We start from the raw sequence: 55,342 nt of genomic DNA on the forward strand, positions 1-55,342 counted from the left end.
GTGCCGCAGATCCCGCTGCACCAGGAGCCGCAGATCTTCGCCGTGCGCGACACCGTGGCCGACTTCACGCTGCGCGTGCAGGAGGACCTGGAGCTGCGCTACGTGCGGATGCGCGGCAACTGATCGCAGCGCGCCGCGGCTGAAGCAGGGGCCCGCCACGGCGACGTGGCGGGCCCTTCGCGTTCAGACGCCTTCCAGCAGACTGATCTTCAGCGCGCGAAAGGCCCGGCTGGCGCGGGAACTGCGCTGCTCCTCGAGGGAGCGCTCGAGCGCCTCGCCGAGGGCGCGCAGCCTTGCCTCGCCCAGGCGCTGTGCATGCGCGAACATGGACCGTTCCTCAGATCCCGCGTGATGGTTTACCGCCGCGTGCAGCGCCCGCAGGTGTTCCTCGAAGGCCGGGGTCGCGGTGTTCAGCTTCAGCGTCGCCGCGAGCAGGTCGGAAAGCTGCCGGTGCTCGGCATGCGCGACCGGCACGTCCTCGCTGACTGCGCGCACCGCCGGGTAGAAGATGTGATCCTCGATGGATTCATGGATCTCGAGTTCGGAGGCCAGGGCGCGCAGCAGGTCGCGCCGCGCAGGATCTTCGCGTGGCAGCGCCTGGATCCGTTCGAACAGGCGGCGCAGCAGCATGTGATGCTCCGTCAGGACCTCATCCGCCTTGCGGGCGGCTTGCGCCGGCGGCCCGGCCGGGGGCGCGGGCGCCATCTGCGCCAGGTCCCCGGGCGTGACGACCTCGTCGCCGGGCTCCTGCTCCCGGCGCAGCTCGACGACGCCGTCGCGCAGCCGCACCGCGTAGCGGGGCTGCGGTGCGGTGGAAGGACCCTGCGCCGGACAGCCGGTGCGGAGGTCGAAGCGGGAGCCGTGCCAGGGACAGACGAGGCGGCCCTCCAGCACCCATCCCTGGTCCAGTGGGCCGCCCATGTGCGAACAGCGCGCGCCCAGCGCGTGCACGCGGCCGCGGTGCAGAACCAGCGCCACGCCCACCTGCTGCTGCGCCTGCGGGTCCCAGACCTCGACCCTGCGCGGGCGATCCTCCTGCAGCGCGGAGATCGGCATGACGGGTATGAATTCGCGCGGCTCGGGGCTGCGATCGGCATGGTCCACGCCGACGCGGCGGCGATAGACGAGGTGGCCGCCGAGATAGCCGCCGAAGGCCATGCAGGCCCAGCCGAGGGCGCTGGCCAGCCGCCCCTCGCCGCGCCGGCCCGCGGCGCGCAGGCGGATGGAGCCGAGCGTGAGCGCGAGCGCGGTCCCGTTCGCCGCGGCATGCACCAGGCCAACGCGGCGATCCCGCCCGTCCGTGTACTGCCAGTCGGCGAGGCCGGCCGCGGCGGCGGCGATGGCGCCGGCCGCGCCGGCCTTCAGCGCGCCATCCGCCGCGCGCGCCGCCGATCGTGCACGCAGGACGCCGAGCGCATCCAGCAGGTCCAGCCCGAGCGCGAAGGTCCAGGTGCCGATCGGGATGGTGACCAGCGCCGGATGCAGCGGGTGCCCGAGCCAACTTCCGTGCAGGGCATCCTGCACATGCCGCGCCGGGCGCCCGGCGATCTGCGCCGGACGCGCGAGCAGCGCGTTCTCGATGGCGCGAGACGGGCCGTCGAGCGACCGCGCCGCCTCGATGCGCGCGACCGCGGCTTCAACGCCAGCCCGTCCGGGCCGGGCACCGTCCATCCGCCTCGCCATGTGCCATCGCCTCCAGCGCGGACGGCATGGCGCGACGGCGCCGGCGATCCGCCTTTCGGGAACGGCCGCAGCGCGATGAGGTTGCTAGATCAACCCGCCGTTGACGTGGATCGCCTGGCCGGTGACGTAGCCGGCCTCCGCCGAGCACAGGAAGGCCGCCATCGCCGCCACGTCGTCCGGCGTGCCGAGGCGGCGCAGCGGGATCTTGGCCGTCACCGCCTCCCACTGTGCCGGGGTCAGCGCGGCATGGGCGCCCGGATCCTTGCGCGTGTAGCCGGGCACGATGGCGTTCACCGTGGTGCCGTTCGCCGCCGCTTCCACCGCGATGGCGCGCACCAGCGCCTCCATCCCCGCCTTGGCCGCGGCGCTGGCGGGGAAGGTGCTGACATCGGTGCGGAACACATGCGCGACGAAGGAGGAGATCGCGACGATGCGGCCTTCCTTCAGGTGCGGCAGCGCGGCGCGCGCGGTGCGCAGGAAGCCCCAGAGCACGGCATCGAGCGATTTCTGGAACACCGCATCCGGCGCCTGCGCGAAGGGCGTCTTGTCCGCGAAGCCCGCCGCGAAGACCAGTGCGTCCAGCCTTCCGAATCGTTGGAGCGTTTCCGCAACCAGGGCCTCCGGCAGTGCCGGATCGGCGATATCGCCCAGCATCACGGCCGCCTCGCCGCCGGTCGCGCGGACTTCCGCCGCGACGCGGTCGGCGCCTTCCGCGTTCTTCCGCGTATGCACCAGGATCGCGGTGCCCGGCCCCGCCAGGCGCCGGCAGCAGGCCGCGCCGATGCCGGAGGCCGCGCCGGTGACCAGGACGGCGCGCGTCACTGCGGAAACTCGTTCGGCGCGAAGCCGAAGGCCTCGCGGAAGCGCGCCGCATAGCGCGGCCAGGCTTCCGGGTTCACCAGCCGCGGCGGCACCTGGCCGCGAAAGATTGCGATCCATTGCTCCGCCGCGCCGGCTGCCATGTCGTGCAGCGCCTCCTCCGTGATGCCGGCATTGTGCGGGGAGACGATGACGTTCTCGAAGGCCAGCAGCGGATGGTCGGCCGGCGGCGGTTCCTTCAGGAACACGTCGAGCCCCGCACCCGCAATCCGCCCGGCCGCGAGCGCGTCCGCCAGCGCCGCCTCGTCATGGATGCCGCCGCGCGCGGTCTGGATGAACCAGGCGGTGGGTTTCATGCGCGCGAATTGCGCGGCGCCGAACATATTCATCGTCTCCGCGTTGCGCGGCGTGTGGACGGAGACGAAGTCGCTGCGCTTGAGCAGTTCGTCCAGCGCCACCTTGCGTGCGCCGCGCGCGGCAATCTGCTCCGCGGTGAGATACGGATCGCAGGCCAGCACGGTCATGCCGAACAGGCCGTTGCACAACTCGGCCAGCCGCGTGCCGATCTGCCCGAGGCCGACTATGCCCAGGATCTTGCCGCGGATGTCGCGGCCGGTCAGGGCGAAGCGATCCGGTGCCGCACCGCGCCGCAGCGCCTTGTCCGCCTGCGCGAACTTTTTCGAGAGCGCCAGCATCATGCCGAGGGCGTGTTCCGCGACGGCTTCCTTGTTCGTGCCGGATTGGTGGCAGACGATCACCCCCGCCGCGGTGCAGGCGTCCACGTCGATCACGTCGAAGCCGGCGCCGGTCGAGCACGCCGCCAGCAGCGCCGGCGCGCGCTTCAGCAGCGCGGCGTCGCAGAACCAGGGCTCGACGATCTCGACGCGCGGCAGGGCGTGGTAGCCATGCGCGGCCGCCATCGCGGCATCCAGCGCGGCGCGGTCATCGGCGAAGCGCAGGCGTTGCAGCGCGATGTGGTCGGCCGCGCGCAGCATCCGCTCGGCGACGGGGTTGGTGAAGTTCTCGAAGTAGACGAGGTTGGCGCGGGTCATGACTTCCATGCGGGGTCGGGGGCGGCGAGGCCGCCGCGGGCGGCGGACCAGCCGAAGGGATCGGCGAGATAGCGGCGCAGCTCCGCCAGGTCATCGGCGGGCAGCGTCGCGCGTTCTTCCGCCACCGGCAGCACGTCCTGCCAGGTGGCGAGCGCGAAGAGCTCGGCGCCGATATCCTGCACCTCCGTCACCAGGCGGTCGAAGATGCCGTAGTTGAACAGCACGAAGACATGCGAGACCGAGGCGCCGGCCTGCCGCAGCGAGCGTGCGTAGCGCGCCTTGCTGCGGCCGTCGGTGGTGACGTCGCTGACCAGCAGCGCCCGTGCGCCCCTGGGCAGCGCGCCTTCGACATGCGCATCCGCGCCGAATCCCTGGGCGCGCCGGCGAACGGTCACGAAGGGCAGGCGGAAGCGCTCGGCGAGCATGGCGGCGAGGGCGATGCCGCCCTGCTCGGTGGCGGCGATCGCGTCGAAGCCGGCATAGCCCACGCGTTCCAGGATGCGCGCCTCCGCGCCGTCCAGCAGCGCGGCGCGCGCCAGCGGGAAGGAGAGGGCGCGAGGGATGTCGAGATAGACCGGGCTCGCCCAGCCCGAGGAGAAGATGAAGGGCCGGTCCGGCCGCAGCAGGATGCAGCCGGTGTCGAGCAGGATCTGCGCGGTGCGCCGCCCGATGCTGTCATTCATCGCAAGGCATCCGCGCCGGTGAGGAGCACTTCGCGCAGCAGTGCCGCGCCGTGCAGGAAGTCGTCGAACTCCATCGCTTCCCTGGGATTGTGGCTGCCATGCTCGTTGCGGACGAACACCATCGCCGTCGGAACGCCAACGTTCGAAAAAATCGCGGCGTCGTGGCCGGCGCCGCTGGCCAGCACCTCATGCGACAGGCCCGCCGCCGTGCAGATGGCGCGCGCGTGTGCAAGCAGTCGCTTGTCCATCGCGGCCGGCGGCGTGCGCACGCCAGGGCCGAGCGCGATGCGCACGCCGCGCTCGCGCGCGATCTCCTCGGCTTCCGCCTGCGCCAGCGCGCCGAAGGCATCCAGCGTCGCCTCGCTCTCGCTGCGCCATTCCAGGGTGAAGCGCAGGTCGCCGGGAACGCGGGTCATCGCATGCTCGCGTGGGTCGGTGGTGAAGATGCCGAAGGTCATCACCAGGTCCTCGCCGCGTTCCAGCAGCGTGCGCCAGCTTGCGTCGAGCCGCATGGCGAAGTCGGCCGCGCCCAGCACCGCATCGCGCCGCAGCCAGCGCGGCACCGCGCCGGAATGCGCCGCCTCGCCGACGGCGCGGCCGTTCGGGTGGCGCTGGTTGCCGCGGATGCCGGAGACCAGGCCGACCGGCACGCGACGCGCGACAAGCACCGGCGCCTGCTCGATATGCAACTCCACGAAGTGCGAGAGCGTCGCCGGATCGCACAGCACGCGGCGCGCCGCGACGGCGTCGACGTCCGCGCCTTCGCGCCGCATCGCCGCGCCGAGCGTGAGCGAAGGATCGTGCAGGTTCGGCAGGTCGAGCCAGGCCGGATCGAACTGGCCGAACAGCGCGGAGGAGCCGAGATAAGGCCGGCCATACCAGGCACTCTCCTCGCCACGCAGCACGAAGAGGTGCAGGCTTCGCGCCGGGCGCGGGCCGCGCGCCGCATGCAGCAGCGCGATCAGCCCGGCGATCACGCCGGCCGCACCGTCGAAATTGCCGCCCTGCGGCACGCTGTCGAGATGCGATCCGCAGGCGGCGGCCGGCAGGGCGGGATCGGTCCCTTCCAGCGTGACACGCAGGTTCGCCGCCGCGTCCCAGGCGCAGGCGAGGCCGGCTTCGCGCGCGATCGCCTCGATGCGTCGCATCGCGCGCGTCTCGCCCGCTGCGTAGGTCTCGCGCGTGATGCCCACGCCGTCGTGATCGGCGGCGCGCAGCGTCTCGAACAGGTCGCGCGCGAGCGCGGCCAGGTCGGGCGCGATGGCGAGCGGGGCCGGGACGGCGAGGTCCATGCGCCGGACCATCGCCCGCCCCGCCGGGCCCGGCAAGTCGCGCGCTTGACTTCGCGCCCCTGCGCCCGAACATCGCCTGTGCAGGCAGGGAGACCGGCCGGATGGATCTCGGGGCGGCCGCCTTCCCGGTGGCCGAGGCGAGCGTGACGGTGATCGAGAGCGCGCCCGTGGGCCGACGCTATCATCGCCTGCTGCTCGACGCGCCCGATCTCTCGGCGCGCAGCCGGCCCGGCCAGTTCTTCCACCTGCTCTGCCGCGACGGTGGCGGCGCCGGTCCCTATCTCCGCCGGCCGATGAGCATCTGGCGCTGCGGCGAAGGCCGGCCGCTCGGCTTCCTGTTTCATGTGAAGGGCAAGGGCACGACGGCGCTGGCGCGGCTGCGCGAAGGCGATGCGCTGTCCGTCGTCGGGCCTCTCGGCCACGGCTTCCGGCTCGATCCCGCCTGGCGCCGCATCCTCATCGTCGCGCGCGGCGTCGGGCTGGCGACGCTGGCGCCGGTCACCGAAGCCGCCGCCGCGATGGGCATCGCGGTGGAGGCGGTGCTGTCGGCGCGCGCGGAGGCCGACCTGATGGCGCCGGAATTCGCCGGCGCCTCGGGTGCTGCAATCACCGCGCTGTTCGACGCGGATGGCGGCAGCGATGTCGAGCACGTAGAAAAAATGCTGCGCGCGCGCTTCGCTGCCGCGCGTCCCGATGCGGTCTTCACCTGCGGCTCGAACCGCCTGTTTCTCCTGTTGCAGCGCCTGGCGGCGGAGCACGGCATCCCGGGCCAGGTCGCGTTGGAACAGCAGATGGGCTGCGGCCTCGGCATGTGCTTCTGCTGCGTGCGCCAGGTGCGCGACGAGACCGGCAAGGTGGTGAACCTGCGCGTCTGCGCGGAAGGCCCCGTCTTCGACCTGCAGGCGGCGCTCGCATGGTAGACCTCGCCACGAGGATCGGCACGCTGACGCTGGCGAACCCCGTCATGCCGGCGTCGGGCACCTTCGGGCCGGAGCTTGCACAGGTCTTCGACCTCGACCGGCTCGGCGCGCTCGTCACCAAATCCGTCACGCCGGAATTCCGCGCCGGCAACCCGCTGCCGCGCCTCTGCGAGACGGAGGCCGGCGTGCTGAACTCGATCGGCATCCCCGGCAAGGGGCTGGATCACTTCATCGCGCAGGCCATGCCGGAATGGCGCCGCTTCCGCGCGCCGCTGGTCGTCAGCCTCTCCGCGCCGACGGTCGCGAGCTTCGCCGACTGCGCCGCGCGGCTGGCCGCGACGCCGGGCGTCGCCGCCATCGAGGCCAACATCTCCTGCCCGAACCTCGAGGAGGATGGCCGCGCCTTCGCCATGCATCCCGAGCCGGCGGCGGCGGCGACGGCGGCGATGCGCCGGGCGGCGCCGGGCATGCCGCTGTGGGTCAAGCTGTCGCCCAACACCGGCGACATCGCCGCGGTGGCGCGTGCGGTGGAGGAGGCGGGCGCGGATGCGGTGGTGGTGGCGAACACCATCCTCGGCCTTGCCATCGACGTCGAGACGGCGCGGCCGAAGCTCGGCAGCGGCATGGGCGGCTTCTCCGGCCCGGCCTTCAAGCCCGTCGCGCTGCGCCTGGTGTGGCAGTGCGCGCAGGCGGTGCGCATCCCGGTGATCGGTGTCGGCGGCATTGCCACCGGCGAGGATGCAGTCGAGTTCCTGATGGCCGGCGCGAGCGCGGTTCAGGTGGGCACCGCCAGCTTCGTCAGTCCCACTGCGATGCTGTCGGTGATCGAGGCGCTCGAAAAATTCTGCGCGCGCAAGGGCATCGCGCGCGTCGCGGAGCTGACCGGCGCCGCGCTGCCGCGCGCGTGGCGCGAGGCGGCGGAATAGCTACTCGGCCGGCAGCGGGTTGCCGTTCAGCGCCGGGTTCATCCGCCACAGCGTCCAGTTCAGCACGCCCGCGAAGGTGACCCAGGCGAGATAGGGCACCAGCAGCCAGCCGGCCGCGGCGCTGACGGGGAAGAAGGCCAGCACCATCGCGAGGATGGAAAGCCAGAACACCACCAGCTCGTAGAAGGCCAGGTCCATCCGGCGCAGGCCGAAGAACAGCCAGGACCAGGCGGCGTTCAGCAGCAGCGAGCCGAACCAGAGCCAGATCTGCGGCCCGAAGCCCACCTCGCGCCAGACCAGCCAGGCCGCGACGGCGATCGCCGTGTAGAGCACCGCCCAGGCCGGCCCGAACAGCCAGTTCGGCGGGTTCCAGGAGGGCTTGTCGAGCGCGGCATACCAGGCGCCGGGCCGGAAGATCGCCCCGGTCGAGGCGGCGGCGAAGCAGGCCAGAAGGAAGCCGCCCAGGGCCAGGAGCGATGTTGTGTTCATGCCGCGCTAGGTGGGGCAGGCGGCCGCCGCTGTCGAGCGAAACCGCAACCCCGGCGGTTCAGCGCGGCGTGACCCGGGGCGGGATGGCGGCCAGCAGGGCGCGCGCCAGCGGCGGGCGGCCGGCGATCGGCACCGGCAGGCTGCGATAGGCGGCGAGTCCCCGGCCGGACGGCCCGGACCCGGCCGGCAGCGCCAGGCGCTCCGCCCCGTTCGACAGGCGCGCCGCGCCCCCGCCGGCCTGCGCCAGGCCGGCCAGCGCCGCGGGCGGCGCCACGGGCGGGTGCGGCCGGGCCTGTTCCTGCGCCCAGGCCGCCATCACGCGGGCGCGATAGGGCTCGGCGAATTCCGGCGTCTGGGAGTGATAGGCGCTGGCCGAACGCTGCCAGTCGTTCCGCGTGGCGTTCAGTTCGGTCAGGAAGCGCGCCGCGTATCGCGCATTGGTCGCCGGGTCGAAAGCGGCTTCCAGAGTCGGGAAGGCGTCCGGGTGGTGGCGCAGGTTCACCTGCATGCAGCCCACGTCGATCGAGCGGACGCCGCGGGCCTGCAGGGCCTGCACGGCGGCGATCGCTGCCGCCTTGGTGGGAAAGAATTGCCCTCGCCCCTCGGCATTGATCGTCCAGGGCCAGGGGTGGAAGGCCCCCGTCTCGGGGTCGCGCCGGCCCGATTCCACCCGCCCGATGGCCATCAGGAGCTGGGCCGGGATGCCGGCGGCGCGCTCCGCCGCCTGGATCGCGGCGCGGCAGAGCAGCCCGGGCTCGGCCGCGGCGGGCAGCGGCAGGAGAAGCAGCAGCAGCGCTGGCAAGGTGCGACGCATGCCGCCCCCGCAGCAACCGCCATGCCAGGCGGCCGCTACAGGATCGGTGCCGGAGGGGCGGCTGGTGGCGTCGCCTCAGCCGGCGGCGGCGGGGCATCGCCCGAGGGCGCGGGTGCGGGTGCGGGCGCGGGGCGGGGCGGCTCCGGCTCGGCCGGGATCGCCGTCGGCGGCGCCTCCCCAGGCTGGGTGTAGTCCGCCACGATCCGTGCCTGGTTGCCTGCGATCACCAGCACGCGGAGGCCGATCTCCAGCGGCTGCTCGTCGCGCTGCGTGACCGAGACGAGGTCGCCATTCGTCTTGCGCACGATGTATTCGAAGGCCTTGGTGTCGCCGACCACCCGTTCCGCCGCGGTGCCGAACAGCCCGCCGACCAGCGCGCCGCCGACGGCGCCGATCGCCCCGGCCATGTTCCCGCCCGGCACCTGGGAGCCGATGATGCCGCCGGCGGCGCCGCCCGTCGCCGCGCCGGTGGTGCCCTCCAACTGCACCGCCACCTCGCGCCGGCCGATGACCACGCCCTGCTCCACGCGGTTCATCTGCTGGACCGCGCGGGTGGCGTAGGCATCGGGCGAGAAGCGGGGGCCGCAGGCCGCGAGGGCGAGCAGCGGCGCCAGGAGAAGGGCGGCACGCATGCGGCTGACATAGAGGACGATCATGCCCCGCGCCATCCGCGTCCCGCCCGGCGGTCGCATGGCACCATCGTGGCCGCCGCGGGGCAGGGCCGCCCGTCCGGTCCGCGCCATCGCCACCCTGGACAGGCGCCGCTTGCCGCGCGCAGCATCGCATCGCGATCAAAAGGAGGCGCCGATGCGTCCGGCACTGCTTCTGTTCCTGCTGTTCCTGGCCGCGTGCACCCAATCCAGCGAGCCGCCGCCCTGCATCTCGCCGAGCTACATCGACAGCACCGGCGAATGCGTCTCCCAGCCCGTATTCCGCCGCCGCTGACATGACGGCGCGCATCGGCTTCGTCGGCCTGGGCAACATGGGCGGGCCGATGGCCCGCAACCTGGCGAAGGCAGGACACCGTGTCGCGGTCTTCGACATCGTGCCGGACCTGGTTTCGCGCTGCGTCGCGGCGGGGGCGACGGCGGCCGGCAGCGCGGCCGAGGCCGCCCGCGAGGCCGACTTCGTCATCACCATGCTGCCCGCCGGCCAGCATGTGCGCGAGGCCTGGCTCGGCGCCGGTGGCATGGCCGCTGCGTCCCGGCCCGATGCGGTGCTGGTGGATTGCTCCACCATCGATGTGGCGACGGCGCGGGAGGTGGCGGCGGGATGCGGCCGCGCCTTCCTCGATGCGCCCGTCTCGGGCGGCGTGATGGGGGCGGAGAATGCGACGCTGACCTTCATGGTCGGCGGCCCCGACGCCGCCTTCGCCGCGGCCGAGCCGGTGCTGAACCGGATGGGCCGCGCCGCGATCCATTGCGGCGGCGCGGGCGCGGGGCAGGCGGCCAAGGCCTGCAACAACATGATCTTGGCGGCGACCATGATCGCCACCTGCGAGGCCTTCGTGCTGGCCGAGAAACTCGGCCTGACGCATCAGGCGCTGTTCGACGTGGTCTCGAAATCCTCCGGCCAGTCCTGGAGCGTGACGAGCTATTGCCCGGTGCCCGGCCCGGTGCCGGCGAGCCCAGCGAACCGCGACTACGCACCGGGCTTTGCCGCCGCGCTGATGCTGAAGGACCTCGGGCTGGCCGCCGAGGCCGCGGCGCAGACCGGCGCCGAGACGCCGATGGGCGCGAAGGCGCTGGAGCTGTATCGCGCCTTCGTGCAGGCTGGGAACGGCAGCGTGGATTTCTCGGGCATCATCCGCACGCTGCGTGGGGGCGGATAAGGCGGGCGTCCCTACTCCGCGTAGATCATCTTCCGCGTCATCCCGCCGTCGCTGACGAACTCGGCGCCCGTCACGAAGCCGCTCTCCGGCCCGACCAGCCAGGCGACCAGCGCGGCGATGTCCTCCGGCTTTCCGACGCGCCCGGCCGGGTGCTGCGCGTGGTCCTCCGGCCGCAGGGTCGCGCCCTTCGTGTCGATCCAGCCGGGGCTCACGCAGTTCACCCGCACATCCGGGCCGAGGCTGACCGCCAGTGCATGCGTCAGCGAGACCAGCCCGCCCTTGGAGGCGCTGTAGCTCTCCGTGTCCGGCTCCGACTGGTGCGCGCGGGTCGAGGCGATGGTCACCACCGCGCCCTTCGCCGCGCGCAGCATCGCCTCGGCCTCCCGCATCAGCAGGAAGGTCGCGGTGAGGTTGGCGCCGATCACTGCGTGCCACTCGGCGAGCGTCAGCTCTCGGAGCGGCTTGCGGATCATGAAGCCGGCATTGGAGATGAGCGCGTCCAGCCGCCCTTCCTGCTGCGCGATGCCGGCGACCAGCTTGCGCACGGCGGCTTCCTCGGAGACATCCGCCTGGACGTGCCGCGCTGCCAGGCCGGTGGGCGGCGCCGCGGGATCGGCCACCACCACGCGCCAGCCGTCCCGCAGCAGGCGCTGCGCGATGCCAAGCCCGATGCCCTTCGCGCCACCCGTCACCAGCGCGACCCGTTGCTCCGCCATCGCGTCCTCCGTCATGCCCGGGGTCGAACGCCGCCAATCTCCAGCAGATGCCACGCGGCTTCCGCATCCTCCGCGAAATGCAGCAGGCCGAGGTCGTCCGGGCCGATCATCCCGTCCTCCGCCAGCGCGTCCCAGTTCACCAGCCGGCGCCAATAGGCCGCGTCCACCAGCACCACCGGCACCGCGCCCATGCGGCCCGACTGGCGCAGCGTCAGGATCTCGAACAGCTCGTCCAGCGTGCCGAAGCCGCCGGGGAAGACGACCAGCGCGCGGGCGCGCATGGCCAGGTGCAGCTTGCGGATGGCGAAGTAGTGGAACTGGAAGGTCAGCTCCGGCGTGGTGTAGGGGTTCGGCAGCTGTTCCCGCGGCAGGCGGATGTTGAAGCCGATGGAGGGCGCGCCGGCGTCATGCGCGCCGCGATTCGCCGCCTCCATCAGCCCCGGCCCGCCGCCGGTGGCGATCACGTTGTCGCGGATGCCGGCCACCGGATGCAGCGCGCCGCCGCGTTCGGAGGCGATGCGGCCGAAGCGCCGCGCCTGGTCGTACCAGCGCGCATGCCGCTCGGGCCCGCCGGAGGCGGCGCGCGCGCTGCCGAAGACAACGAGGGTGGAGCGCACGCCCCAGGCGCGCAGCGCCTCGTCCGCCTTCATGCACTCCACCTGCAGCCGCACGCCGCGCATGGAGGGGCTGAGCAGGAACTCCCGGTCGAACAGCGCGAGCTCGTAGCTCGGCCCGAGGCGCGGCGATCCGTTGCGTGTCCTGGCTGCCATCCTCGCCTCCTGCGCCCGGCGGGGCCTATGCTGGCGCCTCGGCAGGCGGGAGGGGAAGTGTGCCATGGCGATCCGGCTGAAAGTCTGCGGCGCGGCGCGCACCGTCACCGGCCTCTCCCTGCTGTTCGAGACGCCGCGATCCCGCGTGCTGGTGGATTGCGGCATGTTCCAGGGGCCGAAGACGCTGAAGGCGCTGAACTACGAGCCCTTTCCCTTCGACCCCGCCGACATCGACGCCGTGCTGCTGACGCATGCGCACATCGACCATTCGGGCCTGCTGCCGAAGCTGGTGCGGCAAGGCTTTCGGGGCGCGATCCACGCCACCACCGCCACGTGTGACCTGTGCTCGGTGATGCTTCCCGATTCCGGCAGCATCCAGGAAAGCGAGGTGGAGCAGCTCAACCGCCGCAACCGCCGCCGCGGCCGCGACCCGGTGGAGCCGATCTACACCGCCGAGGACGCGGAGCGGACGATGGTGGCGTTCCGCAAGACCGAGTACGGCGCCTGGGTGACGCCCGTGCCCGGGCTGCGCGCGCGCTGGTGGAATGCCGGCCACATGCTGGGCTCCGCCTCCATCGAGCTGGACTTCGTCACCGACGAAGGGCCGATGCGCGTGCTCGTCTCGGGCGACATCGGCCCCGATCTCGGCCCGATCCAGCGCGACCCGGAAGGGCCGACGGATGGCGTGGACCATGTCTTCCTGGAAAGCACCTATGGCGACGAGGACAGGCCCGCCATCGGCCAGGCGGCGCGCCGTGCGGCGCTGGCGAAGCTGGTCAACGACGCCTCCCGCCAGAACGGCGCGCTGCTGATCCCGATCTTCGCGGTGGAGCGCGCGCAGGAGGTGATGCTCGACCTCGTCACGCTGATCCATGCGAAGCAGGTGCCGCCGACCGAGATCCATCTCGACAGCCCGCTGGCGCAGCGCGCGACCTCGGTCTTCGCGAAGCATGCCGCGCTGCTGGAGGATGGCGCGGCGATGCGCGCGGCGCTCGCCGATCATCACATCCACCATGTCGAGGACTGGCGGCAGAGCATGCAGCTCGCGCGGCAGGACGGGTTCCGCGTGATCCTGGCCGGCAGCGGCATGTGCGAGGCCGGGCGCATCCGCGCGCATCTGAAGGCGAAGCTGTGGGATGCGCGCACCATCGTCGCGCTGGTCGGCTTCCAGGCGCAGGGGACGCTCGGGCGGCTGCTGCAGGACGGCGCCGACCGCGTGCGCATCCAGGGCGAGCCGATCCGCGTCGGCGCGCGCATCACCATGATCGAGGGTTATTCCGGCCATGCCGACGCGCCGGAACTGCTGCGCTGGCTGGAGGCGCGCGGCCGGATCGCGGGCGGCCTGTTCCTGGTGCATGGCGAGGAGGAGGCGATCGCCGGCCTGGCGCAAGGCGTTCTTGATCGCGGCATCGTGCCGGAACAGGCGCTGGTCCGCCCGCTGCTGGACGAGGCCTTCGTGCTGCGCCCCGGCGCGGCGCCGGAGCGCGACAAGGAGCGCTCGAAGGGTCGTCGGCTGGCGCCGGAGCGCGTGGGCCTGCCGGACTGGCACAACGAGCGCGCTGCCCTCACGCTGCAGATCGAGGAGGCGCTGGAGAAGGCGGGCGACGACCGCGGCCGCGCCGCGCTGCTCGCGCGGCTTCGGCAGGCGCTGGACGCGCGCTGAGCCACGACCCAGATAGGCCGCATGACCGACAATCCACTGCTCGAGCCCTGGACCACGCCCTTCGGCGTGCCCCCCTTCGACCGCATCCGCCCGGAACATTTCCCGCCGGCCTTCGAGGCGGCGCTGGCGGCGCATCGCGCGGAGATCGCCGCGATCGGCAAGGATCCCGCGCCGCCCTCCTTCGCCAACACGGTGGAGGCGCTGGAGCGCGCGGGCGGCCTGCTGACCCGCGTCGCCGCCACCTTCTTCAACCTGGCGGCCAGCCAGGCCACCGACGAACTGCAGGCGGTGGAGCGCGACTGGGCGCCGAAGCTCGCCCGCCATCGCGCAGAGGTCGCGCTGGATGCGGCGACCTTCCGCCGCATCGCGGCGCTCTATGAGCGGCGCGCGGCCCTCGGCCTGGATCCGGACCAGCTTCGCCTGCTGGAACGGCTGCACATGAACCGCCTGCGCAGCGGCGCCGGGCTGGACGACGCCGCGCGGGCGCGCATGACGGAAATCTCCGCCCGCCTCGCGGTGCTGCACACCGCCTTCGGCCAGAACGTGCTGGCCGACGAGAACGCGTGGCAGATGGTGCTGGGCGCGGAGGACCTCGACGGCCTGCCCGGCTTCCTGCGCGAGGCCGCGGCGCAGGCGGCGAAGGAGCGCGGCGCGGCGGGCTATGTCATCACCCTCGCGCGGTCCTCCGTCGAGCCCTTCCTGACCTATTCGGCGCGCCGCGACCTGCGGGAACGCGCCTGGCGCGCCTGGGTCGCGCGCGGTGCGCTCGACCCCGCGCGCGACAACGAACCGCTGGTGCGCGAGATTCTTTCGTTACGCGCCGAGCGCGCGCGGTTGCTCGGCCATGCGGACCACGCCGAGTACCGGCTTGCCGACACCATGGCGAAGCGCCCCGAGGCGGCGGAGCAGTTACTGCGCGCCGCGTGGGAGCCCGCGAAGCGCCGCGCGGCGGAGGAACGCGCGGAACTCGCCGCGCTCGCCCGCGCGGAGGGCCAGAACGAGCCCATCGAGGCCTGGGACTGGCGCTACTGGGCGGAGCGCGCGCGGCTCGCCAGGCACGATCTCGACGGCGCCGCGCTCAAGCCCTTCTTCGAGCTGGAGGCGATGCTGCGCGCGATCTTCGCGACCGCCGGCCGCCTCTTCGGCCTGCGCTTCGCGGAACGCGCGGACATACCCGTCTATCACCCCGATGTCCGCGCCTTCGAAGTGCTGGATTCCGACGGCACGCATCGCGGCGTCTTCCTGCTCGACAACTTTTCCCGAGTTGGCAAACGCTCGGGTGCCTGGATGAGCAGTTTTCGCGTGGGCGAGAGCTTTGCGGACCGCGTCTCGCCGATCATCGTCAACAACAACAACCTGGCAAAGTCCTCGCCGACGCTGCTGTCTTTCGACGATGCGCGCACGCTGTTCCACGAATTCGGGCATGCGCTGCACGGGCTGATGAGCACCGCGCGCTATCCCTCCCAGTCCGGCACGGCGGTGCTGGGCGACTTCGTGGAGTTCCCCTCGCAGGTGATGGAGCATTGGCTGTCGGTGCCGGAGACGCTGCGGACCCATGCGCGCCATCACGCGACGGGCGAGACGCTGCCGGACGCCATGATCGAAAAACTGCTGGCGGCGCGGAACGAAGGGCAGGGCTTCGCGACGGTGGAATACGTCTCCTCCGCCCTGATGGACCTCGCGCTGCACCGCCATGCCGAGCCCGACGCCCTCGACATCACCGCCTTCGAACAAAAATTCCTGCAGGAGATCGGGATGCCGGAGGGCATCGTGCTGCGGCACCGCCCGCTGCATTTCGGGCATCTCTTCGCGGGCGGCGGCTATGCCGCGGGCTACTATTTCTACCTCTGGGCCGAGGTGCTGGACGCCGACGGCTTCGAGGCCTTCGAGGAAGCGGGCGATCCCTTCCACCCCGAGTTGGCCGCGCGGCTCAAGGCGATCTACGAGGCCGGCGACACGCGCGAGCCGATGGAACTCTACACGCAGTTCCGCGGCCGCCCGCCGCGGGTGGAGGCGCTGCTGCGCAAGCGCGGGCTCGCGGCATAGCGGGAAGGCGCTCCGCGCCTCCCCGCGCGCTGGTCAGCTCTCGGGGCGGATGCCGAGGCGGCGGATCAGCCCGCCCCAGCGCTCGATCTCGGCCTTCTGCAGCGCGGCGAACTCCGCCGGGGTGGAGCCTACCGGCTCGAAGCCGGCGGCTTCCAGCACGCGGCGCTGCTCGGGCTGGTTCAGCGCCACCCGGCACTCCTGCGCGATGCGGGAAGCGCGGTCGGCCGGCGTGCCCGCGGGGCCGAACAGCCCGATCCAGGCGACGACCGGTTCCATCTGCACGCCCGCCTCGCGCAGGGTCGGCACATCCGGCAGCTGCGGCATGCGGCCAGGACCGGTGACAGCCAGGGCGCGAAGCTGGCCGTCGCGGACCTGCCCGGCGACGCCGGCATAGGGCGCGAAGAACAGCTGCAGCCGCCCCGCCACCAGGTCCAGCACCGCCGGCGCGACGCCGCGGTAGGAGACGTGCTCGGCCCGGAAATTCTCCCGCGCCGCCATGTCCTCGGTGGCGAGGTGGGAGAGCGTGCCGGGGCCTGTCGAGCCGTAGTTCAGCTTGCCCGGATTGGCGCGCGCATAGGCGAGCAGCTCCGCGACGGTGTTCGCCGGGACGGAGGGATGCACCGCCAGCACGAAGGGCAGCCGCGCCAGCAGCGAGATCGTCGAGAGGTCGGTCGCGGGGTCGAAGGAGAGCGCGGGGTTCAGCACCTTCGCCGTGCTGCCGGGGCCGCCGATGGTGACGCCGAAGGTGTGGCCGTCCGAGGCGCGTGCGATCGCCTCGGTGCCGATGTTGCCGCCGCCGCCGGCGCGGTTGTCCACCACGAAGGGCTGGCCGAACACCTGCTGCAGATGCGGCGTCACCGCGCGCGCCGCCATGTCGGGGGTGGAGCCGCCGGGGAAGGCGACGATCACGCGCACCGGGCGGTCCGGCCAGGCGGGCTGCGCGGCCAGCGTGCCGGGCAGGGCGGCGAGGGTGGCGGCGCCGAGCACGCCGCGACGGGTGAGGGTCATCGGGGTTCCTCCCTGGTGCGATTGATCCGCACCCAAGCCCGGCTGGCCGCCGGGGGCAAGATCATCCGGCGCGGGCGAGGGTGGTGCGCGGATGCACGAAGCCGCGCACCGGGTAGCCCGTCACGCCGAGGTCGTTGATGCGCGGATACCACACGCGCACAACGGACCAGTCGTTGCCGGGCGAGACATCCACCACGCGCTGGCCGGTGGCGATGCGCCCGCGGGCGGCGCCGGAGGCCCAGTTCGCGTGGTCCACCAGGATCTCGCGCCGGCCGACCACGCGTGTCACGACGGCGACATGGCCGTCGCGCATCCGGCTGGTGCGGTTGATCACCAGCACGCTGCCGGGGATCGGCGTGCGGGAGCGGTCGTAGCGCCCGGCGGCCGCGTCCCACCAGGTCCAGGCATCGCCCTGCAACTGGATCCCGGACCGTGCCCGGGCATAGGGCACGCAGGAGACGGGCTCGGTGAGGCCCGCCCCCGGCCCCGGCGCGCGGGTGCTGCCGCAGGCGGCCAGCGCGAGCAGAAGCAGGATGGCAAGGGCGGCGCGCATCGGGTTGATTCTACCAGAAAACGAGGCGCGCCCGCCACGCCGATCATCCGGGCCGCCGGCCCTTCACGCCCCAGGCCCGCACCGCCAGCAGGATCTCGCCCTCCGGCCCGGTCGGTAGCCGCGCGCGCAGCGCCTCCCGGATGGCGGCGCGCGTCGCCTCGTCCAGCCCCGCGCAGTATTTGGGCGCGGAGCCCGTGCCGCCGAGGAAGGGCGTCCAGTATTCGTCGAAATCCGCGAAGGCGGCGGGGATGTCGAGCGCGGTCGTCTCCACAGCCGCGAGCCCCGCCGCCGCGAAGGCCGCGGCCAGCGGCGCCGGGCGGCAGATCGGGGCGTTGAGGCCGTCGTCGAAGCGCGCCGCGTCCGGGTCGATGGCGCGCGCGGCGTCGAAGAAGTGGCGCATGATCTGCATCTGGCCGGCATAGTCCCAGACATAGAGCGCAACGGTGCCGCCCGGCCGCACCAGCCGTGCCATCTCGGCCAGCGCCTTCGGCTTGTCGGGCAGGAAGTTCAGCACGAGGCCGCTGACTGCGAGGTCGAAGGCGGCGCCGGGCTGGCCGGTATCGGTCGCGTCGCCTTGCAGGAAGGCGCCCTGCGGCACGCGCGCCGCGGCTTCGGCGAGGAAGGCGGGCGCGCTGTCCAGGCCGACAAGCCGCGCCGGGGCGCAGCGCCGCGCGACGGCCTCGCTCAGCACGCCAGTGCCGCAGCCGAGGTCCATCCAGTCGAGGCCGGTCCGCGGCGCCAGCCAATCGAGGAACAGCGGCGCGACGGCGCGGCTCCAGCGGCCCATGTAGCGCTCATAGGCCTCGGCCGCGCCCCACAGCCCCGTCGTGCCGCCCATGGCCGCTCCGCCCCGGATTGCCAGGTTGCGAGGCTAGGCCCGCGGGCGGCGCCCGATCCAGCGTTGCGAAGTCACGCCACCTTGCGCGCCGCCGGGACCGCGCGCATCCGGCCTCCCGGCAGACCGCCCGGCACGCCGGCCGCGAGATCCGCCGCGGCCAGCAGCCTCGGCCAGTCGAGCCCCGTCTCCACGCCCATGCGCCGGAACAGCCAGGCGACGTCCTCGGTGGCGACATTGCCCGTCGCGCCCGGCGCGAAGGGGCAGCCGCCAAGCCCGCCCGCCGCGCTGTCGATCACGTCGCAGCCCGCGTTCCAGGCGGCGGCAACATTCGCCACGCCCATGCCGTAGGTGTCGTGGCCGTGGAAGGCGATGCGGTTCGAGCCATCCGGCGCCGGCCACGCCTTCACCGCATGGCCCACCACGCGCGCCACTTGGTCGGGCGCGGCGTTGCCGGTGGTGTCGCAGATCGCGACCTCGATCCAGGGGTCGAGCGCGATCACGCGCTCCACCCAGTCCAGCGCGTCGCGTTCCGGCACCACGCCCTCGAAGGGGCAGTGGAAGCAGCAGGAGAGGTTGAAGCGCACCTTGCGGCCCGCCGCGAGCGCGTCCCGCACGATGGCGGAGAGGTCGGCGAAGCTGTCGGCGCAGCTGCGGTTCACATTGGCCTTGTTGTGGCTTTCGGTGACCGACATGAACAGCCCGACGCGATGCGCGCCGGCCGCGAGCGCCGCTTCGAAGCCCTTCCGGTTCGGCACGAGCGCGGTGCATTCTAGCCCGTCCAGCGCCAGCGCGGCCTGGAACACCGCGGCGGTGTCGGCCATCTGCGGGACCGCCTTCGGGCTGACGAAGGAGCCGACTTCCATCCGCCGTACGCCGGCCGCATGCAGTGCGCGGACGAGCGCGATCTTGGTCTCGGTCGGCACGAAGGGGCCGATGGATTGAAGCCCGTCGCGCGGCGCGACCTCGCTGATGGAAACCCGCGGCATCACTTCCCTCCCAGCAACTCGCCGAAGACATGGTCGTTGTGCGCGCCGATGGCGGGCGCGGTCCAGCGCACCATCTCCGGCGGGCTGACGCCGTCGAAGCGGAAGGGCGGCGCGGGGTGCAGCAGCGTGCGGTCGAGCAGCGGGTCGCGCACCTCCATCACCGTCTGCCGCGCGCGGAAATGCGGGTCTTCCGCGCAGTCCTTCATGTCATACAGGCGCGAGACGGGGATGTCGGCCGCGTCCAGCAGCCGCTCCGCCTCCGCGGCCGGCAGCGTCCTGGTCCAGGCCTCGATCGCGGCGTCGATCTCCTTCACGTTGGCGCAGCGGCCGATATTGGTCTGCAGGCGTTCATCGGCGCCCAGGTCCTCGCGGCCGATCACCTTCATCAGCCGGCGATAGATCGCGTCCGAGTTGCCGCCGACGCAGAGCCACTTCCCGTCGGCGCAGAGATAGGTGTTGGTCGGGGCCGCGGTGGGCAGCGCCGCGCCCTGCGGCTGCCGCACCCAGCCGAACAGCCCGTATTCCGGCAGCATCCCCTCCATCAGCGAGAAGATGGAGCCGACCAGGTCCACGTCGATGATGCGCCCCTTCGCCTCGGGGTTGCCCTTGGTCGCCCAGGCGGCGCCGAGCACGGCCATGGCCGCGTAGATGCCCGCGATGTCGTCGGCGATGGAGACGCCGCAGCGCGGCGGAGGGTGATCGGTCACGCCCGGCGTCGCCGTCAGGTGGCGGATGCCGCCCATAGCCTCCCCGATCGAGCCGAAGGCGGGCTTGTCGCGATAAGGCCCGTCCTGGCCGTAGCCGGAGACGCGGGCGATGGTCAGCCTGGGGTTGATCGCCTGCAGCACCTCCGGCCCCAGCCCGATGCGCTCCAGGTAGCCGGGCCGGAAGTTCTCGATCAGTGCGTCGGCGCGGGCGGCCAGCGCCTTCACCTTTTCGCGCCCGTCCTCCGACTTCAGGTCGAGCGAGACGCAGAGCTTGTTGCGCCCATGGATGCTGAACCACACGGCGTGCCCGTTCACCTGGCTGCCCCAGCCGCGATGCGGGTCGCCTTCCGGGGGCTCCACCTTGATCACCTCGGCGCCCATGTCGGCGAGCATCCGCGCGGCGAAGGGCCCCGCGATGTAGTGGCCCAGTTCCAGCACCCGAAACCCCGCGAGCGGCAAGCCCTGCCCGGTCATCCGATCTCCTCCGGCGATGTGCGGGGCAGGATAGGGGGCGCGGCCGGCCGCGTCATGACGCCGGCTTGTGCGCCGGGCCGCGAAAAAGCGATGCCGGGGTAAGGATCGGGCAAGGCCCCCGCGCGATAAGGCGGTGGGGTTGCCGAGCTATGCACCCCGTCTCTCCCTCCCGGGAGCCGGCCATCTACCCCCATCCGGCCGGCATCCCCACTCGGGCGGCGCCCCCTCGGGCTCCGCCCATTTTTTTGGGCCCTTCGTTTCGGCCGTAGGCTTCACCTTCGGCCCTCAGACGCCGGCGCTGCGCTTGGCTTCGCCGCATGAGCGGCGGCGCCCGTTCGGGCGCTCGGCCGGCATGACGCCGGCCGGGGGGCTTCAGCCCCGCCCGCGATAGGCCACCGCGCAGGCCGCCAGGCTGAGCGCGAAACCCACGCCGAACACCGCCGCATGGCTGTCCCCGGTGGCGCCGAACAGGGCCGCGAGGCCAAAGGCGAAGCTGACCTGCGCCACGCCATACGCCGCCGTCGCCCGCACCCAGATCACGCCGGCGCGCGCCCCGGCCACCTCCCGCGCCGCGACCAGCGTCACGGCCGTGGCGCCCACCCCGGCGAAGCCGCTGAGCGGCCCGGCCAGGATCAGCGCCGGCCAGGCCGGCACCAGCGCCGACCCCAGCGCCGCCACCTGCACCACCATCCAGGCCAGCAGTGCGCGCCGCCCGCCGATCCTGCCCGCCAGCCGCCCCCCCAACATGGTGCCGAGCAGGGCGCCGAGCCCGAAGCCGATCCACACCGCCGCGCCGGCCTCGATCGGCAGGCCCCGGCCACGCACCGCGAGATCCGAGAGATAGACCATCGGCGCCACCATCCCGGCACCCGAGAGCGCATAGGCCAGCAGCAGCAGCCCCGCCCGCGGCACGGCGGAGCGCGTTTCCTCCGGCGGCAGGGCGGGCGGATCGGGCCAGTGGCGGCGCGCCGCCCACCAGACCGCCGCGGTCGCCGCCGCCAGCCCGAGCCAGGCGGTGGGAATGCCGCCGCCGAGCAGCAGCGGGATGGCGAGCCCCCCGGCCACCACGCCGGCGCCCACCCCCGTCATCACGATGCCGCTGGCCGCGCCGCGCCGCTCGGGCGGCACGCTTGCCTGGGCCGAGGGGCCGGCGAGCGCCATCAGCACGCCTCCCGCCGTCCCGGCCAGCGCCCGCCAGGCGAGCAGCCAGACCAGCCCGCCCTGCCAGGCGCAGGCCGCGAAGGCCGCGACCGCCAGCGCCATGCCGGCATCGAGCGCGCGCGGCACCCCGATCCGCGCCGCCAGCCGCCGCCCTGCCAGCACGCCGAGCAGGTAGCCGGCGAAATTCCCCGCGCCGAGCAGCCCCGCCTCGGCCCCGTCCACCCACCCGGCCGCAACCATGGCGGGGAACAGCGGCACATAGGCGAAGCGCGCCAGCCCGACCCCGGCGAGGATTGCGCCCGCCGCCGCCCAGGCCACCTTCATGGCGCCGCCCTGCCGGTTGAATGCGGGGCGGCACTTCTCCATGCTGCGCTGCCACAAGGATCGGCGGCGCCGCTGCCATTGCCCCGACGAGGCACCATGTCCCACCCCATCGGCCGCCGCGCCGCGGCCGCGCTGGTTCTTCTGCCCTTCGCCGGATGCGGCGGCCTGCCCGCGGCCCGCGCCCAGCGTGGCGCCGCGGCGCTACCGGATTTCGCCGACCTCGCGGAACGCGTGCTGCCTGCCGTCGTCAACATCGCGGTCACCTCCGAGCAGCGGACGGAGGTGCCGCCGGAGTTGCGTGGCACGCCCTTCGAGCGATTCTTCCGCGACCGCCGCGGCCGCAGCCGGCAGAGCCAGGGCGCGGGGTCCGGCTTCATCATGGACCCGGCCGGGCTGGTGGTCACGGCCAACCACGTCGTCGGCAATGCCAGCCGGGTCGTGGTCTCGCTGCAGGATGGCGAGGAATACGTTGCCCGCGTCGTCGGCTCCGACGACCTGACCGACCTCGCCCTGCTGCGGGTCGAGGCCCGCGCACCGCTGCCCTCGGTGCCCTGGGGCAGTTCCGCGGCGCTCCGGGTCGGGCAATGGGTGCTGGCGGCGGGCAATCCCTTCGGGCTCGGCGGCACCGTCACCTCCGGCATCCTCTCGGCCCGCGGGCGCGACATCGGCTCCGGCCCCTATGACGACTTCCTGCAGACCGATGCGCCGATCAACCCGGGAAATTCCGGCGGGCCGTTGTTCAACACGGCGGGCGAGGTGGTGGGTATCAACACGGCGATCTTCTCGCCCAGCGGCGCCAGCGCCGGCATCGGCTTCGCCGTGCCCTCCGACCTCGCCCGGCCGATCATCGAGCAGCTGCGCGCCGGCGGCCGGGTGGAGCGTGGGTGGCTCGGCGTCAGCCTGGAAGACATCGAGGCGGATGAAGCGGGACGCCGGCGGAATGCGGGGCGTGGCGTGGTGGTCGCGGGCGTGGTGCGCGGCAGCCCGGCGGCGCGCGCCGGGCTTCGCCCGGGCGACCAGGTGGTCGCGCTCGACGGCCAGCGGATCGAGACCTCCCGCGCGCTGGTCCGCAACGTGGCGGCGCTGCCACCCGGCCAGACGGTGCAGCTTTCCATCCTGCGGGAGGGCCGTGCCACGGAGGTGCCGGTGCAGATCGGCCGCCGGCCGGCGGGGCAGTAGCTGCGCACGGGGCTAGGAATCGCCGGGGAGACGGCCCTAGGGTTCTGGAAAGGTACCGGAAGACGGACGATGCGAATCCTGCTGGTCGAGGACGATGCCGAAGTCGCCCGCTTCGTCCGCAAGGGGCTGATGGAGGCCGGGCACACGGTGGAGCACGCGCCGAACGGGCGGGACGGCCTGTTCATGGCCGCCTCCGAGCAGTTCGACGTGCTGGTGCTGGACCGCATGCTGCCTGGCGGCGTGGACGGTGTGCGCCTGGTGGAGACCCTGCGCGGGCAGGGCAACCGCACGCCCGTGCTGTTCCTCAGCGCGCTCAACGCGGTGGATGAGCGCGTGAAGGGGCTGAAGGCGGGCGGCGACGACTATCTCACCAAGCCCTTCGCCTTCGCCGAGCTGCTGGCGCGCGTCGAGGCGCTGGGCCGACGCCCGGCGGCGGAGGTCCCGACCACGCGGCTGAAGGTGGCGGACCTCGAGCTCGACCTGCTGTCCCGCACCGTCACGCGCGCCGGCAAGAAGATCGACGTGCAGCCGCGCGAGTTCCGCCTGCTGGAGCACCTGATGCGCCATGCCGGCCAGGTGGTCACGCGCACCATGCTGCTCGAGAAGGTCTGGGACTACCATTTCGACCCGCAGACCAACGTGATCGACGTGCATGTCAGCCGCCTGCGCCACAAGCTGGACAAGGGCTTCGACAAGCCGCTGATCCACACGGTGCGCAACGCGGGCTACATGATCCGCGCCGACTGATTTCGGGCGGACGAAGGCTTCCCCTTCGTCCCTCAGGCGCCGGCGCTTCGCTCGGCATGGGCCGGGCGCCGGCAGGAGCAAGCCGATCTCCCCCCCGCCCTCCGTCGCCTCCTCGAGCTTCGAGCCACCGCTCTTCGGCCTGCTGCGCAGCGCCTCGGGCCGCTTCGCGCTGTTCTTCACCGCGGTCTTCGCCGCCGCCGCGACGGCCGCGGCGGTGGTGCTGTGGTGGAACACCGCCGGCGCGCTGGACCGCCAGGTGGATGCGGCGATCCGCGCGGACGCGACGGCGCTGGTCGAGCGCATGTCCGTCCGCGGCATCCCGGCCGTCGCCGCGGCCATCGAGGACCGGATGGCCGTGGATGTGCAGAACGAGACGCTCTACCTGCTGCTCGCGCCCGACGGCGCGCGGCTGGCCGGCAATCTCAGCGCCTGGCCTTCGGAGGCGAGCGGCGAGTTCCCCTGGATTCGCATCCCGCTGCAGCGCGACGGCGCGGTGAGCGAGGCGCGGCTGTTCCGCCTCGAACTCGGCGGCGGCCATCGGCTGCTGGTCGGGCGCGACGTGGCGGAGAAGCTGCGGCTGCGCGGCCTGCTTTCGGAAGGCATCGCCTGGGCGGCCTCGGCCTCCGCAGCCTTCGCGGTGCTCGGCGCCTGGCTGCTGCGACGCTCCCTCGAACGCCGGCTGAACCCGATCTACCGCACCGCGCGTGCGATCTCCGCCGGCGACCTGACGCGCCGGGTGCCGCTCTCGGAGCGCGACGACGAGTTCGACAAGCTCGGCATCACCATGAACGCGATGCTCGACCGCATCGCGCAGCTGATGGAAGGCGTGCGCGGCGTCTCGGACGCGATCGCGCACGACCTGCGCACGCCGATCGCGCGCGCCCGCGCCAAGCTCGAGGAATCGCTGCACGCCGCGCATGACGAGGACTCGCTCCGCGCCGCGGTGGAGCAGGGCATTGCCGACCTCGACGCCATCGCCCGCGTCTTCCAGGCCGTGCTGCGCATCGCCGAGGTGGAGGCGGGCGCGCGCCGCGCCGCCTTCGCGCCGACCGACCTCGCCCCGGTGCTGGCCGACATCGCCGAGCTCTACGGCGCCTCGGCCGAGGCGCGCGAGCAGCACCTGGCCGTGGACCTGCCGGAGAGCCTGGACCTGGTCGGCGATCGCGACCTGCTCGCCCAGGCGGTGGTGAACCTGCTCGACAACGCGCTGAAATTCACGCCGGAGGGCGGCACGGTGCGGCTTTCCGCGCGGCTTTCCGAGGCGCATGCCGAGATCGAGGTGGCCGATGACGGGCCCGGCATGCCGGATGCCGACCGCCGCCGCGCCGGCGAGCGCTTCTTCCGCGCCGATGCGGCGCGCACCACGCCGGGCTCCGGGCTCGGCCTGTCCCTGGTGCGCGCCGTGGCATCGCTGCATCGCGGCGAGCTTCTGCTGCGCGACACCCATCCCGATGCGGCGTCGCCCGGCCTGACGGCGACGCTGCGCCTGCCCGCGGCGTGATCCGCGCGTCGGCGGCGCATGTCGCGCGTTTCACCGCGCGGCCACGGGGAGGATCGCCGCCGCGGCGCAGAGTGCCCTCCATGCTTCGTGCCGGAACCCTGCTGCTCGCGGTCGCCCTCTGCCCGGGCGCCGGGCGCGGCGAACAGCCCATGCGGGTGACCACCGACAGCTCTGCCTATTGCACCGAGCTTACCCAGCGCTTCGCCGCGCAGGCGACGACCATGCCCGCCAGCGCCGTCGCGCTGGCGGAGGAGGGGCAGCGCCTGTGCCAGGGGGGCCATGTGCGGACCGGCATCGCGAAGCTCCGCCGCGCATTGCGCGTGCAGCAGGCCGGGGGATAGCGCCCCGACCTGGGCGCGGCTGAAGCGGCCTTATCCCAGCCCTGGACCCGTTTCACCGCGTCCAGGCGCGGTGAGACGGGCGTAGCTCGTGTTTGAAGCGTTTTCCGAGTCGCCGAGCGATTCCGCCCGGCTTGAACACGCTCTATGCGCCGCCGGCGGCGAGCGATCGGGACAGTCCCTGCGCGGACTGCTTCAGCAGCGGCAGGAAACGCCGTCGGGCTTCCTCCGGAGGGCAGCGATCGCAAGCGAAGGTGACATGCACCGCCGCCACCGGCTCGCCGGCCGAGCCCAGTACAGGCACGGCGATGGAGGCTGCGCCGGCGAAGAGCTCTTCGACTGCCATCGCGTATCCATCGCGAGCGACCTCGTCCAGCCGGCTCAACAGGGCCGGAATGTCGGTCACGGTGCGTGCGGTGAAGGCGGTGCGGTCCGACGCCTCGAGCACCGCCATGGCCGCGGGGCGGGGCAGGGCGGCCAGCATCGCGATGCCGGACGAGGTGCAGAAGGCCGGCAGCCGGCTGCCGATCGTGACCCGCGCCCGCGTGACGCTGTCCGCGTGGCGGCGGAGCAGATACAGCACGTCCGTTCCGTCCAGCATGGTCAGGCTCGCCGTCTCGCCGGTCTGGCGGCAGAGCTCGCTGAGCCAGGGCCTGCCCCGCTCCACCAGCACGTCGGAGCCGAGATACATCGCCCCGATCTCGAGCGCCCGCGGCGTGATCGCGAAGCGCCGCTTGCGCGGATCCTTCCGCAGATAGCCGAGCCGTTCCAGCGTGTGGGAGAAGCGCTGCGCGGCGCTGCGGTCCAGGCCCGACGCGGCGGCGAGCTGCGTCAGGCCCATCGGCGCCCGGTTGCGCCCGACGGCGAAGAGCACGCGGAACGCCTTCTCGACGGACTGCACGTAGAGTGCGTCCTCCGTCTTCGGCTGCTTGCGCGCGCCGTCGGGCACGGGCTGGACCTCCTTCTGCAAGAGTGGCGTCGTCGGATGGCCGCGGTCGGCATCCCTCCGAAAGATTTAAAGCATTCAATTTCGTGTGCGTGCAACAGTTAAGCGATGGCGACACCAGCTTGCTGAAGAACGATGGGCCGATTGCCGACTTCTGCCAGCCGTCGCACGATCCGCGCCAGGCCGCCAGAGGAATTCGCACCATGTCGCCCGATATCGTCGCCCAGCTCGCCCCCACCGGCGTGTTGCGGGCCGGGATCAACCTGAGCAACTTCCTGCTCGTCACCGGCCGCGGCGCGGAGGGCGAGCCGGTGGGCGTCGCACCCGACATGGCGCGCGCCATCGCCGATCGCCTCGGCGTGCCGGTGCGCTACGTGCCCTATCCCCGTCCTGGCGAACTGGCCGACGCCGCCGGCACCGGCGCCTGGGACATCGGCCTGATCGGCGCCGAGCCGCAGCGCGCGGAGAAGATCGCCTTCTCCCCGGCCTATTGCGAGATTCAGGCGACCTACCTGGTGCCGCCCGGCTCGGCGATCGTCGCGATGGACCAGGTGGACCGGCCGGGCGTGCGCATCGCCGTCGCCGCGCGCGCGGCTTATGACCTCTGGCTGGAGCGCAACATCCGGCATGCCGGCCTGCATCGCGCGCCGACGCTCGATGCCTCCTTCGAGCTGTTCCGCGACGAGGGCCTGGAGGCGCTGGCGGGGCTGCGCCCGAAGCTGCTGGAGGATGCGGCGAAGCTGCCGGGGTCGCGCGTGCTGGAGGGACAGTTCATGGCGGTGCAGCAGGCGGTCGGCACCGCGAAGCCGAATGTCGCCGCCGCCGCCTTCCTGCGCGACTTCGTGGAGGAGGCGAAGGCCTCCGGCCTCGTCGCCGCGCTGATCGCGCGGCACCAGGTGCGCGGGCTGTCCGTGGCGCCGGCCTCGGCGCCGGTGTGAACCTGACCGCTCCTGTTCCGTTTCCACCACGGAGCAGGAGGGATGGATGCAGCGCACCGATGCGGGGGCGCCGCCGTGAACGGCGCCTGGCTACGCCAGTTCTGGTCGGATCTGCTGGCGCAGTTCTGGCTGCGCCCGGCGCTGATGACCTTGACGGGAGTCATCCTCGCGGCCGCGCTGATCCGGACAGAAGGCGCCATCGAGCTGCCGGACTGGGCGGCGGCCTGGGTCTATGCCGGCGGCGTCGCCGGGGCGCGCGACGTGCTCGGCACCATCGCAGCCGCCAGCATCGGCGTGGCCGGCACCACCTTCTCCATCACCGTCGCGGCGCTCAGCCTGGCGAGCAGCCAGATGGGCCCGCGCCTGCTGCAGAACTTCACGCGCGATCCGGGCAACCAGTATGCCCTCGGCACCTTCGTGGCGACCTTCGCCTATTCCCTGCTGGCACTGCGCTCCGTGCGGGAAGCCGAGGAGGGCGCGTTCGTGCCGCAACTCGCCGTCTCCGGCGCGCTGCTGCTCGCGGTCGCCTGTGCCGGCGTGCTGATCTGGTTCCTCAATCACATCGCCAGCTCCATCAACGTGGATCGCGTGGTGGCGCTGGTGCGCAGCGACCTGGTGCACGCGCTGCAGGCGCTGCCGGCGCGCGGCGAGGCCGGTGACCAGGACGATGGGGGCGATGTCCCGGCCGGCGCCGCCGCGCCCCTGCACGCGCGCGGCAGCGGCTATCTGCGCGTGCTGGACGAAGGCGGACTGGTGGACTGGGCGGCCGGGCGCGAGGCCTGCATCCGGCTGATGGTCCGGCCCGGCGGCTTCGTCTTTCCGGGAATGATGGTCGGCACGGTCACGCCGGCGCATCTGCGCGGGGAAGCCGAGACGGCACTCGGCGCCGCGCTGTCGCTCGGCGACACGCGCAACGTCACGCAAGACCTGGAATATGCGGTGCGGCAGCTGGTGGAGGTGGGCATGCGCGCGCTCTCGGCCGGCACGCGCGATCCCTTCACAGCCATCAGCGTGCTCGACCAGCTGGGCGCGGCGCTGTGCGAGACGGCGGCGCATGACCTGCCCGGCGGCCGTATCCGGCGCGACGGCGTGCTGCGGCTGGAGCGGTCGGTGACGGATTACGATGGGCTGGTGGACGCGATGTTCCACATGCTGCGCCAGGCCGGCACCAGCGAGCCGGCGGTGAGCATCCACCTGGTCGAGGTGCTGGCTGCGGTGGCGGCGGTGGAGCGCGATCCCGCGCGGCTGGCGACGCTGCGCCGCCATCTCGACCTCGCCTGGCAGGCGGGGATGCGCAGCACCGAGGACGAGACGGTACGCGCCGCAATCGCGAAGCGCCATGCCGACGGGCTCGCCGCCATCGCCGGCAGGGGTGCGCGCGCCGGGTAGGTGCAGCGTGGCCCCCGTGGAGGACCACGCTGCGGGAGGTGTCAGGGTGTCATCCCGGCGGCGCCGCGGCGCGCCACCGCCGGGATGTCCCGCGGCTCAGCGATAGAGCCGCAGGCCCTCGCCCCAGCCGCGCTCGCGACCGTAGTCGGCGACGCGATTGCGGTCGTAGCGCGGCAGTGCCTCGAGCTCCTCGCGCGTCATGTTCAGGGTGACGCGGTCGTTGTTGCCGCTGCCGAGCTGCAGTCGCTCGATCGGCACCATCGCTTCCTTCTCGCCGATGCCGAGGAAGCCGCCCCACTCGACGACGGCGGCGCGCACCTGGCCGTTGCCGTCGATCAGCAGGTTCCGCACCTCGCCCGCCTCACGCCCGTTGCTGCCATACACATTCGTGCCGATCAGGCGCTGCACGCTGGTCAGCGGGACGCCGCTGGCCGGAGAGGCGGCGGTCGTCTGGGGCTGAGACCCGGACGACTGGGCCGGCGCCGGCGTGGAGGTCGCACCGGTGCGCTGCTCCGTCTGGCGCTCGGTCGTGCCGGTCCGCTGCTCGGCCTGGCGTCCGGCCGTGCCCTGCTGCTGGGTGTTGACCTGCGCCTGACCCTGGCGCTGCACGGTCACCTGGGGCTCGCCCTGGCGCTGCACGGTCACCTGGGGTTCTCCCTGGCGCTGCACCGTCACCTGCGGCTCCGCCTGGCGCACCGTGACCTGGGGCTGCGGCTGCTGGACGGTGACCTGCGGCTGCGGCTGCTGCACCGTGATCTGCGGCGCCGGCTGCTGCACGGTCACCTGCGGCGCGGGCTGCTGCACCGCGATCTGCGGACCCGAACCGCCCGCAGCCTGCTGGCTGCCGGCCTGGCCGCTCTGGCTGCCCTGGGTTCGGGCGCCCTGGGACTGGCTGGTCTGGGTGCGCTCGGTCTGGCTCTGGCCAGCTGCGGCGGAACCGCCCATCCGCTGGGCCAGCGCGGCCAGCGCATCCGCCGCCTCGCCCAGCTGGCGCGCGGCCTGCTGCGGGTTCGGCTGCTGGCCCTGCAGCGCCTGGTTCGCCTCGGTCAGCTGCTCACGCGCCGTGCGGAATTCCTCGCGCTGCTGCAGCTCGTTCGGCACGCGACCGATCACGTTCATGCCGGCGCTGACGGCGGTGCGGGCCTGCGGGATGTTGGCGTTCTGCCCGCCCGAAAGCTGCTGCTGCGCCTGCCGGAGCGACTGCTCCGCGGTGCGCAGCTGGCCCATGACCGCCGGCTGCTGGCTGTCGGCCTGCTGGCTCGGCGCCAGCTGGCCCTGCTGCGCCTGGCCCTGCTGCGCCTGGCCCTGCTGCGCCGGCGTCTGCTGCTGCGTCTGCTGTTGCCTGGGCTGCTGGCCCTGCGGCTGCGGCTGCGCCAGCACGGGCGCGCCGACCAGCAGCGCCAGGGCCGCGACGCCGCCCACCAGCGTCTTACGCGACGCGAGGCGCGGGAAGTTTCGATCCGTGTGCATGATGTCCTGTCTCCTCATGGATCGTGCGCGCCTCGTCAGCCTGCGGCAGGCCACGTCCGGCACGCTCGATGCCAGTAGGTGGCGCGACGCGCCCCTGCCCGTGACTCCGTGCTGCTACCTAGGCGCGAGGCGGGAACCGATGCGGCGCCGCGGCGATTGCGGGAGGTGTCGTCACGGCCGCGATCCCTTCCGGCCGTGCCGGCGCCGATGAACCCGCGGGCGGCACAGGTGTTGGCGCTGCGCCGCCGCTTTCATCGCCACGCGGCAGCGCATTGCCGAAGGGAGGCCCTGATGTCGGCAGAGGCCCGCATCACGCATGTCGTGGACGACGAATCCGCGGCACGACGATCCCTGTCGCTGCTGCTGGAGGCCGCGGGATTCGGCGTCGAGACCTTTCCGAGCGCGGAGGCCTTCCTCCGCGCCGCGCATGACGGCCTGCCCTTCGGCTGCGTGCTCCTGAACCCGCGCATGGCGGGGCTGGACGGACCCGCGCTGCAGCATGCGATGGCGGAGCAGCGGCTGGTGCATCCGGTGATCGTGATCACCGCGCACGGCGATGTGGGCATGGCCGTCCGCGCGATGAAGGCGGGCGCCTGCGACGTCATCGAGAAGCCCTTCTGCGCCGAGGACGTGCTGCGCGCCGTCGCGGAGGCGCTGAGGCTCGCCGATGCCGCGCTGGAGGAGGCGCGCCGCGTCGCGGAGGCGGAAGCGCGCGTCGCGACGCTCTCGGCGCGGGAGACGGAGGTGCTGCAGGGGCTGGTCGCCGGGCAGCAGAACAAGATGATCGCGCAGGACCTCGGCATCAGCCCGCGGACGGTCGAGATCCATCGCGGGAACCTGATGGCCAAGCTGGGTGCGCGCAGCCTGCCGGAGGCGGTGCGCATCGCGCTCGCCGCCGGCGTGATCCCGATGGCCGCCGCTGCGAAGGAGGCCGCGCCGCGCCGCGTCGTGATGCGCTCGCTGCCGGCGCGCCAGGGCGCGCGGCAGTGACGGGCCTTCCCTTCTGCGGCGCGCCGCCGCTGCCCGGCGGCGCAACCTGGACGCTGGATCCGCTGCTGCTGGCGGTCCTCGCCGTCGCGGGCCTCGCCCTGGCGCGCGGCCTGCGCGGCGCCGACGCCATGACGCGAGGCGCGGCCGCGCTGGGCTGGGTGGTGCTCGCCGGCGCGCTGGTCTCGCCGCTGTGCAATCTCGCCGTGGCGCTGTTCGGCGCACGCGTCGCGCAGCACCTGCTCGTCACGCTGGTCGCGGCGCCGCTGCTTGCCCTGGCGTTCGCGGATCGCACGCGCGCGCCGATCCCGGCCGTTGCCGTCTTCGCCGCGCTGTTCTGGATCTGGCACCTGCCCGGCCCCTATGCAGCGAGCTTCCATCCCGACGGCATCGCCTGGTGGTGGATGCACGGCACGCTCTCGCTCGCCGCGGTCTGGCTCTGGTCGGCGATCCTGGGCGCGCGACGCGACCGCCCGGTCGTTGCCGCGCTGGCCGGCCTGCTCACCGGGCTGCAGATGGGTGCGCTGGGCGCGCTACTCACCTTCGCGCCCCGCCCGCTCTATGCGCCGCATGCGCCGGACGTGACGCTGCCCTGGGGGCTTACGCCGCTGGAGGACCAGCAGCTCGGCGGGTTGCTCATGTGGGTGCCGGGCGGGCTGCTCTTCGCAGCGGTGATGGTGGCGACGCTCGCCGTGCTGCTCCGCGCGCCGTCCACGGCCAGACACGCGGGTCCGTGAGCGTCTCGCGGACGGTCCTTCTCGGCACGGTGCTGGCCGCCGGCGGCGCGGCCGCGCAGGACGCGTCCGGCGACGCCGCGACGGGTCGCGCGCTGGCCGCCGCGCATGGCTGCACGGCCTGTCACGTGATCCCGGGGCTGCGCGGCCTCGGCAGCCATGTGGGACCCTCGCTGGCCGGCATCGGGGGCGGCCGCTACATCGCGGGCGTCCTGCCCAACACGCCGGAGAACCTGGTGCGCTGGCTGCGCGACCCGCCCGCGGTCGCGCCCGGCACCGCCATGCCGGCCCTCGGCCTGGACGAGGCGACGGCGCGGCACATCGCCGCCTTCCTGGCGACGCTGCGATGAACCTGCAATCGGTGCTGTCGCCCGCGGGGCCGTATGGCGCGCAGATCGCGCAACTCACCTGGCTGCTGTTCGGGGGCGGCGCGGTGATCTTCGGCGCCGTGCTGCTGTTCCTTCTGGTGGCGCTGCTCGCCGGCCCGCGCAGCCGCGCCACGCTCGGCTCGCGCCGCTTCGTGCTCGCCGCCGGCGTCGGCTTTCCCGTGGCGGTGCTGGGCCTGCTGCTGGTGCACATCCTGCTGGTCGGCCGCGCCGTCAGCCTGCCCGTTCCCGGCGATGCGCAGGCGCTGCGCATCGAGATGATCGGCCGGCAATTCTGGTGGGAGGTGCGCTACCCGGAGACGGAGAGCGGCGCCGGCTTCGTCACCGCGAACGAGGTCCACATCCCCGTCGGCCGCGACGTGGTGCTGGAGGTCGCTTCCGGCGACGTCATCCACTCCGTCTGGATCCCCGCGCTGCACGGCAAGATCGACATGATCCCGGGCCGGGTGAACCGGCGCGTGATCCGCGCCGACCGGCCGGGCGTGATGCGCGGGCAGTGCACCGAGTATTGCGGCGTGCAGCACGCGCTGATGGCCTTCTTCGTCGTCGCCCGGACGCCGCAGGAGTACGAGGATTGGCTGCAACGCCAGCGCCGGCCGGCGGCCGAGCCGGAGGACGAGTTCCTCGCCATGGGCCGCCGCGTCTTCGGCGAGGTCGGTTGCGGCGCCTGCCATGCGGTGCGCGGCACGGAATGGACGGCGCGGCTCGGGCCGGATCTCACGCATGTCGGCAGCCGCCTCTCGCTCGCCGCCGGCGCGCTCGACAACCACCGCGGCACGCTGGCGGGCTGGATCGCCGGCGCGCAGGACCTCAAGCCGGGGAACGCCATGCCCTCCTTCGCCGCCGCGCTCGACGGGCCGGAGCTGCGCGCCGTCGCCGCCTGGCTGGAGAGCCTGAAGTGACGCCGCCCGAGAGCCTGGCCGATCCGCTCTCGCGCGATGCGCCGCTGCCCAATCCGCTGCCGCGCCCGGAGGGCGAGCTGGAGGAGCTGGAGCGCATCTGGCGCCGGCCGCGGGGCTGGCGCTTCGTCACGGTCGTCAACAACAACTGGATCGGCACGCTCTATCTTGGGACCGCCGGGCTGTTCTGCGTCTTCGCGGTGATCCTCTCGCTGCTGATGCGCGCCCAGCTGGCCGTGCCGGCCAACGACTTCCTCGCCGCGGAGCGCTACAACCAGTTCTTCACCGTGCACGGCACGGCGATGATGTTCCTCTTCGCCGTGCCGGCGGTGGAGGCGCTCGGCGTCTATCTGCTGCCCGCGATGCTGGCGGCGCGCGACCTGCCTTTCCCGCGGCTCTCGGCCTTCGCCTTCTGGGCCTATGCGATCGGCGGCACGGCCTTCTTCGTGTCCCTGTTCTTCGGCGTGGCGCCGAATGGCGGCTGGTTCATGTATCCGCCGCTGACCAGCAAGGAGTACTCGCCGGGCATCAACGCCGATTTCTGGCTGCTCGGCATCGGCTTCATCGAGATCTCCGCCATCGCCGGCGCGATCGAGATCATCGTCGGCATCCTGCGCAACCGCGCGCCGGGCATGAGCCTGTCGAAGATGCCGCTCTTCGCCTGGGCGATGCTGGTCTTCGCGGTGATGATCGTCTTCGCCTTCCCCGCGGTGATCTGGGCGACGATCCTGCTGGAGCTCGAGCGCGCCTTCGACTGGCCCTTCTTCCTGGCCGACCGCGGCGGCGACCCGCTGCTGTGGCAGCACCTGTTCTGGTTCTTCGGCCACCCGGAGGTCTACATCATCTTCCTGCCGGCGGCGGGCGCCGTCTCCATGATCATCCCCGCGATGGTGCAGGCGCGGATGGTCGGCTACGGGCTGGTCGCGCTGGCGCTGGTGGGCACGGGCTTCCTCAGCTTCGGGCTGTGGGTGCACCACATGTTCGCCACCGGCATCCCGTCGCTGTCGCTCAGCTTCTTCTCCGCCGCGTCCTTCGCCGTGACGGTGCCGAGCGGCATCCAGGTCTTCGCCTGGATCGCGACCATCGCGACGGGGCGGCCGAGCCTGCAGGTGCCGATGCTGTTCATCCTCGGCTTCCTCTTCATCTTCGTGCTGGGCGGGCTGACCGGCGTGATGGTGGCGGTGGTGCCCTTCGACTGGCAGGTGCACGACACCTACTTCATCGTCGCGCATCTGCACTACGTGCTGATCGGCGGCATGGTCTTCCCGCTGATCGCGGGCGTCTACTACTGGGCGCCTTCCGCCAGCGGGCGGCGCATGTCGCGCAGGCTCGGCACCTGGGTGTTCTGGCTGCTCTTCGTCGGCGTCAACCTGACCTTCTTCCCGATGCACATCAGCGGGCTGATGGGCATGCCGCGGCGCGTCTGGACCTATCCGGAAGGCATGGGCCTCGACCCGTGGAACATGGCCTCCACCATCGGCGCCGGCATCGCGGCCTGCGGCATCCTGCTGCTGATCCTGGACCTCGTGCTGCACTTCCGCATCTCCAACGACGCGGAGGGCAATCCCTACAAGGGCGGCACGCTGGAATGGCTGCCGCAGGGCAACTACGCCGCGCGCAGCATCCCGCGCATCCACAGCCGGGAGCCGCTGTGGGACAATCCCGCGCTGGAGGAGGAGGTGAAGCAGGGCCGGCACTTCCTGCCCGGCACCGTCACCGGCCTGCGCGAGACGATCGTGACCAGCCCTGTGGAGGCGCGGCCGCAATATGTCGCGATCATCCCCGGCCCCGGCTGGGGCCATGTGATCGCGGCGATCTGCACGGCGGGCTTCTTCCTCTCGCTCACGGTGCAGCTCGTCTGGCTCGCCGCCGCCTTCGGCGCCGTCGCGATCGGCGCGGTGGTGTGGTGGCTGTGGACCGGCACCGACTACGGCCCGCTGATCGAGAAGGCGGACATCGGCGGCGGCCTGCGCCTGCCGGTCTATGTCACCGGCCCGGACAGCGTGGGCTGGTGGGCGATGGTGGTGCTGATCCTGGTGGACGCCACGACCTTCGGCTGCCTGATCTTCACCCATGCCTTCCTGTGGCTGTCCCAGGCGCAGCCGGGCTGGCCGCCCGAGGGCACGACGCTGCCGGAGCTTGCCTCGCCGGCCGTTGCGGCGGCGCTGGTCGCGGGCAGCGCGGCGCTGGTCTGGCTTTCCGACCTGGCGCTGCGGCGCGGGCGCCATATCGCGATGGCGGTGCTGATGCTGGGCGCGCTGGCGCTGTTCCTCGGTGGCGTGACGCTCGATCTCGGCACCTGGTGGGATGCCGGACTGCGACCCACGGTGCACTCCTTCGCCGCGGCGGTCTACGCCAACCACTTCTGGCAGGGCTTCCACGCCGTGCTGCTGGCGATGATGGCGCTCTACGTCGCGGCGCGCGCCTTCGCGGGGCTGATCGGCCCGGTGCGCCGCGTCACCTTCGACAATGTCCGCATCTTCTGGTTCTACGCGGCGGCCCAGGCGCTGGCCGGGATGGCGCTGGTCCACCTGTTCCCGCGCCTTGCGGGATCCGGCTGATGCGCGCACGCGGCATGCCGGCGATCATCGGCGTCGTGGCCGCGCTGCTGGTCTGGGCGGTGCATTTCCTTGCCATCTACGGCGCCCAGGCCACCGCCTGCATCCGTGCCGCGCCCGATGCGGAACTGTTCGGCCAGCCGCTGGTGCCGGCGCTCGTGCTGGGGCTGACGGCCGTGGCGCTGCTCGCCGTCGCGGCGATCGGCCTGCTCGCCTGGCGTCGGCTTCCCTCCGGCATGGCGGGCCAGGAAGGCGAGGACCAGCCGTGCTTCCTGGCCTGGCTGACCCTCGCCACCGCGCTGTTCGCCGCGCTGGCGATCCTGTGGGAGGCATTGCCGGTGCTGATCCTGCCGCCCTGCGGCTGAGGGGGCGCGATGTTCAGCTTCGAATCCTGGTCGCTCTGGCTGCTCGCCGCCGTCTTCGCCGGCGCCGCCGCGGTGGTGTGGATCGCCGGCTCGCGGCTTGCCGGCTATGTGGACCGCATCAGCGACCGCACGGGCATGGGCAAGGGCTTCGCCGGGCTGGTGCTGCTGGGCGGCATCACCTCGCTGCCGGAAGTCGCGGTCTCCACCACCTCCGCGTTGACGGGGGAGGAGGTGCTGGCGGTGAACAACCTGCTCGGCAGCGTCGCCGCACAGGTTGCGCTGCTCGCGCTGGCCGATGCGGTGATCGGGCGGGAGGCGCTGACCTCGGTCGTCGTGCAGCCGGTGGTGCTGCTGCAGGCGGCGCTGAACGTGATCCTGCTGGCGCTGGTCGCCGCCGCGATCACCACGGGCGACATCGCGATCGGCCCCTTCGGCGTCTGGAGCCTGGTGCTGCTGCTGGGCTACCTCGCTTCGATCTGGGCGTTGTCGGGCAGTGAGGGCCGCATCGCCTGGATGGTGCCGCCGGAGAAGGGCGGCGCGCCACCGGCCAAGCCGGCGCCGGCCGATGACGGGAAGGACGAGGGCTCGATGCGCGGGCTGGTGCTGCGCACCGTCGGGGCCGCCGCCGCGATCCTCGTGGCCGGCTACCTGCTGAGCCAGACCGGCGCGGCGGCGGCGGAGAAGACCGGGCTCGGCTCGGCTTTCTTCGGCGCGACCTTCGTTGCCGTCGCCACCTCGCTGCCGGAGATCAGCACGATGGTCGGCGCGGTGCGGCTGAAGCGCTACGAGATGGCGCTGGGCGACATCTTCGGCACCAACCTGTTCAATGCGGCGCTGATCTTCGTGACGGACGCGCTATCCGGCGGCGATCCGGTGCTGGGACGCGTCGGCGCCTTCTCCGCCTTCGGGGCGCTGCTCGGCCTGGTGCTCACCGCGCTGTTCATGGCGGGCCTGGTGGAGCGGCGCGACCGCACGGTGCTGCGCATGGGCTGGGACAGCCTGGCCGCGCTCGCCTGCTACGCCGGCGGGATCGTCGTGCTCTGGCTGCTGCGCGGCCAGACCGGCGGCTGACACAGCTTGCTGCGCGTGAACGGCGCGGCGCGTCTTCACCATCCGGAAGGCGTTTCGTCATCGGTCTGTCATGCCGGCCTCATATCCCACCGCGCGACAACGCCTGGGAGATGCATGCCGATGTCGCTTTCGAACACGCCGACCAATGCCCTCGCCATCGAGGTCCTGGGTTCGCTGGGCCTTGCGGGGGCGGAGATCTCGGCCTTCGATCCCGGCAGCAACCGCCTCTTCGTCACATCGAGCGCGGGCCTGCAGGTGGTGGACCTGTCGAATCCGGCCGCGCCCGCGCTGGTCACGACGATCGACTTCACCACGCTGGGCTTCGCGACCACCGACGTCACCTCCGTCGCCAGCAAGGGCGGCATCGTGGCGGTGGCGCTGCCGGCCAGCCCGAAGACCGATCCCGGCCATGTCGTCTTCCTCGACGCCGCGACGGGCGGCCTGCTCGGCTCCGTCGAGGTCGGGTCGCTGCCCGACATGGTCACCTTCACGCCGGATGGCATGAAGGTGCTGACCGCGAATGAGGGCGAGTACGCCAGCGACGGCAGCGATCCCGCGGCGGGCAGCGTCTCCATCATCGACATCTCGGGCGGCGTCGCCGCCGCCACGGTGCAGACCGCGGGCTTCACCGCCTTCGACGGCCAGGAGGATGCGCTGCGCGCGTCCGGCGTGCGCATCTTCGCCGGCAAGTCCGTCTCCCAGGACGTGGAGCCGGAATACATCGCGATCTCGGCGGACGGCGCGAAGGCGATGGTGACGCTGCAGGAGGCGAACGCCGTCGCCGTGCTCGACATCGCGAGCGCCACCTTCACGGACATCGTGCCGCTCGGCTTCAAGGATTTCTCGACGTTCTTCGCCGATTTCAGCGACCGCGACGGGCCGGGCAACGCAAACCTGGTCAAGCTCGTCGGCGGCATGCCGGTCTTCGGGATGTACATGCCCGATGCGATCGACAGCTACCAGGCGGGCGGCAGCACCTATTTCGTGATCGCCAACGAGGGCGACGACCGCGACGACTTCATCACGCCCGACGAGACGGTGCGCCTCGGCAGCCTCGACCTCGACAACGCGACCTTCCCGAACGAGGCGGCGCTGAAGGCGAATGCCGTGCTCGGCCGCCTGACCGTGACCAATGCCGGCGTCAGCGGCGACACGGACGGCGACGGCGACATCGACCGCATCCAGATGCTCGGCGGCCGATCCTTCTCGATCCTCGATGCCGATGGCGCCATCGTCTTCGACAGCGGCGACGTGATCGAGCGCATCGCGAGCCACATGGTCTTCAACGGGCCGCTCGCCCTCGGCGATTTCGACGGGCGTTCCGACAACAAGGGGCCGGAGCCCGAGGGCATCGAGATCGGCGAGATCGGCGGGCGCATCTACGTCTTCGTCGGCCTCGAGCGCGCGAACGCCAACCTCGTCTTCGACATCACCGACCCGGCCGACGTCGCCTATACCGGCATGGTGCGCCGTTCCGGCGATGTGAGCCCGGAGGGCAGCCTGTTCATCTCCGCCGCTGACAGCCCGACGGGCCAGGCGCTCTTCGTCGTCAGCAACGAGGTCAGCAGCACCGTCTCGGTGTTCGGCATCGAGGATCTCGGCGCCGAGCAACCCTTCACGCTGCAGCTGCTGCATTTCTCGGATGGCGAGGCCGGTCTGCTCGCCGGCGACACCGCGCCCTACCTCGCCGCGCTGGTGGATGCCTTCGATGATGACTACGCGAACACGCTGATCCTCGCGGGCGGCGACAATTTCATTCCCGGCCCCTTCCTGGCGGCCGGCACCGACCCCTCGGTCGCGGCGACGCACAACAAGGGCAACAACCCCGGCGCCGCCGACATCGAGATTCACAACCGGATCGGCGTCGAGGCCTCCACGGTCGGCAACCACGAATTCGACCTCGGCACCAACGCCTTCTCCGATATCGTGAACGATGCGGCCTTCCCCTATCTCACCGCAAATCTCGACTTCTCCGCGGACGGCGCCCTCGTCGGCCGCTACCAGGAGACGGTCGGCACCGGCGGTCTCGAGAATGCCGCGAGCCTCGCGCGGAAGATCGTGCCCTCCGCGGTGGTGAGCAAGGGCGGCGAGCTGATCGGCCTGGTCGGCGCCACCACGCAGATCGTCGAGACCATCTCCTCGCTCGGCGGCGTGGAGGTGAAGGGCTTCGCCGGCGACGGCAGCGAGGCCAACGACATGGCGCTGCTTGCCTCGCAGCTGCAGATCGTGATCGACGACCTGCGCGACCAGGGCGTGAACAAGATCGTGCTGATGGCGCATCTGCAGCAGATCGCCTTCGAGCAGGCGCTCGCCCCGCTGCTGGAAGGCGTGGACATCATCCTCGCCGCCGGCTCCAACACGCGCCTCGGCGACGGCAACGACTTGGCGGTGGACTTCCCCGGCCACGCGGCGAACTTCGCCGGGTCCTATCCGATCGTCACCGCGGGGCTCGACGGCGACACAACGCTGATCGTCAACACCGACAACGAGTTCACCTATCTCGGCCGCCTCGTCGTCTCCTTCGACAGCGAGGGGCGGATCATCCCCGGCTCGCTGGACGAGGGAGTGAGTGGCGCGACCGCCGCGACCGCGGCGAATGTCGCCACCGCCTGGGGCGTGGACGAGGCGGATCTCGACACCACCGCCTTCGCGGACGGCACCAAGGGCGCCGCGGTGCGGCAGATCACCGATGCGGTGGATGGCGTCATCCAGGCCAAGGATGGCGAGGTCTGGGGCTTCACGAATGTCTACCTGGAAGGCGAGCGCAACCTGGTGCGCAACCAGGAGACCAACCTCGGCAACATCACCGCCGACGCCAACCTGCTGGCCGCGCAATCCGCGCTTGGCGACGGCGTGCTGGTCGGCTCGCTCAAGAACGGCGGCGGCATCCGTGCGCAGATCGGCTCCGTCGAGGTCGGCAGCGGCGACAAGGAACCGCCGCTGGCGAACCCCGATGCCGGTAAGCCGGCGGGTGGCGTCTCGACGCTCGACATCGAGAATTCCCTCCGCTTCGACAACAAGCTGATGGTGTTCGACACCACTGCGGCGGGGCTGAAGGCGATCCTGGAGCATGGCGTCGCCCTGCTCGGCAACCAGGGCCGCTTCCCGCAGATCGGCGGCATCAGCTTCGCCTATGACCCGGATGCGGATGCCGGCGAGCGCATTTCCGACCTCTCGGTGATCGACGACAGCGGCGCCATCGTCGCGCGCCTCGTGCAGAACGGCGTGGTCCTGCCGACCGCGCCGGCGACGATCAGCATGGTCACGCTGAACTTCCTGGCCAATGGCGGCGACGGCTACCCGATGAAGGCGAATGGCGCGAACTTCCGCTACCTGCTGGACGACGGCACGCTCGGCCCCGCGCTGGACGAGGCGCTGGATTTCGTCGCCGTCGCCCCGGCGAATGCGCTCGGCGAGCAGAAGGCGATGAAGGACTTCATGCAGGCGGTCCACGGCACGCCGGCGACCGCCTTCGATGCGGCGGACACGGCGGTCGGCGAGGATTGCCGCATCGCCAACCTGGACTTCCTGGATGGCCGCTCCGCCACGGGCGACGACGACGCGGAGCGCCTCGCGGGCCGCGCCGGCGACGACAGCCTGGCCGGCGCGGGCGGCGACGACACGCTGCTCGGCCTGTTCGGCGCCGACAGCCTGGAGGGCGGCGAGGGCGACGACCGCATCATCGCCGGCGCCGGCAACGACACCGCGCTGGGCGGTACCGGCAAGGATCGCATCCTGGGCGAGGCCGGCAATGACAGCCTCGATGGCGGCGGGGATGACGACATCCTCTTCGGCGGCGCGGGCAACGACGCGATGCTCGGCGGCGCGGGCAACGACCGGCTGCTGGCCGGCGCCGGCAACGACAGCGTGCAGGGCGGGGACGGCCTCGACGTGCTGTTCGGCGAGGCCGGCGCGGACACGCTGGTGGGTGGCGGCGGCGTGGACCTGCTGCTCGGTGGCGCGGGCGCGGACCTGTTCCGCTACCTGGCCTTCGCCGACAGCGCGGCGACGGCACCCGACCGCATCATCGGCTTCTCGGCCGCCGAAGGCGACCGGATCGACCTCTCCGAACTCGCGGCCGACCCGCTGGTCTTCGTGACCGGCGCCTTCCTGGGCGGCGGCCTCGCCTCGGTGCGGGTGCGCCAGAACACCCTTGACACCATCCTGCAGGTGGATGACGGCAGCGGTGGCGCGCCCGACATGATCATCAAGCTGTCGGGCCTGCATGCGCTGGGCGCGGGCGACCTGATCCTCTGACACGAAGGCCCCCGCGCTGTCCGGCGCGGGGGCCGCAGCCCTATCCCCGATGGCCCCGGCCGCGCGCTCTCCGCCGCGCGGGAGGCGGGATTGAAGCGCCGCCCCCCCTTCACTTATAGGGGGCCAGCCGGCGCCGCACGCGGTGCCTCGTCCTTGGGGAGACAACGCCGATGCACCTGAACCGTCGCCTGATGCTGGCCGCTGCGCTGGCCCTGTCGCTGTCCGCGGCACCCGCCCTCGCGCAGACCCAGGTCACCATCCAGAGCCCGATCGGCATCAACAGCCACTACGGGGCCGGCGCGTCCGCCTTCAAGGACACCTTCGAGCGGCTGACCAACAACCGCTTCCGCGTGGTCTACCAGCGCAACGACAACGAGCGCGAGGCGATCGAAAGCGTCCAGATCGGCACCATCGAGTGCAACATCACCTCGACGGGCCCGGTCGGCAACTTCGTTCCGGAAACGCGCAACCTGGACGTGCCCTTCCTGTTCCGCGACACCGCGCATGCGCGCGGCGTGCTCGACAGCGAGATCGGGCAGGAGATGCTCGGCCGCTTCCCCGCGCGCGGCATCATCGCGGTCGCCTGGCTGGAGAACGGCTTCCGCCACATGACGAACAGCCGGCGCGAGGTGAACACGCCGGCCGATGTGCGCGGCCTGAAGGTGCGCACCATGGAGAACCCGGTGCACATGCGCGCCTTCCAGACGCTCGGCGCCCTGCCGACGCCGATGGCGTTCAGCGAGCTGGTGCCGGCGCTGCAGCAGGGCACGGTGGACGGGCAGGAGAACCCGATCCCGGTCATCCTGAACAACAACCTGAACCAGGTGCAGCGCTACCTGACGCTGACCGGCCACGTCTATTCGCCGGCGCTGCTGCTGTGCAGCCCGGCCTTCGTGAACCGGCTGAGCCAGCAGGACCGTGCCGCCCTGATGCAGGCCGGCCGTGACGCCGCGGCGGCCAACCGCGCGCGCGTGACCGCCGACGAGCAGACCGGCGTGGAGGAGCTGCGCCGCCGCGGCATGACGGTGGTGACGCAGGTGGACAGCGCGGCCTTCCAGCAGGCGCTCGCCGGCGGCTCGGCGCAGATCGAGCAGGGCCTCGACAGCGCCCTGATCCGCCGCATCCGGGAGTGGCGCCCGGGCTCGTGAGCCCCGACGTCGCGGGCTGACAGGGGCGCGGGGGCATCCCCCCGCGCCCTTCTTCTTGGGCGGGAGAGCCGATGAACCCGATGAACGTCATGCCGCTGCAGGTGACCGTCGCCGCGACGGTCGTCGCGGTCGGCGTCGCGCTCTGGGCGGGGCGCGAGCAGGGGCGGGGTGGCGGGCCACGCAGCGCCGTCCGCCGTGCGGTGCTGGCTCTCGACCGCGTCTCGACCGGGGTCGCGTCCATCCTGGCCTGCATCGCGCTGGCCGTCGCGGTCAGCGCCGGCGCCTGGCAGGTCTTCTCCCGCTTCGCCACGGAGACGCCCTCGCCCTGGTCCGAGGCGCTGGTGCGGATCTCCCTGATCTGGATGTGCTACCTGGGCGTGGCGGTGGCGCTGCGCGCGGGCGCGCTGGTCTCGATCGACGTGGCGCACCGCTATTCGCGGGGCGCGGTGCGGCGCGCGGTGGAGGCAGCGACGCTCGCCTTCGTGCTCTCCTTCATGGGGGTGATGTTCTGGTTCGGCTGGGCGATGACGGAGCGCGTGCAGTTCCAGACCATCGCCGGGCTGGAGTTCTCGATGGCCTACGCCTATGCCGCCATCCCGCTCGGCGCGGTCTTCGCGATGGTGGGCGCGACCGCGCATTTCCTCGACCGCCGCGCCGAGGAACTGGAGAACGCGGTATGAGCCGCCGTCCCGTCCAGGACTGGCGGATCGCGCCCCGCGCGATCCGAGGCCGCGAAAGCGGCCCGCGCCCAGACCATCATCACCGCTTGATGCGCCAGTGCGCGGCGCGACACGCCGAAGGCGTGCTGCTCGCACGACGCCAAGCGCGCGGATGCGCGCGCCCGCCGTCTGAGGGCACCCAACAATGAGCGGCGCGATGCTCACGGTGATGCTGGTGCTGTTCGCAGCCAGCATCCCCGTTGCGGTGGCGATCGGCGTCGCCGCGGTGGTCGGCATCGCCGGCTACACCAGTTTCCCGCTGATCGTCGCGGCGCAGCAGCTCTTCGTCGGCATCGACCGCTTCCCGCTGGCCGCCATCCCGTTCTTCATCCTGGCGGGCAACCTTATGGAGGTCGGCGGGATCAGCCGCCGCCTGGTGGATTTCGCAAAATCCATCGTCGGCCGCATCCAGGGCGGGCTGCCGGCCACCTGCGTCCTGACCTGCATGATCTTCGCCGCGATCAGCGGCTCCTCGGTCGCGACCACCTTCGCGATCGGGGCCATCATGATCCCGGCGCTGGTGCGCGCCGGCTATCCGGTGGCCTTCGCCGCCGCGCTGCAGGCGACGGCGGCCGAGCTCGGGGTGGTCATCCCGCCCTCCATCCCGATGATCCTCTACGGCGTCTCGACCCAGACCTCGATCCCGGAGCTGTTCCTCGCCGGCTTCGGGCCGGGGCTGCTGATCGCTGCCGCGCTGGTCGGCACGGTGCTGGTCTGGTGCCGCATCAAGGGCTGGGGGAAGCTCGACGGCGAGGGAAGGCTGCCCTTCCTGCAGGCCACGAAGCAGGCGGGCTGGGCGCTGTTCATGCCGGTGGTCGTGCTCGGCGGCATCTATGGCGGCATCACCACGCCGACCGAGGCCTCCGTCGTCGCCGTGGTCTATGCGCTGATCGTCGGGCTGCTGATCCACCGCGAGATCCGCCCGCGCGACCTCTATCCGATCTTCCGCAAGTCGGTGATCAGCTCCGCGGTGATCATGTTCATCATCGCCTGCGCGGCGCTGTTCTCCTGGCTGCTGAACCGCCAGGGCGTGCCCGACATGGCGGCCGAGTGGCTGGTGCAGACCTTCGACGAGGCGTCCTGGTACCTGCTGGCTGTGAACCTGTTCCTCTTCGTCGTCGGCATGTTCGTGGAGACCTCGGCCTCCATCATCGTGCTCGCGCCGATCCTGCAGGAGGCGGCGGGTCGCCTCGGCGTGGATGGCGTGCATTTCGGCACGATCATGGTGGTGAACCTGGCGATGGGCATGATCACGCCACCCTTCGGCGTGAACCTGTTCGCCGCGGCGCAGGTGGCAGGCACCAGCATCGACAAGATGATGCGCTACCTGCCGGTCTTCATCGGCGTGATCTTCGCCTGCCTGATGGTGCTGACCTACGTGCCCTGGATCACGCTGGCGCTGCCGACCCTGGTCTTCCGCTGACGGAACCGCTCAGCGCCCCTGCGCAAGCCGGGCAATCAGTTCGCGCACATGGAAGCATTGCGCGACCTGGTGGCCCGCATCGGGGCGCAGCGCCGGCGGCGGCGTGGTGACGCGGTCCGCCCAGGCCCGGCATTCCGCGGCACTGTCGAAGTAGCGGGTTTCCAGGACCGGCTGGCCGCCCGCCACGGCCAGCACCAAGGCGACCCATGCGCCCATCGCATTCCCTCCCGGTGGTCACCGGGTGGAACGCGGGTTCCGGGCCGCGGTTACGGGATCGGCGCCCGGTCGATGCGGCTCAAAAGCGCGTTGATGCCGCGATAGGTCGCCTCGATGCCCGTGACGCCGCGCGCGGCGAGGCGCGCAGCATGCATCGCGTGATAGGCCTCGGCGGCCGCGCGGTTCTCGAACAGGTAGATGCCGCCGGCGCGGCCGGCGGCGGGCTCCTCCGTCCAGATCTTCCAAAGCAGCCCGCGCTGGCCGGCGATGTCCTCGGCCAGCGGCTTGAGCGCCTCGGTCCGGTCGGGACCGAAGGCGCTGTTGGGGAAGTCGAAGATCAGGACGGTGAGGTCGGACATCAGCCCGAATAGGCCACCGTGCGCTGCGTCTGCTCGCCGAGGCCCTGGATGGAGAGCTTCATCACCTGCCCCGCCTTCAGGAACATCGGCGGCTTCTGGCCGAGGCCGACGCCGGGCGGCGTGCCGGTGGAGATCACGTCGCCCGGATGCAGCGTGATGAAGTGCGAGACGTAGGAGACCAGGTGTCGCACGCCGAAGATCATGGTGCGCGTGGAGCCGTTCTGCATGCGCTGGCCATCCACGTCGAGCGTCATCGCCAGGTCCTGCGGATCCGCGATCTCGTCCTTCGTCACCAGCCAGGGGCCGAGCGGGCCGAAGGTGTCGCAGCCCTTGCCCTTGTCCCAGGTGCCGCCGCGCTCGATCTGCCATTCGCGCTCCGACACGTCGTTGCAGACGGCGTAGCCGGCGACATGGTCCATCGCGGCGTCCTCGGACACGCACTTGGCCGTGCTGCCGATGATGACGGCGAGCTCCACTTCCCAGTCGGTCTTCACGCTGCCCTTCGGGATGATCACGTCGTCATTCGGGCCGCAGAGCGCGCCGAGCGACTTCAGGAACACGATCGGCTCCTTCGGGATCGCCGCACCCGTCTCCGCCGCGTGGTCGGCGTAGTTCAGGCCGATGCAGATGAAGTTCGTCAGCCCCGTCACCGGCGGGCCGAGGCGCGGATTGCCGGAGACCGCCGGCAGCTTCGACGCATCGAGCGCCGCGAGCTTCGCGAGCCCGGCGGGGGAGAGCGCATCGCCCTTGAGGTCGGCGATGACGCCGGACAGGTCGCGGATCGTGCCGGAGGCATCGAGCATGCCGGGCTTCTCGGCGCCGGCGGGACCGTATCGGAGGAGTTTCATGGCGGTTTTCCTAACCCGTGTGGCGTGGGCCGGCTAGATCAGAGAAGTGGCGCTGCCCCCACCCCGACCCTCCCCCGCACTGCGGGGGAGGGAGAAGTGGAGGGCACACGTCACAACATCCAACCGCCGTCGATGACGATGGCCTGGCCGGTGACGAAGGCGCTTTCGTCGCTGGCGAGGTAGACGGCCAGCGCCGCCATCTCCTCCGCCGTCGCCAGCCGTCCCATCGCCTGGCGCGCGACGAAGGCGGCGCGGGCGGCGTCCAGGCCGCCGGCCTGCGCGGCATTGGCGGCGATGCGGTCGCCGAGGCTCGGCGTGTCCACCGTGCCGGGGCAGATCGCGTTGCAGCGGATGCCCTGCGTCACGTATTCGGTCGCGATGCTCTTGGTCAGGCCGATCACCGCGGCCTTGGTGGTGCCGTAGATGAAGCGGTTCGGCGCGCCCTTCAGGGAGGAGCAGGCGCTGCTCATGTTCACGATGGCGCCGCGCTTGCGTTCCAGCATCCCCGGCAGCACCGCGCGCGACATCCGCCACATGGAGCGGACATTCAGGTCGAAGGCGAAGTCCCACTCCGCTTCGGTCGCGGTCAGCACCGTGTTCTGGTGCACGAAGCCCGCGCAGTTGAACAGGATGTCGACCGGCCCGGCGGCCTTCGCCGCGGCCTCGATCGCCGCGGCGTCCAGCATGTCGAGCGGCTGCGTGGAGAGGCCCGGCGCGCGCAGCTCGGCCAGTTTCGCAGCGTCCTTGTCGGTGGCGATCACCTCGGCGCCCTCGGCGGCGAAGGCGAGCGCGGTGGCCCGCCCGATGCCCTGCGCCGCGGCCGTCACGAAGGCGCGCTTGCCCGCCAGACGTCCCGCCATGCCGCTTCCTCCACGAACCTTGCCGGCGGACCTTGAGCAGGCGACGGCGGCGCGTCAACCGCCCCGCGCGGCGGCGCGTCAGCCGGGCGCGGTCGAGAGCCCGGCCGCGCGCAGCGCCGCGGTGCCGTCCTCGACCCGCTCGCGCAGCGCCAGCAGCAGCGCATGGCCCGCCGCGCCGCCACCGCCGGTGAGCCGCTCGCGCAGCACAGCATCCAGCGTGTCGAGATGCGCCTGCACCGTCGCCCAGGCGACGCGATGCCGCGCATGGCCGCGTTCCAGCACGCGGCAGAGCGAGGTGGCGACGCCGGTGACCAGCGGGTAGCCAAGGCTCGCGCCCTCGCCGCGCAGCGTGTGCGCCGCGCGGAACAGCCGCGCCGCGGCCTCGCGCGAGGACGGGTGCGTGCGGCAGGCGAGCCAGGCGGCATGCAATTCGTCGAGGCAGGGGGCGGGCCCCTCGCCGGGCGCGGCGAGCCGCCGCTCGGCCTCAGGCGGGGGCAGGTATTGGCGGCGCCGGCAGGGGCCGCGGAAGGCGCGGGCCTGCACGAAGGGCCGCGGCTGCTCGAGGATGGCGGCCACGCGTTCAGCCAGCCCGCCCGCGCTGATCGGCTTGGCGAGGAACTCCGTCACGCCGGCGTCGCGCGCGGCGTTGATGCGCCATTGCTCGGTATGGGCGGTGACCATCAGCACGGGCGTCCGGCGCAGCCGCGCATCGGGCAGGGCGCGCAGGCTGCGCACGAAATGCAGCCCGTCCGGCGGTGGCATCTCCCAGTCGGCGATGACGAGGTCGGGCGGCAGGCGATGCAGCTCGGCCAGCGCCGCCGCCACGTCGGCGGCCTCGCGCGGCGCCGGCACCCAGAAGCTGCGCAGCACGCCTTTCAGCAGCTCCCGCATGGAGCGGCTGTCGTCCAGGATCAGCACGTCCAGCCGCTGCAGGCGGTCGAGCAGATGCTTCATGCCGCGCGGCAGTGTCGCCGCGCGGCATTAACGCGAGGCGAACGGGCTGCATGTTGGGCGGGCCGATTCAGACCTTCGGGGCTGACGCCCCTGCGGTCATCGGGCCGCGTCAGTGGTTGTGGCGGCTTTCGCCCCGCGTCTCCAGGATGTTCAGGTAGAGCGTCGCGGGTTCCAGGCAGGCACCGGTGCCGAGCTGGCCGACATTGTTCCGGTAGATCTCCTCCCAGGGCGTCTTGTTCAGCAGCTTCGGCGGCGTCCAGGCGGCCTTGCGCGCGGCCAGTTCCTCAGCCGGGATCAGCACGTCCACGCGGCGGTTCTTCAGGTCGATGCGGATGCGGTCGCCATGCTTCAGCAGCGCCAGCCCGCCGCCCACCGCCGCTTCCGGCGTGACGTTCAGGATGGAGGGGCTGCCCGAAGTGCCGCTCTGCCGCCCGTCGCCCATGGTCGGCAGCGCGTTGACGCCCTGTTTGATCAGCGCCGCCGGCGGCTGCATATTCACCACCTCGGCGCTGCCCGGATAGCCGACGGGACCGCAGTTGCGGACGACGAGGATCGTCTTCTCGTCGATGCCGAGCGACGGATCCTCGATGCGGGCGTGGTAGTCCTCCGGCCCTTCGAACACCGCGGCCTTGCCTTCGAACACGTCCGGGTCGTCGGAGAAGAAGCGCTTGCGGAATTCCTCGTCGATGACGCTCACCTTGATGACGGCGTTGTCGAAGATGTTGCCGGTCAGCACCAGGTAGCCGGCCTTCTCCTTCATCGGCTTCCCGAAGCTGCGGATCACCTCGCGGTCGGGGGAGAGCGGCACGTCCTTCAGGTTCTCGGCGACGGTCTTGCCTGTCACGGTCATCACGTCGCCATGCAGGCGGCCGGCTTCCAGCAGCTCCTTCATCACCGCGGGCACGCCGCCGGCGCGGTGGAAGGCCTCGCCCAGGAAGCGGCCGGCGGGCTGGCAATCCACCAGCAGCGGCAGGTCGGCGCCGACGCGCTGCCAGTCCTCCAGCGTGTGGTCCACGCCCATGTGGCGCGCGATGGCGATCATGTGCGGCGGGCAGTTGCTGCTGGCGCCGATCGCGCTGGCGACGGCGACCGCGTTCTCGAAGGCCTTCTTCGTCATCACCGCGGAGGGGGTCAGGTTCTCCTTCACCATCTCCACGATGCGCCGGCCGGACCAGTAGGCCATCTGCGCCCGTTCCCGATGCGGCCCGGGGATGGCGGCGCAGCCGGTCAGGCTCATGCCGACCGCTTCGACCAGCGAATTCATGGACAGCGCCGTGCCCATGGTGGAGCAATGCCCCCAGGAGGTGGAGGAAGCCGCCACCGCCTCCATGAACTGGCGGTTGTCGATCTCGCCGGCCGCGAGCATCCGCCGCGCTTCCCAAACGACCGTGCCGGAGCCCACCAGGCGGCCGCGATACCAGCCATCCAGCATCGGCCCGCCGGAGAAAGCGATGGCCGGAATGTTCATCGTCGCCGCCGCCATCAGCGCCGCACCCGGCGTCTTGTCGCAGCCGATGGTCAGAACGACGGCATCCAGCGGGTAGCCGTGCAGGATCTCGACCAGGGAGAGATACTGCAGGTTGCGGTCCAGCGCCGCGGTCGGGCGCTTCAGCGTCTCCTGGATCTGGTGGACGGGGAATTCCAGCGGCACGCCGCCGGCATCGCGGATGCCTTCCTTGATGCGCTGCGACAGGATGGTGTGGTGCCGGTTGCAGGGCGCGATGTCGCTGCCGGTCTGGCTGATGCCGATGATCGGGCGGCCGGACTGCAGCTCGTCGAAGGTCATGCCGAAATTCAGCTGCCGCTCGCAGTAGAGCGAGGTCATGCCGGGGTCCGACGGGTCGTCGAACCAGCGCTGGCTGCGCAGCTTGAAGGGCTTCTTGGTCTGGTCGTGGTCGTCGTGGCTGGCCATGGCGCTTCCCCTACGGTGCGCGGCACCGCGGCGGGCAGTGAGGCGCCCGCGATGCGCGCTGTCAACGCCCGGGGGCGACGCCCGGCGCCGCGGCGGGGTGCCCCGGATGGCCTCCGCGCCGGGGCTCGTTTCGCCGCCATGTTGCGCGGCCGTCGCTTCGTGTCGCCTGTTGCACAATCGTCGCGCAACATGTTGCATCACAAGGCGCTTGCCGCGTCGCGCCGCGCGGGGGACATATGCGGCGCGATTCGCAGCCCAGGAGGGAGGGATCCATGGCGGAGACCGCCGCCATCATCGTCTGCGACGACGAGCCGGACCTGCGCGGCGCGGTGGCCGAGTATCTCGGCAAGCGCGGCCTCGACGTGCGCCAGGCCGAGGACGGCGCCGCGCTGCGCCGCCTGCTGGCGGACCGGCCGGCCGATCTCGTCGTGCTCGACATCGCCATGCCCGGCGAGGACGGGCTTTCGATCGCCCGCGCGCTGCGCGCCGATTCGGACATCGGCATCGTCATGCTGACCGCGGCGGGCGACGTGGTGGATCGGGTCGTCGGTCTCGAGGTCGGCGCGGACGACTACATCGCCAAGCCCGTGGACCTGCGCGAGCTGCTGGCGCGGCTGCGTGCCGTGCTGCGGCGGCGGGAGGCGACGCAGCAGGCGGTGGCCGCCGTGCCTGCCGCCGCGGCGCCCGCCGCCGCGGCGCCCGGCATCCCGCCGGGCAAGCGCGTGCGGATGGGCCGCACCTGGCTCGACCTCGATGCGCGGCGGCTGATCGGCGCGGATGGGGTGGAGATCCCGCTCGGTCCAAGCGAATTCGCCCTGCTGCGCGCCTTCGCCGAGCGCCCAGGCCGGGTGCTGAGCCGCGAGACGCTGCTCGACCTCGCGCATCCGCGCGGCGACGAGCATTTCGACCGCTCGATCGATGTGCGCATCGCGCGCATCCGGCGGAAGGTGGAGGCCGTGCCGGAGCGGCCGGCGGTGATCAAGACCATCCGCGGCGCGGGCTATGTCTTCGACCCTGCCGCCGAAGCCTGAAATCGCCAGGCTGGAGGCCGAGGTGACGCTGCTGCGCGGCGTGCTGGACGCGGCGCCGGCGCGCGTGTGCGTGATCAACCGCGAGCGGCGCTACCTCTATGTGAACCGCGAGTTCGCCGACTTCGCCGGCCGCAGGCCGGAGGAGATCATCGGCATGACGACCACCGAGCTGATCGGCCCCGAGCTGACGGCGAAGCTGAAGCCGGTCTCCGACCGCGCGCTGGCGGGCGAGGTGGTGCGCATGGAAGGCTGGGTGGACTATCGCAAGAACGGGCGCCGCTACATCTCCTACACCTTCTCGCCCTTCGGGACGCAGGGCGCGCCGTCCGACGCCTTCATCAATTCCATGCGCGACCTCACCGACCTGAAGCGGCGGGAGGAGGAGGCGGCGGCGCAGCGCGCGCATCTGCGTGCCATCCTCGAAGGCATCGCGGATGGCGTGAACATCGTCGGGACGGACGCGCGGCTCGTGCTCGCCAATCGCGGCTTCATGCGGATGTACGGCTTCCCCGAGCATCTTGCCGCACCGGGCACGCCGGTAGCCGAGTTCGTGCGCGACCGGATCCGCCGGAGCGACTTCTACGCCGGCGAGGACCCGCAGCGCGCCGAGGAGGAGCTGGTCGTCGCGCGCGTCGCGCAGATCATGACCGCGCCCGCCGGCCGCTTCGAGGAGACACGCCCAGATGGCCGTGTCGTCGAGGTGCGGCGCGAGCGGCTGTCGGACGGCACGCTGGTCAACACCTACATCGACATCACCGCGCGGCGCGAGGCGGAGCGCGCGCAGCGCGCCAGCCGCGACGCGCTGCGCCGCAACGAGCGGCTCTCCGCCATCGCGAGCCTGCTGGCCGGCGTCGCGCATGAGATCAACAATCCCCTCGCCGTCGTCGCCGCGCAGTCGCTGCTGCTCGCCGAGGAGGCGGAGGGCACGCCGATGGCGGAGCGCGCGGAGAAGGTGCGCCTGGCGGCGGAGCGCTGCGGACGCATCGTCGCCAGCCTGCTGGCGAGCGCGCGGCAGAAGCCGGCGCGGCGCGATCCCGTGGATCTGGCGCGCGCGGTGGAGACAGGCCTCGACCTGACGGTGGAGGCCGCGCAGGCGGCGGGGATGGAGCTGCGCGTCGAGCTTGCCCGCGACCTGCCGACGATCCGCGGCGATGCGGACCAGATCGCGCATCTCGTCGGCAACCTGGTCGGCAATGCGCGCTCGGCGCTGGCAGGCGCGGAGCCCGCCGGCGGGATCCGCCGCATCGCGGTGACGCTGCGGCGCGAGGGCACGGCGGCGGTGCTGCGCGTGGCGGACAACGGGCCGGGCGTGCCGGAGGCGCTGCGCGAGCGGGTGTTCGATCCCTTCTTCACCACCAAGCCGGATGGCGAGGGCACGGGCGTCGGCCTCGCGCTCTGCCGCACCATCGCGAAGTCGCATGGCGGCGGCATCGCGGTGGAGGACACGCCCGGCGGTGGCGCGACCTTCGTGGTGCGGTTTCCGCTCGGTTGATCATGCGCCGGGCTTCTGAGGGCAACCGGAGAGAGCGGCTCGCGAAGCGGGCCGAGGCCGCGAACGCGGCCCGCGCCCAGACCGGCCGCAGGCATCAGCGCTTCAGTGCGCGGCGCGAAGCCAAGGCGGCGGAGCCGCCGCCCGGCGTTTGAGGGCACACAAAAAGCGCGCGGAGCGCGCGCCCGGCGTTTGAGCGCACTACTGAATATTGTAGTCGGTGATCTGGCAGGTATCCACGCGGCGCCGCTCATGCGACTGGCCGTTGGCGAGCACCACGCGGATGTCGTTGAGGCACTGGCCCTGCGGCAGGCGGATCACCAGCGTCTGTCCCGGCCCGAGCACGTTCTGCCCCAGCAGATCGCTGCCCCAGGAATTGTCGTTCGCGGAGGAGACGTAGATCTCGTTGATCGTCGCGTTCGAGCGGTTGTTCAGGCGGAAGGAGGGGTCCTGGGCCAGCGCCGGCGTGGCGAGGGCGAGCGCAAGGATGGCGGCGGGCAGGCAGCGGCGCAGCAGCATGGAGGAATTTCCCGAGACTCGGCCGGACCGGTCCGGCACGGCCGCATCCTCGGGCACCGCCTCTGAACCGCGCAATAACACGGCCCCGCCAAAGGCGCCCGCATGGAGAAGATTTCAGCCGGCCGCCGCTTCCTCCAGGAAGACCTGCACGGCCTGGTAGAGCGCGCCGCGATTTCGCTCCATCAGCATGCTGTGCGTGCCCTCGCCGAGCAGGACGCAGCGCTTGCCCGGGCTCGCGGTCAGCAGCGGGAAGATCGTGGTGGCCATGGCGGGCGGCGTGTCGCGGTCCCACTCGCCCACGACCAGCAGCGTCGGCACGGTGACCTTCGCCGGGTCCCAGTAGGGGCGGCCGGACTGCCAGTATTCGCGGCTGTCGAGCAGCACGCCGTTCGGCGCGCGCAGCACGGAGGGGTTGCGCCGCATGCCTTCCGGATCGGTCGCCCAGGTCACGCCGGCCCAGTGCTCGAACCAGCCGGGCGGGATCAGGTTTGCGCGCGCGACCTCGGGCACCCCGTTCATCCAGCGCTCCCGCGCCTGCGTCTGCGTCACCATGCGATAGGCGCCGAGCTGCGCGCCGGGGGAGGCCTGGCTCGCCTGCTCGCGCAGCCATTCCGGCGCGTAGAGCACCAGGCGCTCCACCGCGGCGGCATTCTCGGTGGCGTAGCGCGCGATCAGCGAGCAGCCCCAGGACCAGGCCATCATCTGCATGCGCGGCACGCCGCGCTGCTGGCGGATGAAGGCCGCCGCGGCGCCGATCGCCGCCACGGCCTGGTCGCCGCGCACCAGCGGCGGGTTCGCCTCGGGCGGCTGGGACATCGCCTCGGGACGCGTGGAGCGGCCATAGCCGGGTAGGTCCAGGGACCACACGTCGAAGCCGCGGCCGGCGATGTAGTCCATCCAGGACACGCCCGCGAGCGGCAGGTCGAAGGCGGTGTGCGCCGGATAGGTCGCGCCATGCACGTAGAGCAGCGTGCGGCCCGGCGCGGCCTGCGCGCCTTCGGGGCGCTTGCTGCGCAGGAACACCTCGATGCCCTGCGTCGGGGTCGGCACCATGAATTCCTCGGTGACGATGCGCGGCGCCTGGGCCTCGGCCTCGCGCGAGAGGGTGGCTGCGACAGTCACGATCGCGGGAGCGGCAAGCAGGTGGCGGCGCTGCATCGGGTCGTCTCCTCCGGCATGAGCGGCGTTTCTACCCCGGCCCATGCGCGCCGCCCAGGCGGCACCCGCGCCGCCGGCATGTGCCGTTGCGCGCGCGGCGGTCTAGAGGAGCGCCATGAAGGAAAGCCTCGCCCGCCCGCTGGCCGTGCGCGACGCTTCCGCCTGGCGGGCGGAGGCGGTAGCGATGCTCGTCCTCGCCTGGCCGCTGGTGCTGACCAATCTGACGCAATTCGCGCTGACGCTGACCGACACGGTTTTCCTCGGCCGGCTCGGCACGCAGGAACTGGCCGCCGCGACGCTCGGGATGAACCTGTTCTTCGCCGCGCTGGCGCCCTGCTTCGGCTTGGCGATGGCGGCGGCGCCGATGACCGCGCAGACGCGGGGCCGCGGTCACGGCTTCGTGCGCGGCATGCGGCGTGACGTGCGCGCGGCCTTTTGGGCGGTTGCCGGCGCGACGCTGCCGATCTGGCTGCTGCTGTGGCAGGCCGAGGCGCTGCTGCTGGCGCTCGGGCAGCAGCCGGCGCTCGCCGCGCTGGCGGGCGATTACGTGCGCGCGCTGATGTGGGGCATGCCCTGCTTCTGCGCCTTCGTCGCGCTCCGCGGCTTCCTCGCCGCCGAGCAAAGGCCTGGCGCGGCGCTGGTCGTCTCCTGCTTCGGCATCCTGCTCAACATCCCGCTGAACCTCTGGCTGATCCATGGCGGTCTCGGCGTGCCGCCGCTCGGCGTGGTGGGCGCCGGCATCGCCTCCTCGCTCTGCAACCTGGCGATGCTGGCGGGCCTGCTGCTGCTGATCGCGCGCGACCGGCATCTGCGGCGCTTCCGCATCCTCGGCCGCTGGTGGCGCTTCGATGCGTCGCGGCTGAAGGAGACGGCGGTGATCGGCCTGCCCATCGCGGGCTCCATGCTGCTGGAGATCGGCGTCTTCGCCTTCGCCGCGCTGGTCATGGGCTGGATGGGCGCGCTGGCGGTCGCCGCCCATGCCATCGCGGTGCAGCTGGCCTCGGCCACCTTCATGGTGCCGATGGGCATCGGCCAGGCGGCGACGGCGCGCGTCGGGCTGGCGACCGGTGCCGGCGACCGCGCCGCAGCCGAGCGCGCGGGCTGGGTCGCGCTGGCGCTCGGCGCGGGCTTCATGGCGTTCTCGGCGGCGCTGCTGATCCTGTTCGGCGGCTGGATCGCCTGGGGG

At 72.2% G+C, this 55,342-nt stretch carries 53 protein-coding genes (2 of these 53 cut by a window edge); 27 read left to right on the forward strand and 26 right to left on the reverse strand.

Annotated elements, in window-relative coordinates:
- Window positions 1-123, forward strand: partial view of an ABC transporter substrate-binding protein gene (locus DFH01_RS17660; RefSeq protein ID WP_109871809.1) — the end only. 1,470 nt of this gene lie to the left of the window's left edge; only the last 123 of its 1,593 coding nucleotides appear in the window; its start codon lies off the left edge, out of view; the stop codon is at window positions 121-123.
- Window positions 124-183: 60 nt separating this feature from the next.
- On the opposite strand, the gene DFH01_RS17665 is transcribed toward DFH01_RS17660, so the two are convergent.
- The 5 genes from DFH01_RS17665 to DFH01_RS17685 form a co-directional block, all read right to left on the reverse strand.
- Window positions 184-1,671, reverse strand: a complete 1,488-nt coding sequence (locus DFH01_RS17665; RefSeq protein ID WP_158287803.1) for a DUF2231 domain-containing protein — start codon at window positions 1,669-1,671, stop codon at window positions 184-186.
- Between the two features lie 96 nt (window positions 1,672-1,767).
- Window positions 1,768-2,505 (reverse strand): SDR family NAD(P)-dependent oxidoreductase, encoded by a 738-nt coding sequence (locus tag DFH01_RS17670; RefSeq protein ID WP_199231327.1) that lies wholly within the window; start codon window positions 2,503-2,505, stop codon window positions 1,768-1,770.
- Window positions 2,502-3,554: a hydroxyacid dehydrogenase gene (locus DFH01_RS17675; protein WP_199231278.1), complete on the reverse strand. Its 1,053-nt coding sequence runs from the start codon at window positions 3,552-3,554 to the stop codon at window positions 2,502-2,504. Before DFH01_RS17675 ends, DFH01_RS17670 begins: the two co-directional genes overlap by 4 nt.
- Window positions 3,551-4,237, reverse strand: coding sequence for an orotate phosphoribosyltransferase (locus DFH01_RS17680; protein WP_109871813.1), 687 nt, complete (start codon window positions 4,235-4,237; stop codon window positions 3,551-3,553). The genes DFH01_RS17675 and DFH01_RS17680 overlap by 4 nt, the downstream gene beginning before the upstream one ends.
- Entirely contained in the window at window positions 4,234-5,529 is a 1,296-nt protein-coding gene (locus DFH01_RS17685) for a Zn-dependent hydrolase (protein WP_109872367.1), read from the reverse strand. The genes DFH01_RS17680 and DFH01_RS17685 overlap by 4 nt, the downstream gene beginning before the upstream one ends.
- Before the next feature lie 101 nt (window positions 5,530-5,630).
- Here DFH01_RS17685 and DFH01_RS17690 point away from each other — a divergent pair, with 101 nt between their 5' ends.
- Window positions 5,631-6,449, forward strand: coding sequence for a dihydroorotate dehydrogenase electron transfer subunit (locus DFH01_RS17690; protein ID WP_109871814.1), 819 nt, complete (start codon window positions 5,631-5,633; stop codon window positions 6,447-6,449).
- A complete protein-coding gene (locus DFH01_RS17695) occupies window positions 6,443-7,375 on the forward strand; it encodes a dihydroorotate dehydrogenase (RefSeq protein WP_109871815.1) in 933 nt (310 codons plus the stop codon). The genes DFH01_RS17690 and DFH01_RS17695 overlap by 7 nt, the downstream gene beginning before the upstream one ends.
- On the opposite strand, the gene DFH01_RS17700 is transcribed toward DFH01_RS17695, so the two are convergent.
- Genes DFH01_RS17700 through DFH01_RS17710 form a run of 3 tightly spaced genes read right to left on the reverse strand, consistent with a single transcriptional unit; the run spans window position 7,376 to window position 9,370 of the window.
- Window positions 7,376-7,864, reverse strand: coding sequence for a TspO/MBR family protein (locus DFH01_RS17700; RefSeq protein WP_109871816.1), 489 nt, complete (start codon window positions 7,862-7,864; stop codon window positions 7,376-7,378). It lies immediately after the preceding gene.
- Between the two features lie 58 nt (window positions 7,865-7,922).
- Window positions 7,923-8,666 (reverse strand): lytic transglycosylase domain-containing protein, encoded by a 744-nt coding sequence (locus DFH01_RS28495; protein WP_233256163.1) that lies wholly within the window; start codon window positions 8,664-8,666, stop codon window positions 7,923-7,925.
- A gap of 47 nt (window positions 8,667-8,713) precedes the next feature.
- Entirely contained in the window at window positions 8,714-9,370 is a 657-nt protein-coding gene (locus DFH01_RS17710) for a hypothetical protein (RefSeq protein ID WP_158287804.1), read from the reverse strand.
- A gap of 115 nt (window positions 9,371-9,485) precedes the next feature.
- On the opposite strand from DFH01_RS17710, the gene DFH01_RS28260 reads away from it, so the two are divergent.
- Window positions 9,486-9,623: a hypothetical protein gene (locus DFH01_RS28260; protein ID WP_158287805.1), complete on the forward strand. Its 138-nt coding sequence runs from the start codon at window positions 9,486-9,488 to the stop codon at window positions 9,621-9,623.
- A 1-nt stretch (window position 9,624) separates the two neighbouring features.
- Window positions 9,625-10,509, forward strand: coding sequence for a 3-hydroxyisobutyrate dehydrogenase (gene mmsB, locus DFH01_RS17715; RefSeq protein ID WP_109871818.1), 885 nt, complete (start codon window positions 9,625-9,627; stop codon window positions 10,507-10,509).
- Window positions 10,510-10,520: 11 nt separating this feature from the next.
- On the opposite strand, the gene DFH01_RS17720 is transcribed toward mmsB, so the two are convergent.
- Entirely contained in the window at window positions 10,521-11,225 is a 705-nt protein-coding gene (locus tag DFH01_RS17720) for an SDR family oxidoreductase (RefSeq protein WP_233256164.1), read from the reverse strand.
- Between the two features lie 11 nt (window positions 11,226-11,236).
- Window positions 11,237-11,995, reverse strand: coding sequence for an LOG family protein (locus DFH01_RS17725; RefSeq protein ID WP_109871820.1), 759 nt, complete (start codon window positions 11,993-11,995; stop codon window positions 11,237-11,239).
- Window positions 11,996-12,059: 64 nt separating this feature from the next.
- On the opposite strand from DFH01_RS17725, the gene DFH01_RS17730 reads away from it, so the two are divergent.
- Window positions 12,060-13,658 (forward strand): MBL fold metallo-hydrolase RNA specificity domain-containing protein, encoded by a 1,599-nt coding sequence (locus tag DFH01_RS17730; RefSeq protein WP_109871821.1) that lies wholly within the window; start codon window positions 12,060-12,062, stop codon window positions 13,656-13,658.
- A 21-nt stretch (window positions 13,659-13,679) separates the two neighbouring features.
- The gene (locus tag DFH01_RS17735) at window positions 13,680-15,704 is read left to right on the forward strand and encodes a M3 family metallopeptidase (protein WP_109871822.1); all 2,025 of its coding nucleotides are present in this window, start codon (window positions 13,680-13,682) and stop codon (window positions 15,702-15,704) included.
- A 33-nt stretch (window positions 15,705-15,737) separates the two neighbouring features.
- Here the strand turns inward: DFH01_RS17735 and DFH01_RS17740 are convergent, their stop codons facing one another.
- The 6 genes from DFH01_RS17740 to DFH01_RS17765 all read right to left on the reverse strand — a co-directional run bounded on the left by DFH01_RS17740 (window position 15,738) and on the right by DFH01_RS17765 (window position 21,797).
- The gene (locus DFH01_RS17740; RefSeq protein WP_109871823.1) at window positions 15,738-16,712 is read right to left on the reverse strand and encodes a Bug family tripartite tricarboxylate transporter substrate binding protein; all 975 of its coding nucleotides are present in this window, start codon (window positions 16,710-16,712) and stop codon (window positions 15,738-15,740) included.
- Between the two features lie 61 nt (window positions 16,713-16,773).
- On the reverse strand, window positions 16,774-17,265 hold the full coding sequence (locus DFH01_RS17745; protein ID WP_109871824.1) for a CHAP domain-containing protein: 492 nt from the start codon (window positions 17,263-17,265) through the stop codon (window positions 16,774-16,776).
- Window positions 17,266-17,308: 43 nt separating this feature from the next.
- Window positions 17,309-18,103 carry a class I SAM-dependent methyltransferase gene (locus DFH01_RS17750; protein ID WP_109871825.1) on the reverse strand — a complete coding sequence of 265 codons (795 nt, stop codon included), beginning with the start codon at window positions 18,101-18,103 and terminating at the stop codon, window positions 17,309-17,311.
- Window positions 18,104-18,174: 71 nt separating this feature from the next.
- Window positions 18,175-19,089, reverse strand: a complete 915-nt coding sequence (locus tag DFH01_RS17755; RefSeq protein ID WP_109871826.1) for a hydroxymethylglutaryl-CoA lyase — start codon at window positions 19,087-19,089, stop codon at window positions 18,175-18,177.
- Complete coding sequence (locus DFH01_RS17760; protein WP_109871827.1) at window positions 19,089-20,270, reverse strand: CaiB/BaiF CoA transferase family protein; 1,182 nt, start codon at window positions 20,268-20,270, stop codon at window positions 19,089-19,091. The genes DFH01_RS17755 and DFH01_RS17760 overlap by 1 nt, the downstream gene beginning before the upstream one ends.
- 372 nt (window positions 20,271-20,642) lie before the next feature.
- The gene (locus tag DFH01_RS17765; protein ID WP_109871828.1) at window positions 20,643-21,797 is read right to left on the reverse strand and encodes a YbfB/YjiJ family MFS transporter; all 1,155 of its coding nucleotides are present in this window, start codon (window positions 21,795-21,797) and stop codon (window positions 20,643-20,645) included.
- 54 nt (window positions 21,798-21,851) lie between these two features.
- Between DFH01_RS17765 and DFH01_RS17770 the strand changes: the two genes are divergently transcribed.
- The 4 genes from DFH01_RS17770 (at window position 21,852) to DFH01_RS17785 (ending at window position 25,523) form a co-directional block, all read left to right on the forward strand.
- Window positions 21,852-22,934, forward strand: coding sequence for a trypsin-like peptidase domain-containing protein (locus DFH01_RS17770; RefSeq protein WP_109871829.1), 1,083 nt, complete (start codon window positions 21,852-21,854; stop codon window positions 22,932-22,934).
- Between the two features lie 69 nt (window positions 22,935-23,003).
- Window positions 23,004-23,681: a winged helix-turn-helix domain-containing protein gene (locus DFH01_RS17775; RefSeq protein WP_109871830.1), complete on the forward strand. Its 678-nt coding sequence runs from the start codon at window positions 23,004-23,006 to the stop codon at window positions 23,679-23,681.
- A 214-nt stretch (window positions 23,682-23,895) separates the two neighbouring features.
- On the forward strand, window positions 23,896-25,182 hold the full coding sequence (locus tag DFH01_RS17780; RefSeq protein ID WP_233256165.1) for a sensor histidine kinase: 1,287 nt from the start codon (window positions 23,896-23,898) through the stop codon (window positions 25,180-25,182).
- Between the two features lie 80 nt (window positions 25,183-25,262).
- Window positions 25,263-25,523: a hypothetical protein gene (locus tag DFH01_RS17785; protein WP_109871831.1), complete on the forward strand. Its 261-nt coding sequence runs from the start codon at window positions 25,263-25,265 to the stop codon at window positions 25,521-25,523.
- A 142-nt stretch (window positions 25,524-25,665) separates the two neighbouring features.
- On the opposite strand, the gene DFH01_RS17790 is transcribed toward DFH01_RS17785, so the two are convergent.
- Window positions 25,666-26,469 carry an IclR family transcriptional regulator gene (locus tag DFH01_RS17790; RefSeq protein ID WP_146217084.1) on the reverse strand — a complete coding sequence of 268 codons (804 nt, stop codon included), beginning with the start codon at window positions 26,467-26,469 and terminating at the stop codon, window positions 25,666-25,668.
- A gap of 200 nt (window positions 26,470-26,669) precedes the next feature.
- Here DFH01_RS17790 and DFH01_RS17795 point away from each other — a divergent pair, with 200 nt between their 5' ends.
- On the forward strand, window positions 26,670-27,404 hold the full coding sequence (locus DFH01_RS17795; protein ID WP_109871833.1) for a transporter substrate-binding domain-containing protein: 735 nt from the start codon (window positions 26,670-26,672) through the stop codon (window positions 27,402-27,404).
- A gap of 42 nt (window positions 27,405-27,446) precedes the next feature.
- A complete protein-coding gene (locus DFH01_RS17800; RefSeq protein WP_109871834.1) occupies window positions 27,447-28,793 on the forward strand; it encodes a DUF2254 domain-containing protein in 1,347 nt (448 codons plus the stop codon).
- Window positions 28,794-28,889: 96 nt separating this feature from the next.
- Here DFH01_RS17800 and DFH01_RS17805 read toward each other — a convergent pair whose 3' ends face one another.
- Entirely contained in the window at window positions 28,890-30,263 is a 1,374-nt protein-coding gene (locus tag DFH01_RS17805) for a PRC-barrel domain-containing protein (protein WP_109871835.1), read from the reverse strand.
- A 291-nt stretch (window positions 30,264-30,554) separates the two neighbouring features.
- Between DFH01_RS17805 and DFH01_RS17810 the strand changes: the two genes are divergently transcribed.
- From DFH01_RS17810 to DFH01_RS17860, 11 genes are all read left to right on the forward strand, one after another.
- On the forward strand, window positions 30,555-31,253 hold the full coding sequence (locus tag DFH01_RS17810; RefSeq protein ID WP_109871836.1) for a response regulator transcription factor: 699 nt from the start codon (window positions 30,555-30,557) through the stop codon (window positions 31,251-31,253).
- A complete protein-coding gene (locus DFH01_RS17815) occupies window positions 31,250-31,987 on the forward strand; it encodes a cytochrome c oxidase assembly protein (protein ID WP_109871837.1) in 738 nt (245 codons plus the stop codon). The genes DFH01_RS17810 and DFH01_RS17815 overlap by 4 nt, the downstream gene beginning before the upstream one ends.
- Window positions 31,984-32,334 (forward strand): c-type cytochrome, encoded by a 351-nt coding sequence (locus DFH01_RS17820; RefSeq protein WP_199231280.1) that lies wholly within the window; start codon window positions 31,984-31,986, stop codon window positions 32,332-32,334. The genes DFH01_RS17815 and DFH01_RS17820 overlap by 4 nt, the downstream gene beginning before the upstream one ends.
- A complete protein-coding gene (locus tag DFH01_RS17825) occupies window positions 32,331-33,272 on the forward strand; it encodes a cytochrome c oxidase subunit II (protein WP_199231281.1) in 942 nt (313 codons plus the stop codon). The genes DFH01_RS17820 and DFH01_RS17825 overlap by 4 nt, the downstream gene beginning before the upstream one ends.
- A complete protein-coding gene (locus DFH01_RS17830; RefSeq protein ID WP_233256166.1) occupies window positions 33,269-35,830 on the forward strand; it encodes a cbb3-type cytochrome c oxidase subunit I in 2,562 nt (853 codons plus the stop codon). The genes DFH01_RS17825 and DFH01_RS17830 overlap by 4 nt, the downstream gene beginning before the upstream one ends.
- Window positions 35,830-36,192: a hypothetical protein gene (locus tag DFH01_RS17835; protein WP_109871838.1), complete on the forward strand. Its 363-nt coding sequence runs from the start codon at window positions 35,830-35,832 to the stop codon at window positions 36,190-36,192. Before DFH01_RS17830 ends, DFH01_RS17835 begins: the two co-directional genes overlap by 1 nt.
- 9 nt (window positions 36,193-36,201) lie before the next feature.
- Window positions 36,202-37,263 (forward strand): sodium:calcium antiporter, encoded by a 1,062-nt coding sequence (locus DFH01_RS17840; RefSeq protein ID WP_109871839.1) that lies wholly within the window; start codon window positions 36,202-36,204, stop codon window positions 37,261-37,263.
- Between the two features lie 120 nt (window positions 37,264-37,383).
- Window positions 37,384-41,520, forward strand: coding sequence for a choice-of-anchor I family protein (locus DFH01_RS17845; RefSeq protein WP_109871840.1), 4,137 nt, complete (start codon window positions 37,384-37,386; stop codon window positions 41,518-41,520).
- Between the two features lie 170 nt (window positions 41,521-41,690).
- A complete protein-coding gene (locus DFH01_RS17850) occupies window positions 41,691-42,668 on the forward strand; it encodes a DctP family TRAP transporter solute-binding subunit (RefSeq protein WP_109871841.1) in 978 nt (325 codons plus the stop codon).
- Between the two features lie 71 nt (window positions 42,669-42,739).
- Complete coding sequence (locus DFH01_RS17855) at window positions 42,740-43,348, forward strand: TRAP transporter small permease (protein ID WP_233256167.1); 609 nt, start codon at window positions 42,740-42,742, stop codon at window positions 43,346-43,348.
- A gap of 184 nt (window positions 43,349-43,532) precedes the next feature.
- Complete coding sequence (locus DFH01_RS17860; protein WP_109871842.1) at window positions 43,533-44,810, forward strand: TRAP transporter large permease; 1,278 nt, start codon at window positions 43,533-43,535, stop codon at window positions 44,808-44,810.
- Window positions 44,811-44,819: 9 nt separating this feature from the next.
- On the opposite strand, the gene DFH01_RS17865 is transcribed toward DFH01_RS17860, so the two are convergent.
- The 6 genes from DFH01_RS17865 to DFH01_RS17890 all read right to left on the reverse strand — a co-directional run bounded on the left by DFH01_RS17865 (window position 44,820) and on the right by DFH01_RS17890 (window position 49,959).
- On the reverse strand, window positions 44,820-45,026 hold the full coding sequence (locus DFH01_RS17865) for a hypothetical protein (protein ID WP_109871843.1): 207 nt from the start codon (window positions 45,024-45,026) through the stop codon (window positions 44,820-44,822).
- Between the two features lie 50 nt (window positions 45,027-45,076).
- Window positions 45,077-45,385 (reverse strand): YdhR family protein, encoded by a 309-nt coding sequence (locus tag DFH01_RS17870; protein ID WP_109871844.1) that lies wholly within the window; start codon window positions 45,383-45,385, stop codon window positions 45,077-45,079.
- Window positions 45,385-46,233, reverse strand: coding sequence for a fumarylacetoacetate hydrolase family protein (locus DFH01_RS17875; RefSeq protein WP_109871845.1), 849 nt, complete (start codon window positions 46,231-46,233; stop codon window positions 45,385-45,387). The genes DFH01_RS17870 and DFH01_RS17875 overlap by 1 nt, the downstream gene beginning before the upstream one ends.
- A 110-nt stretch (window positions 46,234-46,343) precedes the next feature.
- Window positions 46,344-47,093, reverse strand: a complete 750-nt coding sequence (locus tag DFH01_RS17880) for an SDR family oxidoreductase (RefSeq protein ID WP_109871846.1) — start codon at window positions 47,091-47,093, stop codon at window positions 46,344-46,346.
- A 78-nt stretch (window positions 47,094-47,171) separates the two neighbouring features.
- Complete coding sequence (locus DFH01_RS17885; RefSeq protein WP_109871847.1) at window positions 47,172-48,047, reverse strand: response regulator; 876 nt, start codon at window positions 48,045-48,047, stop codon at window positions 47,172-47,174.
- Window positions 48,048-48,156: 109 nt separating this feature from the next.
- Window positions 48,157-49,959: an IlvD/Edd family dehydratase gene (locus DFH01_RS17890; RefSeq protein ID WP_109871848.1), complete on the reverse strand. Its 1,803-nt coding sequence runs from the start codon at window positions 49,957-49,959 to the stop codon at window positions 48,157-48,159.
- Window positions 49,960-50,231: 272 nt separating this feature from the next.
- Between DFH01_RS17890 and DFH01_RS17895 the strand changes: the two genes are divergently transcribed.
- A complete protein-coding gene (locus DFH01_RS17895) occupies window positions 50,232-50,990 on the forward strand; it encodes a response regulator (protein WP_109871849.1) in 759 nt (252 codons plus the stop codon).
- Window positions 50,962-52,482, forward strand: coding sequence for a PAS domain-containing sensor histidine kinase (locus DFH01_RS17900; RefSeq protein ID WP_109871850.1), 1,521 nt, complete (start codon window positions 50,962-50,964; stop codon window positions 52,480-52,482). Before DFH01_RS17895 ends, DFH01_RS17900 begins: the two co-directional genes overlap by 29 nt.
- 198 nt (window positions 52,483-52,680) lie before the next feature.
- On the opposite strand, the gene DFH01_RS17905 is transcribed toward DFH01_RS17900, so the two are convergent.
- Both DFH01_RS17905 and DFH01_RS17910 read right to left on the reverse strand, forming a co-directional pair.
- Window positions 52,681-52,998, reverse strand: coding sequence for a hypothetical protein (locus DFH01_RS17905; RefSeq protein ID WP_109871851.1), 318 nt, complete (start codon window positions 52,996-52,998; stop codon window positions 52,681-52,683).
- A 114-nt stretch (window positions 52,999-53,112) separates the two neighbouring features.
- Entirely contained in the window at window positions 53,113-54,156 is a 1,044-nt protein-coding gene (locus DFH01_RS17910) for an alpha/beta hydrolase (RefSeq protein ID WP_109871852.1), read from the reverse strand.
- Between the two features lie 115 nt (window positions 54,157-54,271).
- On the opposite strand from DFH01_RS17910, the gene DFH01_RS17915 reads away from it, so the two are divergent.
- Window positions 54,272-55,342, forward strand: partial view of an MATE family efflux transporter gene (locus DFH01_RS17915; RefSeq protein WP_233256168.1) — the 5' portion only. Its footprint extends 345 nt past the window's final position; the window shows 1,071 of its 1,416 coding nt (coding positions 1-1,071); the start codon lies at window positions 54,272-54,274; the stop codon falls past the right edge of the window.

Source organism: Falsiroseomonas bella (assembly GCF_003173615.1).
Lineage (GTDB): Bacteria > Pseudomonadota > Alphaproteobacteria > Acetobacterales > Acetobacteraceae > Falsiroseomonas > Falsiroseomonas bella.

Coding starts and splice junctions, on each gene's coding strand:
- DFH01_RS17665 (WP_158287803.1), bottom strand. CDS start 1,671: ATGGACGGTGCCCGGCCCGGACGGGCTGGCGTTGAAGCCGCGGTCGCG.
- DFH01_RS17675 (WP_199231278.1), bottom strand. CDS start 3,554: ATGACCCGCGCCAACCTCGTCTACTTCGAGAACTTCACCAACCCCGTC.
- DFH01_RS17680 (WP_109871813.1), bottom strand. CDS start 4,237: ATGAATGACAGCATCGGGCGGCGCACCGCGCAGATCCTGCTCGACACC.
- DFH01_RS17685 (WP_109872367.1), bottom strand. CDS start 5,529: ATGGACCTCGCCGTCCCGGCCCCGCTCGCCATCGCGCCCGACCTGGCC.
- DFH01_RS17690 (WP_109871814.1), top strand. CDS start 5,631: ATGGATCTCGGGGCGGCCGCCTTCCCGGTGGCCGAGGCGAGCGTGACG.
- DFH01_RS17695 (WP_109871815.1), top strand. CDS start 6,443: ATGGTAGACCTCGCCACGAGGATCGGCACGCTGACGCTGGCGAACCCC.
- DFH01_RS17700 (WP_109871816.1), bottom strand. CDS start 7,864: ATGAACACAACATCGCTCCTGGCCCTGGGCGGCTTCCTTCTGGCCTGC.
- DFH01_RS17710 (WP_158287804.1), bottom strand. CDS start 9,370: ATGCGACCGCCGGGCGGGACGCGGATGGCGCGGGGCATGATCGTCCTC.
- DFH01_RS28260 (WP_158287805.1), top strand. CDS start 9,486: ATGCGTCCGGCACTGCTTCTGTTCCTGCTGTTCCTGGCCGCGTGCACC.
- mmsB (WP_109871818.1), top strand. CDS start 9,625: ATGACGGCGCGCATCGGCTTCGTCGGCCTGGGCAACATGGGCGGGCCG.
- DFH01_RS17720 (WP_233256164.1), bottom strand. CDS start 11,225: ATGGCGGAGCAACGGGTCGCGCTGGTGACGGGTGGCGCGAAGGGCATC.
- DFH01_RS17725 (WP_109871820.1), bottom strand. CDS start 11,995: ATGGCAGCCAGGACACGCAACGGATCGCCGCGCCTCGGGCCGAGCTAC.
- DFH01_RS17730 (WP_109871821.1), top strand. CDS start 12,060: ATGGCGATCCGGCTGAAAGTCTGCGGCGCGGCGCGCACCGTCACCGGC.
- DFH01_RS17735 (WP_109871822.1), top strand. CDS start 13,680: ATGACCGACAATCCACTGCTCGAGCCCTGGACCACGCCCTTCGGCGTG.
- DFH01_RS17740 (WP_109871823.1), bottom strand. CDS start 16,712: ATGACCCTCACCCGTCGCGGCGTGCTCGGCGCCGCCACCCTCGCCGCC.
- DFH01_RS17745 (WP_109871824.1), bottom strand. CDS start 17,265: ATGCGCGCCGCCCTTGCCATCCTGCTTCTGCTCGCGCTGGCCGCCTGC.
- DFH01_RS17750 (WP_109871825.1), bottom strand. CDS start 18,103: ATGGGCGGCACGACGGGGCTGTGGGGCGCGGCCGAGGCCTATGAGCGC.
- DFH01_RS17755 (WP_109871826.1), bottom strand. CDS start 19,089: ATGCCGCGGGTTTCCATCAGCGAGGTCGCGCCGCGCGACGGGCTTCAA.
- DFH01_RS17760 (WP_109871827.1), bottom strand. CDS start 20,270: ATGACCGGGCAGGGCTTGCCGCTCGCGGGGTTTCGGGTGCTGGAACTG.
- DFH01_RS17765 (WP_109871828.1), bottom strand. CDS start 21,797: ATGGAGAAGTGCCGCCCCGCATTCAACCGGCAGGGCGGCGCCATGAAG.
- DFH01_RS17770 (WP_109871829.1), top strand. CDS start 21,852: ATGTCCCACCCCATCGGCCGCCGCGCCGCGGCCGCGCTGGTTCTTCTG.
- DFH01_RS17775 (WP_109871830.1), top strand. CDS start 23,004: ATGCGAATCCTGCTGGTCGAGGACGATGCCGAAGTCGCCCGCTTCGTC.
- DFH01_RS17785 (WP_109871831.1), top strand. CDS start 25,263: ATGCTTCGTGCCGGAACCCTGCTGCTCGCGGTCGCCCTCTGCCCGGGC.
- DFH01_RS17795 (WP_109871833.1), top strand. CDS start 26,670: ATGTCGCCCGATATCGTCGCCCAGCTCGCCCCCACCGGCGTGTTGCGG.
- DFH01_RS17800 (WP_109871834.1), top strand. CDS start 27,447: ATGGATGCAGCGCACCGATGCGGGGGCGCCGCCGTGAACGGCGCCTGG.
- DFH01_RS17805 (WP_109871835.1), bottom strand. CDS start 30,263: ATGCACACGGATCGAAACTTCCCGCGCCTCGCGTCGCGTAAGACGCTG.
- DFH01_RS17810 (WP_109871836.1), top strand. CDS start 30,555: ATGTCGGCAGAGGCCCGCATCACGCATGTCGTGGACGACGAATCCGCG.
- DFH01_RS17825 (WP_199231281.1), top strand. CDS start 32,331: ATGAACCTGCAATCGGTGCTGTCGCCCGCGGGGCCGTATGGCGCGCAG.
- DFH01_RS17835 (WP_109871838.1), top strand. CDS start 35,830: ATGCGCGCACGCGGCATGCCGGCGATCATCGGCGTCGTGGCCGCGCTG.
- DFH01_RS17840 (WP_109871839.1), top strand. CDS start 36,202: ATGTTCAGCTTCGAATCCTGGTCGCTCTGGCTGCTCGCCGCCGTCTTC.
- DFH01_RS17845 (WP_109871840.1), top strand. CDS start 37,384: ATGTCGCTTTCGAACACGCCGACCAATGCCCTCGCCATCGAGGTCCTG.
- DFH01_RS17850 (WP_109871841.1), top strand. CDS start 41,691: ATGCACCTGAACCGTCGCCTGATGCTGGCCGCTGCGCTGGCCCTGTCG.
- DFH01_RS17855 (WP_233256167.1), top strand. CDS start 42,740: ATGAACCCGATGAACGTCATGCCGCTGCAGGTGACCGTCGCCGCGACG.
- DFH01_RS17860 (WP_109871842.1), top strand. CDS start 43,533: ATGAGCGGCGCGATGCTCACGGTGATGCTGGTGCTGTTCGCAGCCAGC.
- DFH01_RS17865 (WP_109871843.1), bottom strand. CDS start 45,026: ATGGGCGCATGGGTCGCCTTGGTGCTGGCCGTGGCGGGCGGCCAGCCG.
- DFH01_RS17870 (WP_109871844.1), bottom strand. CDS start 45,385: ATGTCCGACCTCACCGTCCTGATCTTCGACTTCCCCAACAGCGCCTTC.
- DFH01_RS17875 (WP_109871845.1), bottom strand. CDS start 46,233: ATGAAACTCCTCCGATACGGTCCCGCCGGCGCCGAGAAGCCCGGCATG.
- DFH01_RS17880 (WP_109871846.1), bottom strand. CDS start 47,093: ATGGCGGGACGTCTGGCGGGCAAGCGCGCCTTCGTGACGGCCGCGGCG.
- DFH01_RS17885 (WP_109871847.1), bottom strand. CDS start 48,047: ATGAAGCATCTGCTCGACCGCCTGCAGCGGCTGGACGTGCTGATCCTG.
- DFH01_RS17890 (WP_109871848.1), bottom strand. CDS start 49,959: ATGGCCAGCCACGACGACCACGACCAGACCAAGAAGCCCTTCAAGCTG.
- DFH01_RS17895 (WP_109871849.1), top strand. CDS start 50,232: ATGGCGGAGACCGCCGCCATCATCGTCTGCGACGACGAGCCGGACCTG.
- DFH01_RS17900 (WP_109871850.1), top strand. CDS start 50,962: ATGTCTTCGACCCTGCCGCCGAAGCCTGAAATCGCCAGGCTGGAGGCC.
- DFH01_RS17905 (WP_109871851.1), bottom strand. CDS start 52,998: ATGCTGCTGCGCCGCTGCCTGCCCGCCGCCATCCTTGCGCTCGCCCTC.
- DFH01_RS17910 (WP_109871852.1), bottom strand. CDS start 54,156: ATGCAGCGCCGCCACCTGCTTGCCGCTCCCGCGATCGTGACTGTCGCA.